The sequence below is a fragment of the Actinokineospora sp. genome, assembly GCF_052390155.1.
In the GTDB taxonomy this organism is placed as follows: Bacteria; Actinomycetota; Actinomycetes; order Mycobacteriales; family Pseudonocardiaceae; genus Actinokineospora.
Genome location: NZ_JBQTHF010000002.1, coordinates 112039 through 167255, shown reverse-complemented (window position 1 = coordinate 167255; position 55217 = coordinate 112039). Strand labels below are relative to the sequence as shown.

Genomic DNA, 55217 nt, shown 5'->3' with positions numbered 1-55217 from the left:
CGCGCCGCACACGTAGATCGAAGTCGCCTCCTGGGTGCGCGCGACGAACTCGCGCGAACTGCGGGTGGCGCTGTCGAAGATGTGCAGGGACACGTCAATCTCCTGGTGGGAGCATGCAATTGATAGGGAAATGGTACGGGCAGCGTTGACCGCCGCTTCCCGTGGCTAGCCCGCGAGCCCGTGGGCGCGCACCGCGCCGAGCAGTGCGTCGGGGCGATTCGCGGTCGCCTGCGGCTCCACCCGCTCGAATCGACAGCCGACCTCGGTCGCGCCGCCGTCGGCGTGCGCGCTGTCGCCGATCATCAACACCCGCTCCGGCGCGACGCCGATCCGCTCGCAGGCCAGCCGGAATATCTTCGGGTCGGGCTTGACCATGCCCTCGGCGTAGGAGAGCACGAACTCGGCCACCAGTTCGCCGAAACCGTTGCGCTCGAACACATCCCGGATGTCCCACGGGATGTTGCTGACCACGGCGACCGGGATGCCCGCGGCCTTGAGCAGCCGCAGAACCTCGCCCGCGTCGGGGTAGGGCCGCCAGGCCGCCGGGTCGAGGATGCGGTCGTAGAGCTGCTCGGGCACACCGGGGCCGAGGTCCAGCCCAGCGGCGCGCAGCGCGGCGAGGTAGACCATTCGGTGCACCTCGGGGTCGAGGTCGCGCCGCTCCCACGCGTCGGTCAGGTCGGCGGGCAGGTGCGCGGACGGGCCGACGGGCGAGGTCAGACCCGCCAGCAGCTCGGCCTGCAGGGCCTCGTTCAGCGGCGCGCCGTCGTGGCCCGCGAGCCCGTGCACCCACGCGGCACCCGGTTCCAGGTGGAACAGGGTGCCGGAGTAGTCCAGCAGGACACCACGGATCGACACGCCGTCCACGGTAGAGGTCACCCCGTGCGAGCCACGAATTGCCCACTGTGACGTGCGTCACTGATCAACGGATAGCAGCAATGCGGTGGCCACGGCGGCGATGCCCTCGCCCCGGCCGGTGAGCCCGAGCCCGTCGGTGGTGGTGCCGGACACCGACACCGGCCCGCCGACCGCCGCCGACAGCGCCGCCTGCGCCTCCGCGCGCCGCGGGCCGACCTTGGGCGCGTTGCCGATCACCTGCACGGCCGCGTTGCCCACGCGCAGCCCCGCTGTCTCGATGAGCCTGCGCACCTCGGCCAGCAGCACCGTGCCGCGGGCGCCGGACCACTTCGGGTCGCTGGTGCCGAACACCGCGCCGAGGTCGCCCAGTCCGGCCGCGCTCAACAGGGCGTCGCAGAGGGCGTGCGCGGCCACGTCGCCGTCTGAGTGGCCCGCGCAGCCGTCGACCCCCGGCCAGTTCAGGCCCGCGATCCAGCACTCGCGGCCTGCCTCGATCGGGTGCACGTCGGTACCGATGCCGACTCTCAAGAGTTCTCCCGGACAGACAGGACGGCCTCGGCGATCGCGAGGTCGAACGGGGTTGTGATTTTCATCGCATAGGGATGGCCGGGCACCGTAGCCACCGGCACACCCAGCTTCTCGACCAGGCCCGCGTCGTCGGTCGCCGAGTCGCCCGCGGCGGCATACGCCCTGGCCAGCGTGGCCGCGTCGAAGCCCTGCGGGGTCTGCGCGACGCACAGCGACGCCCGGTCGAGCGTGGCGTGCACGACGCCCTCGGCGTCGACCTGTTTCACCGTGTCGGCCATAGGCAGCACCGGGATCACCGCGGGCGCGCCAGCCCGCACGGCGGCCACCACCGCGCGGATCACCGCCGCCGGGGTGAACGCGCGGGCCGCGTCGTGCACGAGCACCACCCGGGTGTCGGGAATCACGCTGAGTGCGTGCCGCAGCGCGAGCCGGACGGACTCGGTGCGGTCGCGCCCGCCGGGCACCACCTTGGCGGGCAGGCCTGCGTCGGCCAGCAGCGCCACCGTGGCCGCGAGGTCGGCGGGCGGGGCCGCAACCACGACATGCCGCACGCAGCCCGCGTCGAGCAGGCCACGCACGGCATGCGTGAGTAAAGCCTCCCCGCGCACGGGAATCAGGGCTTTGGGCGTGCCAAAGCCGAGACGCTCTCCCCGGCCCGCGGCAGGCACGAGCGCGACTGTGCTCACAGTCGGTTCGTGACCGGCTCGGGACCGAGGTCCGGCGGGGGTGTCATGCAAGTCTCAATCGGGCCAGCGTTCCGGGTTCGGCCCGGTCGGGACGTGCGGTTCAGACGCTTGCGGTTTGCAGGACCTCGTCGAGCAGGACTTCAGCCTTGTCCTCGTCGGTGCCCTCGGCCAGCGCCAGTTCGCTGACCAGTATCTGCCGAGCCTTGGCCAGCATCCGCTTCTCACCCGCGGACAGACCGCGATCCTTCTCCCGCCGCCAGAGGTCTCGCACCACTTCGGCCACCTTGTTCACGTCACCGGACGCGAGCTTCTCCAGGTTGGCCTTGTACCGACGCGACCAGTTGGTCGGCTCTTCGGTGTGCGGCGCGCGCAGAACATCGAATACGCGGTTGAGACCCTCTTGGCCCACGACATCCCGCACGCCGACGATCTCGGCGTTGTCTGCGGGGACGCGAACCGTGAGGTCACCCTGCGCGACTTTGAGGACGAGGTACTTCTTTTCCTCGCCCTTGATCACGCGGGTCTCGATCGCTTCGATGAGTGCGGCACCGTGGTGCGGGTAGACGACGGTCTCTCCGACCTTGAAAACCATGTGTCCTCTGCCCCTTTCGCTGACTTCATCTTAACACGTGTCGCACTCTCGAAGAGAGGGACCTGTGAGTTGTCTTCGCAGGTCAGCGGCCACTTGGCCGAACATTGGGGGGTTGACAAGTGTCATGGGTGCGTACTCAGCCCGATAAGAGGGGACACGCGATCGAGTCGAATTTGATCCACTGTGGACGTCATTGGCCGCCGCGCGGCGCGGCGATGGCGGACCACGCGCGAGCCCGATCCGTTGCGCGGGCTACCCTTCCGCTCGATAGCGCAATGTCCGCAAGCGACGCAGGAGCCCTCGTGAGTCGTGCACAGCAGAACTCGACCGGTCGGCCGCGCCTGGCCCCGGCCGCGTTGGGACTCGGTCTCGCCGCAGTCCTGGGTGCCGTCGGGTGTTCGGCCGGTCAGATCACCCAGACCGACTCACAGCTCCCCGCGGTGAACGGCGCGATGGCCCAGCTCGGCCCCATCGCCGTGCGCGACGCCAAGCTGGCGTACCCGAAGGGCGGGTTCTACCCGTCTGGCTCCGACGCGCCGCTGGTGCTCACCTTCGTCAACGTCGGGGCGGACGCCGACGAGCTGCTCGACGTGACCAGCACGGTCGCCGAGGACGTCGACATCGTCGGCGACGTGGCGCTGCCCGGGTCGAGCGCGCTGGCCGTCGGTACGCCGGACGAGACCGTCGAGGTCGCCAAGTCGAGCGCGCCGACCACCCCGACGCCGACCTCGTCGGCCGCCGCGCCCACCTCGACTTCGCCGTCCCGCGGCGGCTCGGCGACGTCGTCCAGCGCGCCTGCCACGACCGCGGCCCCCACGTCGTCGTCGGCCAAGGTCGAGCTGGGCAAGCTGGAGATCGTGCTGACGGGCGTGAAGGACAAGCTGTACGCGGGCAAGACCATCCCGGTCACCTTCGTCTTCGCCAAGGCGGGCTCGGTCACCGTCGAGCTGCCCATCGCCTCGCCGACCGAGCCGCGCGCAGAGCACGCCGAGGGCGAACACTGAGCCGTCCGGCGCCGGATTGTCGGTACCCGCACGTAGCTTGATCGTCGTGACCAAGACTCCCAAGCCGAACTACCGCTGCGCCGAGTGCGGCCACGGTGTCGCGAAGTGGTTCGGGCGCTGCCCCGAGTGCCAGGCGTGGGGCACGCTGGAAGAGGTCGGCGTCCCGCGCGCCGGGCTCGCCAAGATCGTCGCGGGGGCGCCGAGTTCGCCCGCCCGGCCGATCGCCGACGTCGACATCGAGGCCGCCAAGGCGCGTTCGACGGGCGTGCCCGAGTTGGACCGGGTGCTCGGCGGCGGGCTGGTGCCGGGCGCGGTGGTCCTGCTCGCGGGCGAGCCGGGAGTGGGCAAGTCGACGCTGCTGCTGGAGGTCGCCTACCGCTGGGCCGCCCGTGAAGGCGACTACGGGCCGACGCTGTATGTCACCGGTGAGGAGTCGGCGGGCCAGGTGCGGCTGCGCGCCGAGCGCACCGGCAATGTGCACGGCGCGATGTACTTGGCCGCGGAGAGCGACGTCGGCGCACTGCTCGGTCACGTGGACGACGTCAAGCCCGGCCTGCTCGTGGTCGACTCGGTGCAGACGCTGTCGTCCCGGGCGGTGGACAGTGCCCCCGGCGGCGTCACCCAGATCCGCGCGGTCACCGCGGCGCTGGTCGCGCTGGCCAAGGAGCGCGGCCTGCCGGTGCTGCTGGTCGGCCACGTCACGAAGGACGGCTCCATCGCGGGGCCGCGCGTTCTGGAGCACCTGGTCGACGTCGTCCTGCACTTCGAGGGGGACCGGCACTCCTCGCTGCGCATGCTGCGCGGGGTGAAGAACCGGTTCGGCCCGGCCGACGAGGTGGGCTGCTTCGAGCTGGTCGACCGTGGCATCGTCGGCGTGCCCGACCCGTCGGGGCTGTTCCTCAACAAGCGTGAGATCGGGGTGGCGGGCACGGCGGTCACGGTGGCCGTGGAGGGCAAGCGGCCACTGTTGGGCGAGGTGCAGGCGCTGGTGGCGCGCTCGCCGCTGGGCACGCCCCGGCGCGCGGTCAGCGGACTCGATTCGGCGCGCGTCGCGATGGTGCTGGCCGTGCTGGAGCGCCGGGGCGGTGTCCGGCTGGGCGATTCGGATGTGTTCACCGCCACGGTCGGCGGCATGAAGATCCCCGAGCCCGCCGCCGATCTGGCCATCGCCCTGTCGGTCGCCACGGCGGCGCGGGATGTGGCGCTGCCGCCCGATCTCGTGGTGCTGGGCGAGGTGGGGCTGGCGGGCGAGGTGCGCCGGGTCAGCGGCGTCCGCTCGCGGCTGGCCGAGGCGGTGCGGCTGGGGTTCACCAAGGCCCTGGTTCCGCCCGACTGCGGCGACGTGCCGGACGGCATCCAGGTGCGGGTGGTGCCCGATCTCGGCTCCGCGATGAGCAATCTGCAGGTCTTACGGTCCTGAATGACCAACCACTGGTGCGACACTAGCTGGGGCCGGTGTCCCGGGAGCGGTCGCGGAGGTAGCGGCCGTGGTCGTCCTGCCTGCGGAGGTCGTCGGCGAAGAACTGGGCGGCTACGGTCTCCGCGTCGGTCTCCAGGAGTTCGAGCTGCGCGCTCAGCTCGTCAGCGGCGGTGTTGGTGCTGTTGACCCTCTTGGCCACCGCGAGCCACCACGGCAGGTTCAGGTAGGTCTGTACGGCGAGCGGCACGTCCACCCGGACCAGCCGGGTCACGCCGTGCACGGCGTTCGGGTCGGCGGCCAGGTCGGCGGGTCGGCTCAGCGGGCCGCCGAGGACGTCGGCGATGCGGTCGAGGCGGGCCAGTGCGCCGTCCGGCATCCGCGCGGACTCGGCCCGCACCTTCGTCAGCAGGCCGTCGAGGTCGGCGCGCAGTCGGGACGCCTCCGCGCCCGGGTCGGCCACCAGCCGCACCTTCTCCGGCGGCGCCGCGAGCGCGCCCACCAGGTACAGCCCGGCGACGACGAGCAGCCAGTAGTCGCCCGCCACACCGAAGACGTGCAGCAGCACCCCGACCAGCCCGGCCACACAGCCGACCAGGTTCTTGGTCGAGCCAAGGTAGCGCCCAAGGCGCTTACTGATAGCCACGGATCTCCCGGAACACCTGGCCGAGCGCGGTGCCGCGCGCGTCGAACGACCGGCCGCCGGTCAGCTCGGCCACTCGGTCCATTTCGGACTCGCTGCCCTCGCCGAACACCACCGGGAACACCGGCACACCGCGCAGTTCGGCGGACCGGCGCGACAGCTCGCGCTCGAAGGTCGTGAGGTCGATGCCACTGGTGTTCTGGCCGTCGGTCATCAGCACGATCGAGGTGAACCGGTCGCCAAGGGGCTGCCTGGCGAGCAGGTCGTAGGCCCCGCTGAGGCTGCTGTAGATCGCGGTGCCGCCGCTCGCGTTCAGGCCCTCCGCGACGCCCTTGATCCGGTCGAGTTCGCCCTGCTGCCCGGTTTCCGGCACGGTGAAGGTCATCGGCTGCCCGGGCGCGCTGTTGAACGGGATCAGCGTGACCTCCTCGCGGCCGCGGAACTTACGGTACTTGCCGACCAGGTCACCGCCCGCGCCGGTCAGCCCGACCAGGGCCGACCGCAGCGCCGCGATCCGGTCACCCGCCATCGACCCCGACGTGTCGATCACGTACACCGTGCGCGACGGGCGGCGGATCTGGTTGAAGTACGCCGACAACAGCGCGTCGAACGCCTCCTGCGTCGCCGGAAACGGCAGCTCGATCAGGCCGCGCTGCCCGAACTCCCCGGCGAGGTCCACCCCGGGCACCGCGGGCCTGCGCTTGGTGGCGTCCATGATCTGCCGCTGCACGTCCGGGGTGCGCAGGTGGTCGCTGAGCCGCTGGTGGTCGGTGCGCGCCGCGTCGCCCGCGCCCGCCAGTAGGGTGAGCGGGTAGTCGGCGGTGACCACGCCGTCGCTCGGGTAGACCAGGGTCAGCGGCTCGGGGAGCTTGCCGCTCGCGTTCAGCGACAGCAGCACCGACTCGTAGTTGATCAGGCCGTCGATCTTCTGGCCGGGATCGATGCCCGCCGCGCGGCGCTGGTAGGCGTCTGACAGCCAGCCCGACGAGCCCGCGCTCATCGCCTGCGCGGCGAAGAACCGGGTCAGCGCGGGCGTCACCGCGGCGATCTGGTCGGCGCTGATCGCGTTACCCGTGCCCGCGAGCGCCGACGCGACGCCGACGAGGGCGGAGAAACCGGAGTTCGACGCGGACGGATCGGTCATGCCGTAGCTGAACGACCGGCTGCCCGCCGCGGCGGCGATGTCGGTCCAGGTGACCGGCTTGTCCTTCCACCCCAACGCTTCCGCCTTGGCCGTGGCGAGGCCGAGGACCACCGGCGAGTTCATGATCTTGGCCTGGTTGCCCAGCCTGCGGCCCGCCTCCGGCAGCGCCTGCAGGTAGCGGTTGGAGGAGAACCAGACCGCGTCGTAGGCGCCGTCCGCGCTGCCGTCCGCCAGCGTCTCGGCGCCCTCGATCGTGCCCGCGAAGGTGAACTCCACGCGCACCCCGGTGGCCTGCGCGGCGCGGTCGAGCACCGGTTGGAGGTCGGCGAGCTCACTGCCCGCGAGGACGCGCAGCTTGCCCGGTTCCGGCTTGCCCGCGACAGGTTCGTCCGACGACGAGCAGCCCGCGAGTACCGTCAGCGCCAGCACGCCCGCGATGAGCCTCTTCATGCGTCCCCCGTGGTCTCGGCCGCGTGCGAGCGGCGCAGGTGGTCCTCGGCGCGGCGCAGCTCGCCGGTGAGCGCGGCGACCGTGGTGGCCATGCTCTGCGTCGCGCCCGCGCGGAACTGGTCGATGGCGTCGAGGGCCTGGTAGATCTGGTCGAACGACTCGCGGATGGTGGCCACGCCGACCGCCGGGTCCGCGCTCGCCCGGCGGATCTGGTCGCCTTGCAGGCCGATCAGCTCGCTGTTGGCGCGGATCAGGCCCTCAGTGGTGCCGCGCAGCGCTTCGACCTCGTCGAGCACGTCGCGCTGGTTGGCCAGCGCCGCGCTCACCACGAGCGCGATCCGCAGCGCCGACACCGTGGTCGACGCGGCCCGCTCGACGCCGCGAATCAGCTCGTCGTTGTTGCGCCGCAACAGGTCCAGCGCGAGGTAGCCCTGCGCGCAGACCGCGAGCTGGGTCAGGATGTCCTGGTGGCGCCTGCGAACGGGGTGCAGCACGTCCGAGCGCAGGGCGGTGGCGAGCGTCGGGTCGGCGTAGTCGAACACGCCCGCCTGTCGCTCGACGGCCGTGTCCAGTGCCTCGGCCAGCGCGGCACACTCGGACAGTCGGGACAAGTTGTCCCATAGCCGGGCACGTTCCCCTTTGATCGCCGCATTGTCCCGGCGCAACTGGTCTTGCCGGGTGCGCAGCTCCACCACCAGCAGGTTCACCGGGGTGTTCGCCGCGCGGTAGCGCTCCAGCAGCCGCTTCGCGTTGTTGCCCAAGGGAATCAGGCCCAGCAGCTTGCGGGAGTTCGTCGGCGGCCCGCCCGGGTCGAGTTCGGTGACCGTGCGGCGCAGCTCGGCCAGGCTGGTGGTGATCTGCTGTTCGGGACCCGCGCGCCTGCCCTGCGCGCCCGCGAGCGCGTCGATCGAGCGGTCGAGCAGGCCCGCCGCGATCGTCGCCGCCACCCGCATGTCGGCCTCGCCCACAGCCAGCAGCTCGTCCAGCTTCGCGGTGAAGTCGGGGGAGCGCGGGTCGAGCGTGGCGAAGTCGGCGGCGAACCGATCGGCCCGCTCGGCGGCCGCGCGGCGGGCCCGGTCGTCCACGGGGATCAGGCCCGCGACCCGCTCGACCGGCACCGGCTCGACCGGGTCCGGCGGCGTCAGCATCGACTCGGTCACCGGTACTGCTTCCCGATGGCGTCGAGCATCCGCTCCAGCGTCTCGTAGCTCGGCGGCTCCACCACGTCGACCAGATCGGCGGGCACGGGCAGCTTGCGGTCGGCGACGAGCTGCTGGAAAGGCTTGGGATCGCTGGTGCGAAAGCCGAACTCGGCCGCCAGCCTCGCCAGCTCCTGGTCGGTGCTCAGCAGCTTGCCGACCTGGTCGCCCCGGCCCTTGAGCGGCACCAGAGTGTGCTTCGACAGCACGGTCGGCGCCGGGTAGAGCAGGCGCATGTCCTGCCGGATCGACCCGTCGGCGCGGAGTTGGCGGTCGAGGAACTGGGACTCGTAGATCATCACCAGCGGGGTCTTGCCCATGCCCGCGGCGAGGTAGTCCTCGAACGGGCCCTCGGTGCTGTTCTGCGTGTAACCCTGGTCCAGGAACAGCTTGGTCATCGCGGGCAGCACCGCGGCCTCGGCCGCGGCGGTGTTCACCACCGCGTTGCCATTGGCCACAAAGGACACCGCGGCCAGGTACATCGCCGCGGAGTTCGAGTCGCGCGGGTCGGTCGTGGTGACCAGGACGTTCTTGCGCACCGGGTAGGCGGTGTTGCCCACGAGCTGGTCCCAGCGGGTGCCCGCGAGGTCGAGGTAGCCCGCGAGGTCGAGCACCTGGTAGTCGCCGGGGCCCTTGCGCACCACGCCCCGCACCGTCAGCAGGTCGGCGATCGGCGCGAACGTCGCCACCGCCATCGGGGAGAAGAACGGGGTGTAGACGGTCGTGATCCCCCGGTCGCGCTGGATTCGCTGCGCGGCGGGGGAGGACGACGGGAACGCGAAGTCGTAGCCGCCGAGGTCGACCGACGTCGCGATCTGCCGCGACCCCGCCGAGTCGACCCGCACCTGGAGCCCGTGCTTGCCGAACGCGGCGATCACCCGCTGGTCGTTGAAGAAGGCGGCCTTCTCCGAGCCGATCACCCCGCGCACCGTGGTGGCCTGACCCGCGTCGTCGTCCCCCGACCCGGTCACGATCGCGACCGCCACGGCGACCAACAGGACCACGGCGAGACCGATGCTGACCTGACGTTTCATCCGACCCCCTGCGCCCGAGGCCCGCCCGATTCTGGGCCGTCCCCCATTGGACGGCCGACCAGCGCCGGGCGACGTGAACGCCAGGTGAACCTCGAAGATCGGATTGGGGTGCTACGGCTTGCGGTAGACCCAGCCGACCGCCGCGGCCACGACGCAGGGCACCGCGAGCCAGCCGTTCGCCTCACTGAGCGGGTAGAGCGCCAACACCCAGCCGGAGGTGACCTGGACGGCGCCCGAGCAGCGCAGCTCCGACGTGTCGGACGTGCCTGCGACCGCTGAGCCGTGGGCGAACAGAGCCGTGTTGGTGCTCTTGCGCAAGCTCACCGAGTCGGACTGACCGTTCGGCCGGGCGATCACGCACGAGGTGTCGCCCGAGCCGCTCGGGTTGAGGTAGACGGTCTCGTCGCCGAAGCGATACGTCGAGTCGGCGTCGACCCGGGTGCCGCCGAGCGCCGACCACACGCTGGCCAGCAGGATGCCCGCGAGCAGCACCCCGCCGACGCCCGCCAGGGCCAGCGCCCAGTACCGCGGGCGCGGCCTGGCGCTGTTCCGACGCGCGGGCTCGGTCATGATCCTGACCCTCTCCTCGGGCGGGCGTTAGCAGCCCGCTGACGACGACCGCGAGCGTCCAGTTACCGCTGCCTCGTCACGCCGACAGCAGTTGGGCGCAGCGGATCAACCCAAGGTGGGAGTACGCCTGCGGGTGGTTGCCCAGCGACCGCTCGGCCACCGGGTCGTACTCCTCCGGCAGCAGACCGGTCGGCCCCGCCGCGTCGACGATCTGGGCGAACAGGTCCTCCGCCTCCGGGCGCCGCCCGGTGAGCAGGTACGCCTCGATCATCCACGCCGCGCAGATGTGGAAGCCGCCCTCGTCGCCGGGGAGGCCGTCGTCGCGGTGGTAGCGGTAGACGGTGGAGCCGCTGCGCAACTCCGCCTCGGTGGCCGTCACGGTGGACTGGAACCGCTCGTCGGTCGGGTCGATCAGGCCGACCATGCCGATGAGCAGGGTGGCCGCGTCGAGGTCGGTGCCGTCGTAGGCGGTGGTGAACGACTTGATCTCGTCGTTCCAGCCGTTGGTGAGCACGTCGTCGGCGATCTCCGCGCGCAGCGGCGCCCAGCCCGGCTCGGCCTCGCGGCCGTGCGTCTCGGCGAGGGTGATCGCGCGGTCGATCGTCAGCCAGCACATGACCTTGGAGTACACGTGGTGGCGCGGCCGGTGCCGTTCCTCCCAGATGCCGTGGTCGGGCTCGTGCCAGCGCCGGGTGACCGCCTCGGACATCGCGCACACCATGCGCCAGTCGTCGTCGGTGAGCTTGCCGCGCGCCTCGGACAGCGCGGCCACCAGGTCGACCACCGGGCCGAACACGTCGAGCTGCACTTGCTGGTTGGCCAGGTTGCCCACGCGCACCGGGCGTGAACCCGCGTAGCCGGGCAGCGTGTCGATGACCGCCTCCGGGCCGAGCGTGGTGCCCGCGATCGTGTACAGCGGGTGCAGCCGCTCGGGGCCGGGCAGCGTGGCCAGTACTCCGTGCACCCAGCCGAGGAACGCCTCCGCCTCGCCGGTGGAACCCAGTGACACCAACGCTTTCGCCGTCATCGACGCGTCGCGCAGCCAGCAGTAGCGGTAGTCCCAGTTGCGGATTCCGCCGATCTCCTCCGGCAGCGACGTGGTGGCGGCGGCCATGATCGCGCCGGTCTCGCTGTGACACAGCCCGCGCAGCGTCAGCGCCGATCGCGCCACCAGTTCCTTCTCCACCGGCGGCAGCACCAGGGTGTCCAGCCAGGTCGACCAGTAGCCGCCCGCCCGCGCCTTGCGGTCCACTTCGGACACCGCGTGCGGGCCGAGTTCGTTGGTGCCGCAGCGAAGTTCGAACACCGCCGGCTGCTCCGTGGACACCTGCACCACCGCCCGCGCGGAGTCGTGCATGCCGTCGGAGCTGATCTCCCAGGTGACCCCGGGGGCCCGCAGCGCGATCGGGTCCGACGTGCCCAGCACCCGCAGCCCGTCCGGTGCCGCCGCCAGCCGCACCTGCACCTGGCCGAACTCCGGGCGCGGGGAGAACTCGACCACCGCGGTCGAGTTGCCCGACAGCACCCGCACCAGGTCGGTGCGGTGCGGGTCGGTCTCGTGGTCGAGGTAGTCGGTGACGAGCAGGCCCGACCAGCGGGTCTCCACGGTCATCGTGCCCGGCAGGTAGCGCTGGCCCAGCGGCAGGCCGCCGCGCTCCGGTGCCACCGAGAAGTGCCCCGCGGTCGGCCCGCCGAGCAGGTCGGCGAACACCGCGGCCGAGTCGGGCTCCGGGTGACACAGCCAGGTCAGCCGCGCGTCCGGGGTGACCAGCGCGACCGACCGCTCGTTGGCCAGCATCGACAGCCGCTCGATCGGCGGCGCCTGGTCGCCGTAGAGCCAGTTGCGGCGCTCCTCCAGGACGAACGCCAGCATGGTCGCCACCGACCCCGGGTCCGGGATGCGGTAGGCCGCGAGGCTCTCGCCGTCGCCGACCTTGACCCCCAGGTCCGGGCCGGACAGCCGGGCGAACGCCTTCTCGTCGGTGACGTCGTCGCCGACGAACACCGCCGCCGTGGCGCCGACCTGGTGGCGCAGCACGTCGAGCGCGTGGCCCTTGTCGGTCTGCACGACGGCCAACTCCACCACGGCCTTGCCCTCGGTGACCTGCACCCCGGCCCAGGTGCACGGCCCGGAGCGCACCAGGTCCACCACGCGTGCGGCGACGTCGGGCTCGGCCCGGCGCACGTGCACCGCGATGCTCGCGGGCTTGACCTCCAACTGCACGCCGGGCGAGCCGTCGGTCAGCTCCTCCAGCTCGCGCTCGATCCGGCGGTGCAACTCGCGCGCGTCGGCGTCGAGCGCGTGCACGAAGCCGACGTCGAACTCCGAGCCATGGCTGCCGACCAGGTGCACCTCCGACGGCAGCCGCGACAGCGTGGCCAGGTCGCGCAGCGCCCGCCCGGAGATCACCGCGGTCGTCGTCTCGTGCAGACCGGCCAGCGAGCGCAGCGCGCCGACCGACTCGGTGCGTGGCCGGGCCTGTTCGGGGTCCTCGACGATCGGCGCGAGCGTCCCGTCGTAGTCGCAGGCGACCAGCAGTCGCGGGGTGCGGGCGATCTGCACGATGGCGCGGCGCAGGTCGGCGGGGAGGGCCTCGGCGGTCAACGCCTTCTCCTAGGGACTCTGACGGAGTGGGGCTAGTGGGCGTGCTCGGGGTCCAGGGCGTCGAGAAACGAGCGTGCCCACCGGTCGACGTCGTGGGTCAGCACTTGTCGTCGCAGCGCGCGCATCCTACGGCGGCCCTCTGCTGGATCGATCGTGAGGGCGGCATGCATGGCGTTCTTGACGCCGTCGAGGTCGTGCGGATTGACCAGGAAGGCGCTGGTGAGTTCCGCCGCGGCGCCCGCGAACTCGGACAGCACCAGGGTGCCGCCGAGGTCGTGACGGCACGCGACGTACTCCTTGCAGACGAGGTTCATGCCGTCACGGACCGGGGTCACCAGCATCACGTCGGCCGCGGAGAAGAACGCGGTCAGCTCCGCCCGGTCGACCGACTGGTGCAGGTAATGCACGACCGGGCGGCCCACCCTGGCGAACTCGCCGTTGATCCGGCTGACCACCTGCTCGATGTCGCCGCGCATCCGCTGGTAGTGCTCCACCCGCTCCCGGCTCGGCGTCGCGAGCTGCACCATCGCCACCTCGGCCGGGTCGATGCGCCCCTCGGCCAGCAGCTCCTGCAGCGCGTAGAGACGCAGGTCGATGCCCTTGGTGTAGTCGAGTCGGTCGACACCGAGGATGATCTTCTTCGGGTCGCCGAGGTCGGCGCGGATCTGCTGGGTGCGCGCGACGGTCTCGCGCTTGCGGGCCAGCGCGTCCAGGCCCGCGGAGTCGATGGAGATCGGGAACGCGCCCACCCGCACCGCGCGGTCGCCGACCTGGATGACGCCCGGGCGCGTGCGCACGCCGACCGCGCCGCGGGTCGGCTCCAGCCCGAGCAGGCGGCGGGCCAGCCACAGGAAGTTCTGCGCGCCGCCCGGGCGGTGGAAGCCCACCAGGTCGGCGCCGAGCAGGCCCTTGACGATCTCCGCGCGCCACGGCAACTGCATGAACAGCTCGGTCGGCGGGAACGGGATGTGCAGGAAGAAGCCGATCCGCAGGTCCGGGCGCTGCTCGCGCAGCAGGGCCGGGGTGAGCTGGAGCTGGTAGTCCTGGATCCACACGGTCGCCCCGGGCGCGGCGACCTTGGCGCACGCGTCGGCGAAGCGGTGGTTGACCTTGACGTAGCTGTCCCACCAGCCGCGGTCGAACTGCGGCGGGGCCACGACGTCGTGGTAAAGCGGCCACAGGGTGGCGTTGGAGAAGCCCTCGTAGTAGTCGCGGACCTCGTCGGCGGAGAGCGAGACCGGGTGCAGTCGCAGGCCGTCGTCGGCGAACTCGTCCACCTCGACGTCGGGTACGCCGGGCCACCCGACCCAGGCACCGCTGTGGCTGCGCAGGAACGGGGCCAGCGCGCTGACCAGGCCACCCGGGCTGTGCTTCCAGCGCTGGCTGCCGTCGGCAAGCCGTTCGAGGTCGACGGGCAGCCGGTTCGCCGCGACGATGAAGTCCGCGCCGTGCTTGTTTTCGCTGCTCACGCCCCAAAGGCTAGCCACTTCGAGGCGCCCCCGCGTCCTGCGACCGGGGACTTCCGGGGTGGCGACTCTCACGCCCGTCGGGGGTTTACTCCAGCCTGCCCAGGCCCGTGCGCACCGGCTGCGCCAAGTACTCGCCGAAGACCGGCCCTGTCCACAACCGGGTGGCGCGGCCGCTTAGGATCGTCTTGGCGCCCTTGGGCGCCGCGCCGGTGTAGCTCAATTGGCAGAGCACTCGCCTTGTAAGCGAAAGGTCGCGGGTTCGAGTCCCGCCACCGGCTCCCACTCTGACCTGCGATAATGGCATCAGACACGGCGGCTCAAGATCAGTGGTGACGTGGGACGGGTGCGCCAATGTTCGCTCACGCACACTAATTGGTGCCCGAGTACACGGCCGATCGGAGCGGGGAGGGAGCCATGATGGATCGGTTCTTGGACCCGGTGATGACGCCCAAAGAAGTCGCACGCCACCTGGTCATCCCCGAGTCGACCGTTTACTACTGGCTGGCCGAGGAAGCCGCGGGTGAGCCACTGGTGCACAAGGTCGAGCCCGAGAAGCGGGGCTGGCCATCGGTGCCCTTCGCGGCCGTGGTCGAGGCGTACGTCCTGCGGACGGGAGAAGGCGCTCGATCGCGAGGTAAATATTAGGTTAGCCTAACCAAAATAGACTATGTCGGTCTTTGGGAGGGCGCATGCGGGTTGTCATGTTCGGCTTTCAGACCTGGGGGCACCGCACCCTGCAGGCGCTGCTGGACTCCGAACACGAGGTGGTCATGGTCGTCACCCATCCACCCGGTGGCGGTGTCTATGAGCAGGTCTGGAGTGACTCGGTGGCCGACCTCGCCGCTGGGTACCGGGTGCCGGTGCTCATTCGGGAGCGGCCGGACGACGAGGAGTTGGTGGCCGCGCTCAAGGAGGCCGACCCGGACGTCATCGTGGCGACGAACTGGCGCACCTGGATTCCGCCGCGCATCTTCACCCTGCCCCGCCACGGCACGCTCAACGTGCACGACTCGCTCCTGCCTGCCTACGCGGGGTTCTCGCCGCTGATCTGGGCGCTGATCAACGGCGAGTCCGAGGTTGGTGTCACCGCGCACCTGATGGACGAGACGCTGGATGCGGGGGACATCGTGGTGCAGCGGGCGGTCCCGGTCGGGCCTCGGGACACGACGGCGGATCTGTTCGCGAAGACGCTGGCATTGTTCGGGCCGATCACCGTCGACGGGCTCGCTGCGATCGCTTCGGGGCGGACGGACTTCGTCAAGCAGGACCGGAGCAAGGCCAGTTTCTTTCACAAGCGTGCTGAAACCGACCTGCGGATCGACTGGACGTGGTCGGCCGAGGAGTTGGATCGGTTGGTGCGGGCTCAATGCGCACCGTATCCGAGTGCGTTCACGCTCCACAAAGGACGGCGGCTGGCGGTGGTGGAGGCGCGGGTGTCGCAAGCCCGGTACGGCGGCACCCCCGGGCGCATCTTCTACCGTGAGGGCGACGGGGTGTCGATCGTGGCGGGCGCCGACGCGCGGCGGGGGCGCAATCGGGCGTTGCTGATCACCAAGGTGCGCACCGAAGACGGAGTCGAACTGTCGGCGGGTGACTACTTCACCCAGATGGGCGGGTACCTGACCTCTTGAGAGGTAAGGCTTGCCTAAATTAGCATTCCAGCAGGTCCAGCGAGAGGAACGAGATGACGAACCCGTTCGAGGACGCCGACGGCACCTTTGTGGTGCTGGTCAACGCCGAGAATCAGCATTCCCTGTGGCCCGCGTTCGCGGAGGTCCCCGCGGGCTGGACGGTCGCGCACGACAGCGACACCCGCGAGGGGTGTCTCGCCTACGTCGAGGAGCACTGGACGGATCTGCGGCCCGCGAGTCTCATCCGGGAGATGGACCACTCCCCATCGACAAATAATTAGGTTAGGCTTGCCTAAATAGCGGCCGACGAAGGGACCCGCGCGGTGACCAGCGAGGTGTTCGACCTGGTCGGGATCGGGTTCGGTCCGTCCAACCTGGCCCTGGCGATCGCAGTGGACGAGCACAACCGGCGGCGCCCCGACGCCGGCTTGCGCGCGGTGTTCCTGGAGAAGCAGGCGGCCTTCGGGTGGCACCGGGGGATGCTGATCGACGACGCCACCATGCAGGTGTCCTTCCTCAAGGACCTGGTCACCATGCGCGACCCGGCCAGCGACTTCAGCTTCCTGTGCTACCTGCGCGACCGCGACCGGCTGGCCGACTTCATCAACCACAAGACGATGTTCCCGCTGCGGACCGAGTTCCACGACTACTTCGAGTGGGCGGCCGCGCGGGTGGTTGACCAGGTCCGCTACGGCACGGAGGTCGTCTCGGTGCGGCCGGTCGAGGTCGACGGCGAGGTGGCGTGGTTCGACGTGCTGGCCAAGGACGGCGACGACGCGATCGTGACCTGTCGGGCGCGCAACATCGTGGTGGCCACGGGACTCCGCCCGCGCCTGCCCCCGGACGCGGTGCCGTCGGACCGGGTGTGGCACAACATCGAGTTGATGCACCGGATCGGCGACCTCGCCGCGGCGGACCCGCGCCGGGTACTGGTCGTCGGCGCCGGGCAGAGCGGTGCCGAGACCGTGGCCGAGTTACACACCGCGCTGCCCCAGGCGCGGGTGAGCGCGGTCTTCGCGCGCTACGGCTACGCGCCCGCCGACGACAGCCCGTTCGCCAACCGGATCTTCGATCCGCTGGCGGTCGACCACTTCTACACCGCGTCCGCCGACGTCAAGCGGATGCTGCTCGACTACCACCGCAACACCAACTACTCCGTGGTGGACATCGACCTCATCGAGGACCTGTACCGCCGCGAGTACCGCGAGCGGGTCACCGGGCGCAGGCGCCTGGACATCCGCAACGCCTCCCGGGTCACCTACACCCGCGAGACCGACGACGCCGTGTACGTGACCGTGGAGTTCCTGCCGACGGGGGAGACCGAGACGCTGGAGTGCGACGCGGTGGTCTACGCCACCGGGTTCCACTCGGCGGACGTGTTCGAGTTGCTCGGCCGGGCGGCGGCGGTGTGCGAGCGCGAGCCGGACGGGCGGCCGGCGCTCGCCCGCGACTACCGGCTGCGCACCGCACCGCGGGTGCGGGCGGGGATCTACCTGCAGGGCGGCCCCGAGCACGCGCACGGGATCACCGCGACGCTGCTGTCGAACACCGCCGTCCGGGTCGGTGAGATCCTGGAATCGTTGCTGCGCAAGGAGTCCGAGCGAGAAGAGCGCACGGCCGCGTACGCCGCGCTCCGGTCGTGACCCCCGACACCCGCCGGACTGTCGGTCCGCACACGTACCTTGGCGACATGGCAACCCTCGTGACCTTCCACGCCCACCCCGACGACGAGTGCATCAACACCGGCGGCGTCATGCGCAAAGCCGCCGACGAGGGGCACCGGGTGGTGCTGGTCGTCGCGACGCGCGGTGAGCACGGCGAGGTGTCCGACGGATTCCTCGACGACGGCGAGGAGCTGTGGCGCCGCCGGGTCGCCGAGACGCACGCGGCCGCCGAGATCCTGGGGGTCTCGCGCGTCGAGTTCCTCGGCTACACCGACTCCGGGATGATGGGCGAGCCGACCAACGACGTGCCCGGTTCGTTCTGGTCCGCCCCGGTCGAGGAGGCCGCCGAGCGGCTGGCCGCGATCCTCGCCGAGGAATCCGCCGACATCCTCACCGTCTACGACGACTTCGGCGGATACGGCCACCCCGACCACATCCAAGTCCACCGCGTGGGCAACCGGGCCGCCGAGTTGGCGGGTACGCCGCGGGTCTACCAGGCCACCGTCAACTCCGATCACCTCCGCGAGGGCATGGCCGCGCTGCGGGAGCAGGGCGCCGACTTCGGCCCGCCGGAGGACATGAAGATCGGCAAGCCCGCCGCGCTGATCACCGCCCAGGTGGACGTCTCGGCGTACCTCAAGCACAAGCGGGCGGCCATGCGCGCCCATGCCAGCCAGATCAGCGAGGACTCGTTCTTCCTGGCCATGCCCGACGAGGCGTTCGCGTTCGCCTTCGGCACCGAGTGGTTCATCCGCGACGGCGAGGGCCCGGGCATCACCGAGACCGACCTGCTGGCGGGCCGCTGATCGGATGAACGTGCGTGACCTGCGCATACGCCGCTCGTTGTGGTACACCAGAGATCCCCGGCGGCGTGGAGGCAGGCATGGACGACGAGCGGCGCGGCCTGCCTGCGGCGAACGGGCACGATCCGGGCGCCGATCTGGTCGATCGCGCCGGTCGCGCCCTGGGTCGGCTCTACCGCGGCGGCTGGCAGGTGGCCCGCAGGCTGCCCGGCGGCGAGCTGGCCGAGCGGCAGGTGCACAAGGTCGAGCAGGCCATCGTCAGCGAGGTCCGCAAGCACCTCGACGACGAGCCCGAGCTTCCCCAGCCGCGCGCCCTGGTGCGGGTCGAGCCCGCCCGTGAGCCGCTGCGCGCGGCGATGGCCGAGCTGCTCGAACGGTCGGTGACCGACAGCAAGGACACCGCCCGCGACCACTACTTCGCCACCGTGGTCCGCCAACTCCTGCCCGACGAGGCGCGGATCGTCTCGGCGCTGTCCGACGGCACGGTCTACCCGCTCGCGCACCTGGCCGCCCGCACCGCGCTCGGCGGCACGCAGCGGCTGGTGCTGGAGAACGCGTCCACAGTCGGGCGGGTGGCCGGGGTCGTGCAGCCCGGCCTGGTGCCGCTCTACGTCAGTAGGCTGCTGCGGTTCGGCCTGGCCGAGGTCGGCGACGAGGACCCTGCCCTGGGCGTGCAGTACGAGATGCTGTTCACCGACGACCGGGTGCGCGCCGCCGAGGCGCGGATCCGCGGCGCGGGCAGGCGCGGTCCGCGAGTGGTCAAGCTCACGCTGCGCATCTCGGAGCTGGGCAGCCAGTTCTGGGCCGCCTGCGATCCGAGTGCCCGCAACGTGTCGCCCGGGGAGCGTCGATGAGCGCCTTCTTCGCCGACTTCCAGACCAACTGGCTGGTCTACCTGTCGATGCCGCTGATCGCCGCGCTGATCGGCTACGGCACCAAGCTCGTCGCCATCCGGATGATGTTCCAGCCGCTGGAGTTCGTCGGCCGCAAGCCGTTCGGCTGGCAGGGCATCGTGCCCCGGCGCGCGGCCAGGATGGCGAGCATCGCCTGCGACACGATGACCGACCGGCTGATCTCCGCGGGCGAGGTGCTGAGCAGGCTCGACGCCGAGCGGGTGGTCAAGGAGATCGAGAAGCCGCTGCTCGACGGGGCCGAGGAGATCGCCCGCGAGATCGCGATGGAGTACCAGCCGGGGCTGTGGGAGTCGCTGCCCGAAGCCGTGCGCCGGGGGATCATCCACCGCGTGCAGGCCGAGGCACCCGGCGTGGTGCGCTCGCTGCTCGACATGATCAAGGACGACGTCGACAACGTCTTCGACCTCAAGGACATGGTCGTCACCAACCTGGTCAAGGACAAGGCGCTGCTCAACCGGATCTTCCAGCAGGCCGGGCGCAAGGAGTTCCAGTTCATCGCGCACTCCGGCATCTACTTCGGCTTCGCCATCGGGCTGATCCAGATGTTCGCCTGGGCGGCGACGAAGAACCCGTGGGTGATGCCGATCTTCGGTGGCCTCACCGGCTGGTTCACCGACTGGCTCGCGCTGAAGATGATCTTCAACCCGAAGCAGCCCAAGCGCTACCTCGGCGTGTTCGAGTGGCAGGGCCTGTTCCTCAAGCGGCGCAAGGAGGTCGCCGCCGACTACGGCGCGCTGATCGCCCAGGAGATCATCACCCCGCGCAACGTCATCGAGGCCGTGCTGCGCGGCCCGCTGTCCGACCGGCTGTTCGCCCTGATCCAGCGCCAGGTGCAGGACGTGCTCGACCGGCAGGCCGGGTTCGCCCGGCCGCTGGTGGTGCTGGCCGTGGGCAGCGGCCGGTATCAAGCCGTGAAGCAGCGCGTCGCGGAGAAGGTGATCGAGCGGCTGCCCGAGGCGATGACCTACATCGAGGACTACGCCGAGGACGCGATGGACATCCGCAACACCCTCGTGCAGAAGATGCAGGAGTTGACCGAGGAGGAGTTCGAGGCGCTGATCCGGCCCGCGTTCGAGCAGGACGAGTGGATCCTGATCACGGTGGGCGCGGTACTCGGCTTCGCGGTCGGCGAACTGCAGGTCATCCTGGTGGAGAACCTCGCGCACTGACCCGCGGGGGAAAGTTCGCTGCGCTAACCAGGTGACCCGACTGTGATCACCCGCACGCTGCCTGTTAAATTGGTGCGGTCCGGCACTTCGGTGTCGGACCGCTCCGCTGAGATGTTGACCAAGAGCACGCCGGGGTTCCCACTCGGGGTGGACCCGGGGCGCTGTCGGTCAACTCGACGGAGTTTCGGGCCCGCGGCCCCCGAATCGGGTTCGGGCGACGCGGGGCCGACCCGTGTGTCCGGTTGGTCCATCCGGCTGACACAGCCGACTTCCGTGCCGTACCCCGCGGGCTTCCCCTAGGTTGACTCCCAGCGCACGACCGGCCCGCTCGTGGGGAAGGGCCGGGGACTCGGGGGTGGTACCGAATGGCGCAGGATGCTGCCGCGCGTCCAGACGAGCCGCGTTTCTGCGTGCTCGGACCGGTCGGCGCGCTGGTGGGCGAGCAGCCGCTGGCACTCGGCGGTCCGGGACTGCGCGGCCTGCTGGCGATGCTGCTGCTCGAACCGAACCAGGTGGTGCCGGTCGAGCGGATCGTGGACGTGCTGTGGGCGCACGAACCGCCCGTCACCGCGCGGACCATCGTGCAGGGCTACGTCTCGCGGCTGCGCAAATGGCTGTCCAGTGTGGACACCTCGGCGGCGACCTGGATCGAGACCACCGGCGCGGGCTACCAGCTCGTGATCGACGAGGACCGCATCGACGTCGCCGTCGCGCGCAAGCTGCTGGCGCGGGCGCGCGGGCAGAGCGCCGAGGTGCGCGCCGACCTGCTGGCCCGCGCGCAGAGCCTGTGGAGGGGCCCCGAACTGGCCGACATCGGCGGCCGGGTGCGCGCCCCCGAGTTGGCCGAGCTGCGGCTGACGGTGATCGAGGCGCGCATCGACGCCGACCTAGAACTGGGCAGGCACGACGACGTGATCGGCGAGCTGGCCGCGCTGGTCGACACCCACCCGTTCCGGGAGCACCTGGTCAGCCAGCTCGTGCTCGCGCTGTACCGGTGCGGCAGGCGGGCGGCCGCTTTGGAGATATACCAACGGTTCGCGCGGCGCGCCGCGGGGGAACTCGGCCTCGACCCCGGCGCCGGACTGCGCGAGCTGCACAGCCGCGTGCTGCGCGACGACACCACCCTGCTGCGGCCCCGGCCCGAGTCGGTGATCACGCCCCGGATCGGCGTGCTGACCCCGGCGCAGCTTCCGGCGGCGCCGTCCGGGTTCGCCGGGCGCGAGGGGGAGCTGCGCTGGCTGGACCGGCTGCGCGCGGACGCCGACGGCACCGCCCCGGCCATCGGCGTCCTGGCAGGCCCCGCCGGGATCGGCAAGAGCGCGCTCGCGCTGCTGTGGGGGGCGCGGTCGGCGGCCGCGTACCCCGACGGCCAGCTCTACGCGTCGCTGCGCGGGTTCGATCCGCGGCACGCGCCGCTCGATCCGGCCGAGGTGCTGGCCCGGTTCCTGCTGGCGCTGGGCGTCGCCGCGGAACACGTGCCGTTGGACCTGGCCGACCGTGCGGTGCTCTACCGGTCGCTGCTCGCCGACCGGCGGGTCCTCGTGCTCCTCGACGACGCGCGCGACTCCGGGCAGGTGCGGGCGCTGCTGCCCGGCGGCGGCAGCTCGCTGGTACTGGCCACCAGCAGGCGCAGGCTCGACGGACTGGTCGCCGACGGCGCCCGGCTGCTCGTGCTGGACACCCTGCCTGCCGACGCGGCCGAGAAGCTGATCGCGCACGTCGCCGGGCCCGCCGCGGCCGACGACGAGCTGCGCGCCCGGCTCGCGAAGCTGTGCGGCTACCTGCCGCTGGCCCTGCGCATCATCGGCGCGCGGCTGGCGGTCAGTCCACAGTGGTCGATCGGCGACCTGGTCGCCGAACTGGCCGACGAGCACACCCGGCTGAGCGCGCTGGACATCGAGCGGGCCGACACCAGCGTGCGGGCCGCGCTCGACCTCACCCACCGGCTGTTGGACCCGGCGTTGGCCGAAACCCTGCGGCTGCTGGGCGTCTTCCCCGGGCAGTGGGTGAGCCCGCACGCCGTCGCGGCACTCTGCGGTACCGATGTCGCCGAGGCGCGCGTCCGGTTGCGCGGGCTTGCCGAGTCGTTCCTGGTCGGCGAGACCGCGCGGGACGTCTTCGGCATGCACGACCTGGTTCGGCTGCACGCCAGGGAGTTGGGTGGCAGGCAACTCGACCCGCTGCGCGCCGTGCTGCGGCACTACCTGGTCGTCGCCGACCTCTGCCGCCGACACCTGCGCCTGGTCGCCGACGACCTCGACCCGGGGGCCGACTGGCCGCACGTGCCGCGTCCAGAGATCGACACCCGCGACGAGGCGCTGGCCTGGTTCGAGCGCGAGTGGACGAACCTGCTGGCGGTGGCTGCGGCGGGCGCCGAGGCGGGGTGTCACGCCGAGGTGTGGCGGCTGGCCAGGATGGCGGGCGAGTTCCGCCGGGTCCGCTCCCGCCGTGACGACTGGGCGTGGGTGCTCGCCCTCGGCCTGGACTCCGCCCGCGCCGACGGCGACCGGCGCGGCGAGTTCTGGTTGCGGTTGAGCCATTGTGTGCTGCTGACCCGGTTCGGCCAGGAACACGAGACCGTCGCCGACGCCGAGCGGGCCGTCGCCATCGCCACGGAACTGGGCGACCCGAAGCTGATGGCCATGGGGTTCAACACCTTCGCCAGCGCGCTCTACGGTCAGCGGCGCTACGCGGAGGCGCTGGTCGGCTACCGCAAGGCGCTGACGGAGTCCCGGCGCGCGGGATACCGGCTGGGCGAGGCCAACCTGCTCAACAACATCGCGCAGGTGCACCGCAATCTCGGCGACACCACCGCCGCGATCGACCCGCAGGCCGCCGCCGTGGAGATCTTCCGCGAAGTGGGCGACCTCGGGTTCGTGGGGCTGGCGCTGGCGAACCTCGCCGAGTTGGAGCACGAGCTGGCCTCGCTGGCGGACGCGGGCGCGCACGCGCGGGAGGCTGTCGCGCTGGCCGAGGCCAACGGGCTCGACCTGACCGAGGCGTTCGGGCGGGAGGTGCTGGCCCGGGTGCTGCGCGACAGCGGCGACATCGCGGGGGCACGGGTGGAGCTGACGCTGGCGCTGGAGCTGTACCAGTTGGTGCAGTCGCCCACGGCGGAGGCCGTGCGGGCCGCGCTCGCCTCGCTGCCGCCCAGCGCCGTTTAGTGAACGGTTAGCCGCCGCGCGGCGGTGGCCGGCAGTCTTCCGGTCGGCGCCGAAGGCATTGTCACTGGCAGGGTCGACGGCGCCCTCGGGCTGCACCACAACGCGTGGGGGTGTGCGGCCCGATGGACCGGCCGGCGCCCTGGGGGAGTGTGCCGGCCGGTCGTCTGTTCCGGGTCAGTCTGTTCCGGGTCAGACGCTGGCGTGATCGTCGCCGCGGTACGGCTGCAGTTCTGGGCGCTTGGGCTGGAGGCCGTCGCCCATCGACTCGCCGAGGATCTGCCTGCGTACCCAGGGAATCAGGTGCGTCGTGGTCCAGGCCAGATCGGCCTGGCGGGAGGCGAACCACGCCCGGGGCTGCTCGGGCGGTAGCGGCTCCCGCCAGTCCAGGGTGACCGGCACGCCGAGGATCTCGGCGGCGTGCAGGGCGATCCGGCGGTGGCCCTCGCTGGAGAAGTGCAGTCGGTCGTCGGACCAGGCGCGGCGGTCGTGCAGGATCGGCATCGACCACATGTCGACCAGCCGGGCCCCGTGCCGCTGGGCGATGGTCTGCAAGTGTCCATTGTAGATCGCGACCTTGCCGCGCACCCGCCGCAGCAGCGGCTGCACCTGCGGGTCGGGGCCGGTGAACATCAGCACTTCGGCGCCGCCCGCGCGCAGCTTCGCGACCGCGCTGTCCATCATCGCGGCCACGTCGTCGGCGTTGGTGCCCGGTGTGATCAGGTCGTTGCCGCCGCCGCAGATCGACACCAGGTCCGGCCCGGCGGCCACGGCGATCGGCACCTGCTCGTCCAGGATCTCCCGCAGCATCTTTCCGCGCAGCGCGAGATTGGCGTACTGGAACCCCGATCGCTGCTCGGCCATCACGGCGGCCAACCGATCCGCCCACCCGACATAGGCGCCGCCCGCGCCCTCGTCGCTCATCCCCTCGGTGAAACTGTCCCCGATCGCGATCCAGCCGTTCCACCCGTGCACAGCCGTCCTCCCCTCCGAACAAGTGCGGTCCCACCCCGACCGAACGCCCAGGATGCCGTGTCATTCCCCACTTACGCCACCGTCGGTTGCCGCAGCGTAAGTGGTGTCACCTTTCGTGACCACTCGTTTCCGCAAGAGTGTGCGAAGTTAGGGCTACCTAACCCGGCCTGGTTGCGGCAGGCTGTGAGGGTGACCGCGCCGACCGACTCCCTCACCGACCTGCTCGGCGGGCGGCGCGGCGCGCTCGACGCGACCGTGCCGCCGGTGGCGTTCGCGCTCGGCTGGGCGGTCTCCGGGCAGACGCTCGGCTGGGGCGCCGCGGTCGCCGTCACCGCCGCCGCGGCCATCGGCGGCTGGCGGCTGAGCCACGGCGGCAAGATCACCGCGGTGGTCGGCAGCCTCGCGGCAGTTGTCGCCGGGGTGCTCATCGCGCTCTACACCGGCCGCGCGGCGGACTTCTTCCTGGTGCAACTCCTGTCCAATGTGGCCAGTGCGCTGGCGTGGGCGCTGAGCATCCTGCTCCGGTGGCCACTGCTCGGCGTGGTCGTCGGCCTGGTACTCGGCCAGAAGGCCCGCTGGCGCCGCGACCCCGACCTGGTGCGCGCGTACGGCAGGGCGAGTTGGGTGTGGGTGTTCGGCCAGTACACGCTGCGGACGGCGGCGTTCGGCCTGCTGTGGTGGTGGGGCAACGTCGTGGCGCTGACGGCGGCGCGGATCGCGCTGTCCTGGCCGCTGGTAGCTGTCGTGCTGGCGGCGAGCGCGGTCGTGCTGCGCCGGACGCTGCCGCCGGGCCACCCGGGTGTGCGCCACCCGCGCGTACCGGAACCCGCATGTTGACTGAACACGATCGCGACCAACCCGGTACTCGGCTAATGCTCGTCGCCGAATAGGTGTCGCAGGAATCGAGAAGGATCGGCAAGAAACCCGCGCGTCAGCACAACGGGCTCGGCCTCGTCGAAGTCAACCTTGTCGATCGCACCGTCGCTGTCGATCTCTAGAATGCGGGCGCCAGGGGCGGCAAGCAGGATCGGCGAGTGGGTGGCGACAACGAACTGTGACCGCTGCTCGACCAAGTCACCAATTCGTGCCAACAAAGCCAGGCATCCACGCACCGACAGGGCCGCCTCCGGCTCGTCCAGTAGATACAGCCCGTCCGGGCCGAACCTGTGGATCGCCAGTTCCAAAAAGGACTCTCCGTGGGAGCGTTCGTGCAGGGAGCGTCCGCCGTATGCCTGCAGGAGACCGGGGTCTGCCCGCTCCAGCCGTTCGATCTCGGTGGCTACGTTGTAGAAGGACTCGGCACGAAGGAAGTACCCGGTTCGCGGCTTGCCGTTCCACCGCACGATGAGGTGCTCCCCCAGCGATGATTCGGTGGCGCGGGTGGCGAATCGGAACGACTGCGAGCCGCCTTCGGCGTTGAACCCGGCCGCCACTGCCAGCGCCTCCATCAACGTCGATTTGCCGGTGCCGTTGTCACCGACCAGGAACGTCACTCCCGGGTCCAAGTCCAGTCCGTCCGCCACAGCCAGGTGGCGCACCACGGGCAGGGTGAACGGGTACCGGCCGGTGTCGGCGTCCTTGTCCAACCGGATCTGCTTGATGAACCCGCCCCTCGCGATGGCGCGAGTCACCAGATGAGCCAATGCTCGGTACCCATCGTCGCTCCGTTCAACAGTGGACAAGGCGAGACGCCGCATAGTCGCCGGGATGCAACGAGCCCCTCGGGCAGGCACGCCCTGTCCGAGGGGCTCGGCTCTGGCCAGTCAGTGGTGCAGGCGACCGTCCTTGATCGCGGCCAGCATCGTGGGTAGGTCGACACGCAAGACCGGCCCGGTAGGGCCGAGCTTGCTGTCCCGCACCGCGCCAGTGTCGATCGGGGCGACCTCCACACAGTTGGACACCGACTGCGACCGAGACGACTTGCGCCACCGGGGCGCTGCTAGATCCATCATTTACACCTCCATCCGGTCTCGGTTGTCGAGAATACGACGCATGGACAGTGTCTCACTCAATGCCACCTCGCTGAGCCGGGTCAGCCTGCGGAGGTAGGGCGCCACGTACGCATCGTCATCGAGAAACGCGCCCGAGCGAGCCATCTCGACGTGCACCACGGTTGCTGGCGGAACGTCCAGAACCATGAACGCTTCAACGCGGCCGAGACGCGGCATGTTGTGCGTCGGGACGATGCGAATCGTGATGTTCGGCTGGTTGGCGGCATCCGCCAGCGCGGAGAGTTGATCACTATGGATAACATCGTTGCCGATCAGTGCGGATTCGCCGAGCAAGGCGACATACTCCACGTCACCCCTGGTCAACCGGTGTTTGCGCCGTAGCCGGGCGGTCAGCCGCGACTCGACCTCGTCCGGCGAGATCCCGTCGTCGAGCATGAACGACCGCGCGTAGTCCAAGGTCTGGAGCAGGCCGGGAACCAGCAGCGGCGACCAGTCGGTGATCCGCGCCGCACGATCCTCGTAGTCGACCAACGTCGCCGACTCCTGCGTCATGCCCGGCTGGTTCAACTCCCACCAGCCGGGATCGTGCAGCGTGCGGGCCATCGTGAGCAGTTGGTCCCGCTTCGGGCCGGTCACTCCGTAGCGCCCGAGCAGGCCGGCTACCTCGTCGGGAGAGATGTTCCGCTGGCCGTTCTCCAGTCGGGACACGCGAACCGGACGACAGCCCCACCACCCTGCCCGAACGGTTCGACGAGATCCTCGTGGCCAGCCGACGCCACGCCAAGGTCCTCGCCGGCCACGACATCGCCGCCGATCTCACCGCGCTCATGGCGTTCGGCGTCGACCGTCGGCTCCCCGGAGTGGACAGCATCCGCCAGCAGTGGACCGCACGCCAGGCCAGGGAACGCGGGACCGCCAAGGTGATCGACACCGCGCACGACATCGGCGAACTGGCGGTGACCGACCTGGCCGCGGTGTGCGAGCACGCCGCACTCAAGGCCGCCACGCTCGCCTCTCCTGAAGGCCCCTCGCTGGCGGTGACCGTGCGACAGGCCATCGTCCGCACGCTGGCGATCGCCCTCGTCGCGGCCCGCGCCACCGGCCGATACGACTGGACCAGCCCGGTCGACCTGGACGAACTCGTCGCCGACGCGGCCTGGGACCACCTCGACCAGCTCGACCGTCTCGTCGAGAAGCCGACCGACGCGCTCGCCCCCTGACCCACCCGGTGGTGGGGCGGCCCCCCCCAGGACCCGGCCCCCCCCCCCCCCACCCCCCCGCCCGGGCCGGCAGCGAACCCCCCACCCACCCCCCCCCCCCCGGCGGGGCCCCCCCCCCCCCGGGCCCCCCCCCCCCCACCCCGACATCCCGAAGGAGCGGACATGATCATCACCACGAACATCCCCGGCAAGAACGGCCGGGCACCCCGCCGCACCGCCGGGACGACGCTCTGGGCATCCATCGACGTCGAGTGGACCAAGAACTACCGGATCAAGAACGGCAACAAGCCGTTCTGCTACTCCGTGGTCTACGCCGTGCTCCCCCGCAGCGGCGACTCCGTCGACCTGACCGAGCTGCCCTTCTCCTACACCAGCGTCTACATCGAGAACCCCGACGAGATCCCCGCGCTGCTGGCCGCGGCCAACAAGGCGGTGAGCACCGCTTTCACCGCCGCCGACCACGTCACCGGCCACCAGTTCACCAGCGACCTCGGCGTCCTGGCCAACGCGAGCGCCGAGCCCCTGGAGGACGTCGCCACCGCCCGCGAGACCTGGCTGAACCGCCGTGACGGCGACCTGGCCGAGCGTCGCGTCATCGACACCCGCTACGACACCGACCACGTGCTGGCCTGCAAGTCCCGCCGCCTGGTTGACGTCTGCACGGAGCTGCGGCTCGACGTCACCCAGCCCGAGCTGCGCACGAAGTCCATGACGGCGCTGCACCGCGCCTACCTCGACCAGGGCTCGGTCGAAGCCCGCGAGCGCGTCAGCGTGCTCAACCTGCGCCACAGCCTGTCCACCGCCCTGGTTGCCTTCCGCGCCACCGGCCACGCCGGCTGGAGCGGCACCCTCAACGTCAACCGGCTGCTGGCCGACCAACTCGACGACTCCTTCGCCTGGCTCGCCCATCCGACCTTCACCGACCTGCTGTGAAAGGGACTCCGTGACGATCCGCGACTGCCTGACCATCGCCATCGACGGCACGCACGCCTCCGGCAAGACCACCCTCATCCACGCCCTGACCGCCCACTACCGGCGTCAGGGCGTCAACGTCGCCGCGATGGGCGAACCGGCTCGGACCAGCCCGTTCATGGAGGAGATCGTCATCCACGGCCGCGGCACCTTCGATCTTGCCGCCGAGGTCGACGTGTTCGCCGCCCACCTGCAGTTCTACCTGCGCACCGCGCGCCACCACCAGCTCCTCATCGCCGACAAGACGATCGTCAACGTGCTCGCCTACGCCCGGATGCTGCTCGACGTCGCACCCGGCAGCCTCGATGCCGCGGTGCTCGACGCGATGGAGCACTTCTGCCGAGCCTGGGCGCCCACCTACGACGTCGTGTTTTTCACCCACGATCACTACGACCAGCCCACCGACGGCTTCCGCGCCAAGGTCTCCGGCCTGCAGGACAAGGCCGCCACCACGCTGCGCGAGCTCTACGACCGGCTTGGCGTGCCCGTACTCGACGTCCCCGCGGGACTCGAGACCGACGAGCGCGTCGACTGGATCACCCGGCGGGTCGCGGAGGCGGGCTTGGTCCTCGCCGGATAACCTGTGGCCTTCCACGCCGCCGACCAGCACAGGATGACCACGACGTGCCGTACACCAGCTATGTTGACGTCCTGCTCCTCCTGGTCCGCGACGAGCATGTCCTGCTCGCCCAGCGCTTCGACACCGGCTACGCCGACGGCGACTGGAACCTCCCCTCGGGCAAGCTCGAAGAGGGCGAGGACATGGTCGCCGCCGTCATCCGCGAAGCCCGCGAAGAGATCGACGTCGAGCTGGACCGCGCCGACCTGGACATGGTCACGTCCGTGCACTACCTCAACCCCGAGGGGCATGCCCGCGTGGGTTTCTTCTTCCACGCCCGCCAATGGCGCGGAGAGCCCCGCAACGCCGAGCCGAACAAGTGCTCGCAGATCCGGTGGTTCCCCCTCGGCCAGCCCCCGGCCAACACCGTGCCCTACACCCACGCCGGGATCGAGCTCTTCGGTCGCGGCGAGCCCTTCGGCCTGCAGGGCTGGCCGCACCCGGCCGTCCCAGCCTTGGTCGGGCGCTGAACCCAAGCGCCGCACCACGGCCACTTCAGGCGAGACCGGCCCCAGCCAGCACCCGGAACAACTGAGCGCCGCCGTCGTCGGCCGCGGCGATGCGCGGAAGCAACGCTCACGCCAATCCTCGCCCTCTCAAACATCAGCGGGCCGTCGAGTTCGTGCTCAGCGACCCAGGTGCGCGGGCTCGCCGACCGGATCCGGCGACTCGACGATCCCCACGTACTGATGATCGACGGGGACGGCGGCGATCGCTCCGAGGAGAATGTTCCGCTCGCCGTTCTCCAGTCGGGGCACCCAGTCGACCGACTCTCGCTCCGCCGGGCAACCGATGACCGCCGTCGGCGTCCTAGCGAGCGGAGCAGTAGACTTGTGTACTTGAGAATAGGAGGTGGGCAGTATGCTCGTTGATCCACGGAGCGACCGTCCGGTGTATCACCAGATCGCAGATGAACTCCGACGCCGAATCGTAGAAGGTGTCTACGTGTCCGGCGCACAGCTACCCAGCGAGACAGACCTGCTCGGGGAGTTCGACTTCAGTCGACTGACCGTCCGGCGCGCGCTGGCGGTGCTCCAGCAAGAGGGTCTGACCGAAGCCCGAAGGGGTCGAGGGGTCTTCGTGCGGAACGCACCCCCGGTAGTCCGGCTGGGTAACAGCCGCTTCTCGCGGGCAGCGAGAGCAGCGGGCAAGGGTGCGCTGGCCGCTGAAGCGGAACGGCTTGGATTGACCTGGTCGCAGCAGGATCTCGGCCTGGAGGCTGTCCCAAGCCCCCCGGCGGTGGCGCTCGCGCTGGGACAGGCGGAAGCGGCTGTCAAGCGCCGCCTGATGCTGATCGACGGCGAGCCGACGCAACTGGCGGACAGCTACGTACCCCTCGACGTGGCGGAGGACATCGGCTTCCTGCGGGGGGATACCGCTCCCGGTGGCCTTTACGGCCTGCTTGACCAGCACGGACACACTGTGACTCGCTTCCGGGAAGAGTTGGCAGTCCGTTCCGCCACGCCAGAGGAGGCTGTCGCGCTGCACCTGCCATTGGCTGCGCCCGTGGTGTTGTTGGTTCGATTGGCCTTCAACCAGGAAGACCGCGTGGTCGAGTACTTCGACAGCGTGGCCGCTGGTGACCGCCACCGGTATGTCTACGAGTTCGATGCTCCGAGAGAGTGATTCGTAGGTCGATGACCTGTTGAAACTGGCCCCACGAAGGTGGGGTCTTCTCTTCCGCCAGCAACTTATGTACATTAGTACTCAACTACATAACTGGCCTGGTGGAACGGTTGGAAGCACCGCGAATGAGCGCGGGCGCCCGGTGCAGTGACTCGACTTCCGCACCGGGCGCCGGTTACAACCCCCTTCAGTTGAGGAGTGTGTGCAGGTGGATGCACAGAGTGCGATAGACGGTCGCGAGGTCTTGAACCGATGGCCGCACATTGCGCGGTGTCTGCGGGTCGTGTCGGCCGACTGGGTGGAGGGCAACTTTCATGGGTGGGTCTTCTGTGTCAGGGACGCGTTGAGTCCGGCTGATCGGGCGGCGGCCTATGAGCAGTGGGCTGACTTCTACCAGTGGCGGTTGGTCTTGCGGGCGCAGGAGTTGGCCGGTGATCGCGTCAAGCGTCATGTGGTGGCGGTGTGGACGGAGGAGATGACGAACTGCTGTCGGCGGTGCGCGGCCTATGAGCGGGGTGAGGATCCTGGGGAGTGGGTTCCGCTGTGGGAGCGGCGCCCGGATCTCGACGTGGCCGGGCGCGCGATCGTGGCCGAGATCATTGCGGAGTCGCATGCACGTGGCCGTCAGGCGGAGGCGGGGCGGGGCGGGGACCTGCGCAAGGCGGGGTAGGGCGGTCCGCCAATCGACCGCCTTACTGGGGAAGCAGCAGGTTGACCTCGCTGAACTCGTACCCCGAACCCCCTCGCTCGGGTGTGACGATCAGTTCGGTCCAGCCTGCGTGCACATGTTCACCGACTCAGGACACTACGGTCGCGGTCGCACCGCGGTCGGGCCGAAGGCGTCGAGGGCGGCCAGCCAGGCCGCGCCCGCGGCACCGTCCTTGGCGGTCTCCACGGTGTGCTCCGGCGCCAGGATCTCCCGCAGCGCGACGCCGACCGGGTTGTCCGGTCCGGCCACGGTGCCCGCCAGCACGATCGGACCGGGGGACCGGGCCGCCACCGCCTGGTCGGCCAGCGCCCGCGCCGCCCGCGTCACGATGTCGGCCGCCACCGGGTCGGTCGTGTGTGCGCTGACCAGCGGCGCGAAGCGGGCCAGTTCGATCGGGGCGGCGCCGTTGACCGCGGTGATCAGCCGGGCGAACGCGTTGTCCGTGCCGTCCAGCGCGGTCGCCAGCACCGCCGCCGCGAGCGGTCCGTGCGGTTCGCCGGACTGGAGGGTGCGCAGGGTCGCGCGGACCGCCTCACGGCCGATCCAGTACGCGGAGCCCTCGTCGCCGAGTAGCCAGCCGAAGCCGCCGACGGTGGTCCCGCGCCGCCTGCCGGTGATCCGCATGGCGATGGACCCGGTGCCCGCGATGAGCACCGTGCCGTCCGGCTCGGCGGTCCCGGAGACGAACGCGACTTCGGCGTCGGTCACCACCCGCGGCGCGACCCGCACGCCCGCGTCCGCGAGCGCCGCGTGGAACACCGACGCCACCGCCGGGTCGCTGAGCTTGGACGCGCCCGCCATCCCCAGCACGCACGCCAGCGCGTGCCGCGGGCCGAGTGCGGCGGCCACGGCCTCGGCCACCCGCGCCGCCGCGACCTGGGGCGGGTGCGAGTTCGGGTTCGCGCCGCCCGCCGCGCCGCGGCCCAGGACCGCCCCGGCCGCGTCCACCGCGAGGGCCCGGGTGGAGGTGCCGCCCACGTCGATCCCGACCGCCACCCCGTCCACGAAGTCCTCCTCGCGCGCACTGCTCCGTTTGGCGTAACATGGCGACGCCCGCTCCGTCCACCCCCTCGACGGAGCGGGCTTCCCCTGTCCGGCCGAGTCTAGGTCGGCTACCGGGTGCGGGTGATCTTGCGCAGGCCGCGCGGTTGGTCCGGGTCGCCGCCGCGGGCCAGCGACAGGCCCAGGACGAGCCGCTGGACCGGCAGCACCTCCAGGATCGGGGCCACCTCCTCCGCGGTCGGCGGCACCTCGATCCGCAGCGTGGCGGGCACGGACCCGGCCGCCGAGCCCACCGCGACGATGTCCGCGCCGCTGCGCTCCACCACCGCCAGCACCTCGCGCATGGCCGCGCCGCCGTGCCCCGCGCTGGCCAGCGCGAGCACCGCCGTCTTCGCGTCGACAGCGGCGACCGGGCCGTGCAGCAGGTCCGCGCCGCTGTACGCGCGGGCCGACAGGTAGCTGGTCTCGGCGAGCTTGAGCGCGGCCTCGGCGGCGGTGGCCGAGGAGTAGCCGCGGCCGGTGGTGACCATCCGGTCGACGAACCGCAGCCGCGCGACGGCCTCGTCCACGGCGTCCGCCGACTTCGTCATCGTCCGCTCGGCCAGCTCACCGAGGTCGGCGACGGCCGCGCCGGTGCCGCCGCGCACGGTGTCGACCAGCAGGTACAGCGCCAGCAGGGTCGCGGTGTAGGACTTGGTGGCCGCGACCGCCAGTTCCGGGCCCGCGCCGATGTCGACGGCCAGCTCGGCGGCCTCGACCAGCGCCGAGTCGGGCGTGTTCGTCACCGCGACGGTCAGCGCGCCGCGGTCGCGGGCGGCGCGGGTGGCCTCGACCAGGTCGGGGGAGCCGCCGCTCTGGCTGACCGTCACGTACAGCACGTCGGTCAGGTCGGGGCGGGCGCCGTAGAGCGTCGTGGTGGACGGCGAGGCCAGGCCCGCGGGCAGTTCGAGCAGCACCTCGGTGAGGTACTTGGCGTAGAGCGCGGCGTGGTCGCTGGACCCGCGCGCGGCGAACAGGGCGAACCGGGGCGCGCGGGCCGTGATCCGGGCGGCCACGTCGGCGAGGTCGGCCCGCCGGGCCACGGCGGCCGCCAGCACCGCGGGCTGTTCGGCGATCTCGGCGCGCATCAGGTCGCCGGTCGGCTGGTTCGGCATCGCGGACTCCTCACCAATAAGGTCTAGACCAATCGTAGCGGACGCGGGCCGTGTCCACCCGATCGCGGGGGGCAAAACCGGCGGGTGTGATCGCGGGGAGGACCCTCGGCAGGGCATTCTGTACGCGGTGCGCGATTCAGGAGGACCCATGCTGGAGATGTCCACGGCCGATGGGCCGGACACGGTGGCGCGTGTGCAGCGGGAACCGAAGTACTGGGGCCTCAAGAGACACCTGCTCGACCTGCTCGGCTCGATGCCGCCCGGCTCGCCCATTCCCACCGAGCGGTCGCTGGCCACCGAGTTCGACGTCTCCCGCACCACTGTCCGGCAGGCGCTCGCCGAACTGACCGTCGAGGGCCGCCTGCTGCGCGTGCAGGGCAAGGGCACCTTCGCCGCCGAGCCCAAGGTCGCCCAGCGGCTACAGCTCTCCTCCTACACCGAGGACATGCGCGCCCAGGGCCGCGAGCCGTCCTCGAAGCTGCTGGAGGTCACCGAGATCCCGGCCGAGGCCGAGCTGGCCCGGCTGCTCGGCATCCGCGCGGGCGCCAAGGTGCTGCGCCTGCACCGGCTGCGGCTGGCCGACGGCGAGCCGATGGCCATGGAGACCACCCACCTGCCGCTCGGCCGGTTCCGCGGCCTGCGCCGCCACGTCAGCGGCGGCGGCTCGCTCTATCAGATCCTGCGCGAGCGGTTCGACGTGCAGATGGGCCACGCCGAGGAGACCATCGAGACCGCGCTCGCAGGCCCGCACGAGGCCGAACTGCTCGGCGCGGACGTCGGCATGCCGATGCTGCTGCTCTCCCGGCACTCGTTCGACACCGACGAGCGGCCGGTGGAGTGGGTGCGGTCGGTCTACCGGGGCGACCGGTACAAGTTCGTCGCCACGCTCAACCGCCCGTAGTGGCGACCATCGAGAGCGACGTCCGCTGGGGCAGCCGGTCCGCGCGCGGGGTGCTGGCCACCACGATCCTGGGCTCCGGGATGGCGATGCTCGACGGCACCATCGTCAACGTCGCCCTGCCGCGCCTCGGCGAGGAACTCGGTGCCTCGGTCGCCGGTCTACAGTGGATTCTCGACGGCTATCTGCTCGCGCTCGCCGCGCTGATCCTCATCGCGGGCTCGCTCGGCGACCGCTACGGCAGGCGGCGCGTGTTCCTGGTCGGCGTCGTCTGGTTCGGCGCCGCGTCGGCGCTGTGCGGGCTCGCGCAGAGCACCGAGATGCTGGTCGCCTCCCGCGTGTTGCAGGGGGTCGGCGGCGCGCTGCTCACCCCGGGGTCGCTCGCGATCCTGCAGTCGGTGTTCCACCGGGAGGACCGGGCCCGCGCGATCGGCGCGTGGTCGGGCCTGGGCGGCATCGCGGCGGCGGCTGGTCCGCTGGTCGGCGGCCTGCTGGTGCAGGTCTGGTCGTGGCGGCTGGCGTTCCTGATCAACGTCCCGCTCGCGGTGGTGTGCGTGTGGCTGGCCCGCAAGTACGTGCCCGAGACCCGCGACGAGCAGGCCGCCGGACGCCCGGACGTGCTCGGCTCGGTACTCGGCGCGCTGGGCCTCGCCGGGGTCACCGCCGCGCTGGTGGAGGCCCCGGTCCGCGGCGCCGACTGGCTGGTGCTGGGCTGCGGCATCGCGGGCGCGGTGGCGCTGACCGTGTTCGTCGTGCTCCAGCGGCGCCTGCGCGACCCGCTGGTGCCGCCCGCGCTGTTCGGCAATCGGACGTTCGTCATCGCCAACGGGCTCACGTTCGTGGTTTACGCCGCGCTCGGCGGCGTGATGATGCTGATGGGCCTGCAACTACAGATTTCGCTGGGCTACCCGCCCACGGCCGCGGGCGTCTCGGGCCTGCCGATCACCGTGGTGATGCTGCTGCTGTCGTCCCGCTTCGGCGCGCTGGCCGCGCGCTACGGGCCGCGCTGGTTCCTCGTCGGCGGGCCGCTGCTGCTCGCGGTGGGCATCCTGCTGCTGACCAGGGTGGCGCCCGGCGCGTCGTACGTGGGTGCCGTGCTGCCCGCCGTGCTGGTGTTCGGCCTGGGGCTGGCTGTCGTGGTCGCGCCGGTCACCGCGACCGTGCTGGCCGCCGCGCCCGACCGGTACGCGGGCGTCGCGTCCGGGGTGAACAACGCCATCGCCCGCACCGGCAGCCTGCTCGCGGTGGCGGTGCTGCCCGCGGTCGCCGGACTGACCGGTGCCGCGTATGCCGACCCGACCGCGCTGACGTCGAGCTGGCGGACGGCGCTGGTGGTGTGCGCCGTCCTGGCCGCGCTCGGCGGACTGGTGGCCATCGGGGTGCACGGCAACGTGCTCTCGGCGGACCCGGAGACCGAGCCCGCCGAGGTCCCCCACCCCGGCGACTGCCTGCACTGCGGAGTGGAGGGGCCGCCAACGCACGTCGTGCCCGCCCGGTCGGGCCAGTGACGCGCACCCTGCTGACCAGCCGCGACGACCTCGCCGAGGTGTCCTGGGCGGACGCGGCCCTGCCGGACACCGTGCCGGACGGAGCGGTGTTGGTCAGAGTCGAGGCGGTCGCGTTCACCGCGAACACGGTGACCTACGGGCTGCTCGGCGAGCGATACCGCTACTGGGACTTCTTCCCGACCCGCCCGGGTTGGGCTGCCTGCCCGCGTGGGGCACCGGGGTGGTGCTGGAGAGCGCCGCGCCGGACGTGCCGCGCGGGTCCCGGGTGTTCGGGCTGCTGCCGATCGGCACCCACTGCCTGCTCACGCCGGACCGGGTGACGCCGACGTCGCTGCGGGACGCGTCGCCGCACCGGGGCCACTTGCCGCCCGCCTACCAGCACTACGACCGGTTGCCCGCCGAAGACCCGCCGCACGCCGGGCGACGCGCTCGTCGCGGACCCGGGCGAGGAGGTGTTCTCCACGGTCGACCAACTGCGCCTGCTCACCCGCGAGCTGGGGCGCGCCGAACTCGGCCGCCGCCAGGAGGCGGCCTGGCAGTCCTACCTCGACCGCGCCCGGCCCTGGGTGGACGTGGTGCGCGCCCAGGGCCCGAGCGAGGTCGAGGCGGCCTACCGCGAGGTGCTCGACGGCCGCTGCCCGCCCGCGCACGGCCACGTGCTCAGCGTGTAGCCAGCAACTCGGCCAGCGTCGCCGGTTCGAGGTTGCCGCCGGACACCACGGCGACCGTGCGGCCCTTCGGCAGTTCGTCGGCGCGGTAGAGGTAGCCCGCGGTGGCGACAGCGCCGCTGGGCTCGGCGACGAGGTTGGCGCGGTGCGCGATCTCGGCCACCGCGCGCCGGATCTCGTCCTCGCTGACCGTCACGATGCCGTCGACCAGGGCCCGCTGGTGGGCGAACGTGAGCGCTGACGGCTGGCTGCGCAGCCCGTCGGCGATGGTCCGGTTGCGGTCCGCGACCGGCCACGACACCAGTTCGCCCGCCGCGAGACTCGCCGCGGTGTCCGCCGCCAGTTCCGGCTCCACGGCCCACACCTGGGTCGCGGGCCGCAGTGCCTTCACCGCCGCGGCGATGCCCGAGATCAGGCCGCCGCCGCTGACCGGGGCCAGCACGAGGTCGACGTCGGGCAGGTCGGCGATGATCTCCAGGCCGATGGTGCCCTGGCCCGCGATGACGTCCGGGTGGTCGAACGGCGGGATCAGCGTGGCGCCGCGCTGCTCGGTGATCTCGTGCGCCCGCACCTCGCGCTGACCCACCGCGACCAGCACCACCTCGGCGCCGTGCGCCCGGGTCGCCTCGATCTTGACCCGCGGTGTGTCCTCGGGCAGCACGATCCACGCGGGGATGTCGAACAGCTTCGCCGCGTAGGCCACGGCCTGCGCGTGGTTGCCGCTGGAGTACGCGACCACGCCGCGCGCCCGCCGCTCGTCGGTGAGCCGGGCGACGGCGTGGTAGGCGCCGCGGATCTTGAACGCGCCGATCGGCTGCAGGTTCTCCGGTTTGAGCCACAGTGGACGGTCGGGCGCGGTCCAGGGGCACGGCAGCAGCGGCGTGCGCACGGCGGTGCCCTTGATGAGGTCGGCGGCGGCTTGGATGTCTTCGAGGGTGACCAGGTTCACCCCTCCAGTGTGCACCGGACCGACCTGTCCACAGTGGACTGCGGGGTGTCGCCGTGCTCACCATCGGCCGCAATGCCGCCACTCCAACGGACCAGACGGCCACCCTGCGTGCGTGAGCGAGTAACCGAACCTGTGCCCAGTCGGCCCTTTCCTGACCGGAACCGGCCGGAATACGGTCGTCCCATCCCGTCGGGGAAGGTCCGGGCGGGCGGGCCGACCCCCTGCGCGGCTCGCCCGCCCGTCGGCGGGATCAGCCTCGCAGGGCTGCGGAGAGCCGCTCGGCCGCGGACTTCGGGTCGTCCGCCGTGGTGATCGCGCGCACCACCACGACCCGGCTCGCGCCCGCGGCCACCACCTCGGGCAGCCGGTCGCCGTCGATGCCCCCGATGGCGAACCACGGCCGGTCCGGGCGCGCCGCGGCCGTGTCGCGCACGCGGTCGAGACCCGGCGCGACGCGGCCCGGCTTGGTCGGCGTCGGCCAGCAAGGGCCGGTGCAGAAGTAGTCCACGCCCGGCTCGACGGCCGCGGCGGCGGCCTGCGCGCGGTCGTGCGTCGACCGCCCGATCACCATGTCGTCGCCGACCACGCGCCGGGCGAGCGGGACCGGCAGGTCGTCCTGGCCGAGGTGCAGTACGTCGGCCCCGGCGGCGAGCGCCACGTCCGCGCGGTCGTTCACCGACAGCAGCGCACCGTGCGCGGCGCACACGTCGGCGAGCACGGCCAGCGCGCGCAGCTCGGGCCCGGCTTCGAGCGTCTTGTCGCGGAGTTGCACGACGTCGACCCCGCCCGCGAGCGCGGCGCCGACGAACTCGGCGAGATCGGGCCGCGCCGCGGTGCACAGGTAGAGGCGCGCGTCGCTGAGCCTGCGGCGGATCTGGTCCCCGTCGAGTCCTGGCATGTCACGGACGCTACGGTGAAGGCTGGTCGCACGGGAGTCCGGGGAACCGGGCTGAGAGGGAGCTGACATCGCTCCGACCGTCGAACCTGATCCGGGTCATGCCGGCGCAGGGAGCGTGAGGGTGTGCGAAATAACCGGCGGGTCGCCGTCGTGGGCGGCGGCGTCATCGGGCTGTCGGTTGCCTGGGTGCTCGCCGAGGCGGGCCACGCGGTCGTGCTGGTCGACCTGGCGCCCGGGCGCGGCGCGTCCTGGGTGGCGGGCGGGATGCTCGCCCCGGTCACCGAATCCTGGCCAGGCGAGGAGCACGTGCTCGCCCTCGGCAGCGCCTCGCTCGCCGGATGGCCCGCGTTTGCCGCGCGGCTGTGCCAGGCGGGCGGCGATCCCGGTCTGCGGACCGAGGGCACCCTCGCCGTCGCGCTCGACGCCGCCGACGCCGCGACGCTCGACGTGCTCGCCGGATACCTGCGCGACCGGGGCCGCGCGGTCGAGCGGCGCACCGGCCGCGAGCTGCGCGCGCTGGAACCCGGCATCGGCCCGCGAGTCCGCAGTGGACTGTCAGTGCCCGGGGATTTGGCTGTGGACAACCGTTCCCTGCTGGTCGCGCTGCACTCGGCGGCGAAGCGGGCGGGGGTCGAGTTCGTCGCCGAACGCGCGCGGTCGGTGCGCGGCGGTGCGGTGGAGCTGACCGATGAGTCCACAGTGGAGTGTGCGGTGGCGGTGATCGCGGCTGGCGCGTGGAGCGGCGGTCTGCACCCGGCGCTGGCGGCGCTGGTGCGTCCGGTGAAGGGCGAGATCCTGCGGCTGCGGGCCCGCCCGGGCGCGCTCCCGGTGCCCACGCGGACCGTGCGCGCGCACGTCGAGTCGCGGCCGGTCTACCTGGTGCCGCGCACCGGCGGCGAACTGGTGCTCGGCGCCACCCAGTACGAGGCGGGGTTCGACGCCGAGGTCACCGCGGGCGGCGTGCGCGACCTGCTCGCCGACGCCGGGCAGGTGCTGCCGGGCATCGCCGAGTACGCGCTCGTCGAGTGCGCGGCCGGGCTGCGCGCGGGCAGCCGCGACAACCTCCCGCTCATCGGCTGGCTGGAACCCGGCGTGCTGGCCGCCACCGGGCACCACCGCAACGGTCTGCTGCTCGCCCCGGTCACCGCCGACGCGGTGCTCGCCATCCTGCGGGACGAGGAGCCGCCCGCCGCCGTGCGGGCCGCCGACCCGGCCCGCTTCGCCACCGGAGGGACGCGATGAGGATCGAAGTCAACGGCACGCCGCGCCAGGTCGCCGAGGGGGCGACGGTCGCCGACGTGCTCGCCGGGCTGCGCCTGCCCGCGGTCGGGATCGCGGTCGCGCTCGACGGCGCCGTGGTGCCGCGCGCCGAGCACGCGTCGACCGTGCTGCCCGCCGGGGCCGTGCTCGAAGTGCTCACCGCCGTGCAGGGCGGCTGACGTGGACGACCCGCTGGTCATCGCCGACCGGACGTACTCGTCGCGGCTCATCACCGGCACGGGCGGTGCCGCGAACCTCGCGGTGCTCGAACGGGCGCTGGTCGCGTCCGGCACCGAGCTGACCACCGTCGCGCTGCGCCGGGTCGACGCAAAGGGCGGCTCCGGCGTCCTGGAAGTGTTGCGGCGCTTGGGAATCGATCCGCTGCCCAACACCGCGGGCTGTCACACCGCGGCCGCGGCGGTGCTCACCGCCCGGCTCGCCCGCGAGGCGCTCGGCACCCACTGGGTCAAGCTGGAGGTGGTCGCCGACGACCGCACCCTGCTGCCCGACCCGGTCGAGCTGCTCGACGCCGCGCGGACCCTGGTCGACGACGGGTTCGTGGTGCTGCCCTACACCAACGACGACCCGGTGCTCGCGCTGCGGCTGGAGGAGGCGGGCTGCGCCGCGGTGATGCCGCTCGGCTCGCCCATCGGCACCGGGCTCGGCATCCGCAACCCGCACAACATCGAGCTGATCGTGGCCCGCGCGGGCGTGCCCGTGGTGCTCGACGCGGGCATCGGCACGGCGTCCGACGCGGCGCTGGCCATGGAGCTGGGCTGCGCGGCGGTGCTGCTCGCCACGGCGGTCACCCGCGCCGCCGACCCGGAGAAGATGGCCGCCGCCATGCGGTCCGCCGTCGTCGCGGGCCGCCTCGCGCACGCCGCGGGCCGCATCCCGCGACGATTCTGGGCCAACGCGTCCAGCCCTGCCATCCCGGTTTCCGCTGCGACACGACACAATGAGGTATGACGACATCGGCCGGTGAGCCCGCCCCCGGCGACATCCCGGCGCGGCTCTACCTCGCGATCGGGCGGCTCTCCCGCTCGCTTCGGCGCTCCGGCAGTCCCGGCCTCGGCCACGGCTCCATCTCCGCACTGTCCACTTTGGTCGGCTGCGGCGAGCTGCGGCTCGGCGACCTCGCGGCCAAGGAGGGCGTCGCGGCGCCCACCATGTCCCGGATCGTGGCGGGCCTGGTCGAGTCCGACTACGTGCGCCGCGAACCCGACCCCGTCGACCGCCGCGCCTGGCTGGTGCGGGCCACCGAGGAAGGCGAGCGCATCGTCTCCGGTGTGCGGTCCACCCGCGTGCAGGAACTCGGCCGCAGGCTCGACCGGCTCTCCGCGGCCGACCGGGCGCTGCTGCTCGGGGCGATCCCGGTCCTGGAGGCCCTGCTCGCCGAGGAACCCAAGGCGTAGCGCCGCTTGCCTGCGACTTGTCAGCGGCGTCTTCGCGGACTTATGGGGCAAGGAAAGTCTCGGCGTCGGGCAGGCGCCACAGCGGGGAGACCGGGCCGACACCCGCGCCCAGCGGATAGGCGTGCCGGACCGACTCGACGATGAAGTCCTTGCCCGCGCGGACCGCGCTCGGCACGTCGTTGCCTTTCGCCAGGGCCGCGGTGATGCACGAGGCGAGCGTGTCCCCGCTGCCGTGGGTGTGCACCTCCGCGAACCGGGGGCCGACCAGCTCGGTGAACTCGGTGCCGTCGTAGAGCAGGTCGAGGCATTCCGGGTCGTCCCACAGGTGTCCGCCCTTGACCAGCACCCACCGCGATCCGAACTCCGCCAACGCTTCGGCGGCATCCCGCTGCTGGTCCCGGGATCGCACGTCGATCCCGGTCAGCAGCCGGACCTCGTCCAGGTTCGGGGTGATCAACGTGGCTCTGGGGAACAGTTCGGTGCGCAGCGCGTCGAGCGCGTCGTCGCGGAGCAGGGGGTCGCCGTGCATGGACGCCGCGACCGGGTCGACCACCAGCGGGATCGCGCCGCCTCGTCCGATGTGGACTCGGTCGCAGGCGGCGGCCACCGCGGCGATGATCTCCGCGGTGGCCAGCATGCCCGTCTTCGCCGCCTGGACGCCGATGTCGGTGGCGACCGCCTCGATCTGGGCGGCCACCACCGCCGCCGGGATTGCCGTGAACCCGGTGACACCCAACGAGTTCTGCACCGTCACCGCGGTGACCGCGGTCAGCCCGTGCACCCCGCAGGCGAAGAACGTCCGCAGGTCGGCCTGCAGGCCCGCGCCGCCGCCGGAGTCCGATCCGGCGATGGTCAGCGCCCTCGGCGGCGTGGTCACCGGTCGACCACCGGGAGGTAGACCTGCTTGCCGCGGTCGGCGAACTCCGTCGACATCTCGGCCATTCCCGCCTCGATCGCCTCCACAGTGGACAGTCCGTGCCGCTCGGCGTAGTCGCGCACGTCCTGGGTGATCTTCATCGAGCAGAACTTCGGCCCGCACATCGAGCAGAAGTGGGCCGTCTTCGCCTGCTCCGCGGGCAGCGTCTCGTCGTGGAACGACCGGGCGGTATCCGGGTCGAGGGAGAGCGCGAACTGGTCGGCCCAGCGGAACTCGAAGCGCGCCTTGGACAACGCGTCGTCGCGTTCCTGGGCGAGCGGGTGGCCCTTGGCGAGGTCGGCCGCGTGCGCGGCGATCTTGTAGGTGATCACGCCGGTCTTGACGTCGTCGCGGTTGGGCAGGCCGAGGTGCTCCTTCGGCGTGACGTAGCAGAGCATCGCGGTGCCCAGCCAGCCGATCTGCGCCGCGCCGATGGCCGAGGTGATGTGGTCGTAGCCCGGCGCGATGTCCGTCGCAAGTGGACCGAGGGTGTAGAACGGCGCCTCACCACAGAGTTCTTCCTCCAGCCGGACGTTCTCGGCGATCTTGTGCAGCGGCACGTGGCCCGGGCCCTCGATCATCACCTGCACGTCGCGGGCGCGGGCGAAGTGGGTCAGCTCGCCCAGGGTGCGCAGTTCGGCGAACTGGGCCTCGTCGTTGGCGTCGGCGATCGAGCCCGGCCGCAGGCCGTCGCCGAGGGAGAACGTCACGTCGTAGGTGCGCAGGATGTCGCACAGCTCGGCGAAATTCGTGTAGAGGAAGCTCTCCTTGTGGTGCGCCAGGCACCACGCGGCCATGATCGCGCCGCCGCGCGAGACGATGCCGGTGACCCGCTTCGCGGTGAGCGGGACGTAGCGCAGCAACACGCCGGCGTGCACCGTCAGGTAGTCGACACCCTGCTCGCACTGCTCGATCACGGTGTCGCGGTAGACCTCCCAGGACAGCTTCGCCGGGTCGCCGTCGACCTTCTCCAGCGCCTGGTAGATCGGCACCGTGCCGACCGGAACGGGAGAGTTGCGCAGGATCCACTCGCGGGTCTCGTGGATGCGCTTCCCGGTGGACAGATCCATGACGGTGTCGGCGCCCCACCGGGTGGCCCACACCATCTTGTCGACCTCGTCCTCGATCGACGACGACACCGCCGAGTTGCCGATGTTCGCGTTGATCTTGACCAGGAACTTCTTGCCGATGATAGTCGGCTCGGACTCCTGATGCCGCCGGTTGACCGGGATCACCGCCCGCCCGATGGCCACCTCGTGCCGCACGAACTCCGGCTCGACGCCTTCGCGCGCGGCGCAGAACCGCATCTCGTTGGTGATGACGCCCGCTTTGGCGTAGGCCAACTGGGACACCGCCCCGGCGATCGGCTCGCGGAGCCAGCCCTCCCGCAACTTGGGGAGTCCACTGTGGACGTCGATCGACGCGGCGTCGTCGGTGTACGGGCCGGAGGTGTCGTACAGGTCGATGTGCTCGCCGTTGGTCTGCACGACGCGGCGGACCGGGATGCGCAGGCCGTCGCCCGCGTCCCGGTATGCCTTGTGCGACCCCGCTATCGGGCCGGTGGTCACGGTGGGGCGCACGGAACGGTCGTCAAGAGCGGTCACGAGAAGTCCTCCCTACGCCGGCATTACCCGGTCAGGTTCATCGGTCGGCGGCACCGGGTCCGAAGATCGGACACCAGCCGCCCTCTCAGCCCGCCATGGCGCGAGCTCCCGCGGTTGTCTCACCGACCATAGCCGGGGCTGCCAACCAATGTCACAGGGAGCCACTAGGGTTCTCCGCTATGGCGCAGCAGCCGTATCCGCCGGGCGCACGACTCCTGGCGAGACCCGACACGGCGAAACCGTGCCCGGCGTGCGGCGACCTCCTCGGTCGCGGCTACCCGGACTGCGTGACCTGCGCCGAGCGCGTGGATTCCTACTGGAAGGCCGATTGGGCCGCCCTGCTCGACGACCAGGGCATCGTCGAGGGCGACCCCGAGGAGCGCGAGCTGGCCGGGCGCGTTGTCGCCGACGACCCGGGCGCGCACCCGTGGACGTGCGTCGACTGGGCGTTGCGCCTGATGACCTGCCCCGCCTGCCGAGCCGAACTGGCCACCGGCGATCCCGGCTGCCTGTCCTGCGCGGGCGCCGACCAGACCCGCTGGGCCTGGGACGACGCCGGGATGCCCGTATCGATGACCCGCAACGAACACGACCTGCGCGTCGCCGTCGCCTGTCTGCGCGCCGCCGACCGCAGGCGCGACACGATTGTGGCCTATAGCAGGCTTTCGCTGCCTTTCCTGCTGACCGGCGACAGCGCGAGCCGCGCGCAGGCGCAGCGCATCCGCACCCACCTGCTCGCGAGCCGCCGCGACGAACTCGCCGCGGCCGACAGCTTCGCCGCCATGGCATCCCTGCCCGACCTGCCCTGGCGCGACCGCCGCTAGAGACACGCTCTAGGACTCGATTGCGAGCCGGATGCCGAGCGCGATCAGCACGGCACCGGAGAACCGCTCCAGCCGGGTGCGGACCGTCGAGTCGCGCAGCCAGCCCACGATCCGCGTCAGCAGGGCGATCACCACCAGGTACCAGAGCGTGTCGATCACCACCCACAGCCCGGCCACCGCGACCAGCACCCAGCGCGCCGCGTCGGGGGAGACGAACTGCGGCAGGAACGAGATCGCGAACACGGCGACCTTCGGGTTGGCCAGGTTGACCAGCAGACCCGCGCGGAAACCGGACCCGGACGTCGGCGGCTCCGGCACGGCCGGGTCGTGTCTGCCGAGCAGCGCCTTCACCCCGAACCACAGCAGCACGGCGACCCCCACGACCCGCAGCGCCTGGTAGGCGACCTCGGAAGCCAGCAGCAGCACGGAAAGGCCGAGCGCGGCCGCGAGCGCCCACACGGCCACGCCGAGTTCCAGGCCCGCGACCGTCGCGACGGCCCCGCGCCGCCCGCCGCGGATCGACTGGCGCAGCAGCATCGCGGTGCCGACGCCCGGCACCATGGCCAGCACGATCGAGGCGAGCAGGAAGGCGAGGAACCCGGACCACGTCATCTGTGCATCGTGGGCCAGGGTCCGCGCGCCGCCAACCGATTTACTCCGCGAACGGGTCGCCGAACTCCGCCGGGTCCCATGACAGGCCGGGCCCGCCCCACTTGTTGGTCTTGAGCATTCGCTTGGCGTCCTTGTGGTTGCGGCCGACCAGACGGTTCAGGTAGAGCAGCCCGTCGAGGTGGTCGGCCTCGTGCTGCAGGCAGCGCGCGAAGAACCCGGTCCCCTCGACCTCGATCGGCGACCCGTCCAGGCCCTGCCCGGTCACCTTCGCCCAGCTCGCCCGGCCGGTCGGGAAAGTCTCGCCGGGCACCGACAGACAGCCTTCGTAGTCGTCGTCCGGGTCGGGCATGCCCTCGGGGACCTCGGAGGTGGTGAGCGTCGGGTTGATCACGACACCCCGATGCTGCACGCCGTCGTCGTCCGGGCAGTCGTAGACGAACACCCGCTGGTCGATCCCGATCTGGTTGGCCGCGAGACCCACGCCGTGCGCCGCCGCCATCGTCTCGAACATGTCCTCGACCAGCACTTTCAGCTCGTCGTCGAAGCGCTCGACCGGTTTCGTCGGGGTGTGCAGCACGGGGTCGCCGACGATGCGGATCGGGTGAACTGTCATACCGGCAGGGTAGAGATTGCAGCTGACGGACGCGCCGTGGACATGACGATCACTTCGGCGGGCGGCGTGATGTAATGGCGGTCGAGGATCACACCTGTGTGATTTCGGTGCGGGAGCACGGATTCGCCAGACCTTGAGGCGAGGAGCGAGATGGACGCCGCTGAGTTGCCTGCCGGGGCCGCCAAGCTCCCGGCGCGCGCGACGAGACCCGGCGGGCTCAGTGACCGCGAACGCGCCATGCTGGCCTTCGAGAAGCAGTGGTGGAAGTACGCGGGCGCCAAGGAGCAGGCCATTCGCGAGCTGTTCGAGATGTCCAGCACCCGGTACTACCAGGTGCTCAACGAGCTGATCGAGAAGTCCGAGGCCCTGGAGGCCGACCCCATGCTGGTCAAACGGCTGCGTCGGATGCGCGCGAGCAGGCAGCGCGCGCGCTCCGCCAAGCGGCTGGGAATGGACCCCCGATGACCACGGAACCGACCGGTCCCGTCCGCCCCGGCCGGATCGCGGGCCTCGCGCTGCTCGCGCTGGCCGCCGTCGCCACCGTGATCGGCGTCGTCACCCTGGTCGGCGGCAACGGCGACAGCGAGGCGGGCCAGACCACCCCTCCCGCCTCGTCGCCCGCCGCAACTTCTGCGTCGCCGCCGGGTTCATCGCCGGGTTCATCGTCCGTTTCGCCGCCCGCTTCGTCGAGTGTTTCGTCACCCGCTTCGTCGCCGACGACCACCCCCGCGCCCAGTGCCACCGAGACCCAGCCGCCCACCGGCGCGCCCGGCGGCGGACCGTCCACTCGCGACCAACCGGTCCGCGTCTACAACAACAGCACCCAGTCCGGCCTCGCCGCCCGCGTCACCACCGAACTGACCTCCCGCGGCTGGAAAGTCGTGGAGACCGGGAATTACTCGCAGGGCATCATCCCGACCACCACGGTCTACTACCGGCCGGGCACGGGCGAGGAAGCCGCCGCCCGCGACCTGGCCACGGAGTTCGGCATGCGGGTCGAGGAACGCTTCCAGGGCATCCAGGACTCCAGCGCGGGCCTGATCGTCATCGTCACCAACGACTACAAAGGCCCCCAGGGCAAGGAATAGGCCGGTTCGTCTGTCCACACCCGCCGAATCCATCCACAGCTTTCAGCGCCACCGACCATTTCCCTGCCCCACCGATAGACTGGAGCAGGGCAGTCCCCCCGAGGTGGGTGGGGGTTTTCCTTCTGGGCGTTGGACGAGAGCCCAGGGTGGTGAGCCGAGCGGCCGGTCGAGGCCTACGTGGTGCGGGACTTGGCGTACTCCGCCAAAGCGGCGAGTTGAGCCGGGTCCAGTGACGGCCGCACGTTCTCCCTGGCCGCCGCCAAGTGCGCCGCCGTCACCACGGCCGCGTCCAGCGACTCCCGCATGGCGGTGAGCGCGGCCTCGCGGATCAGGGCCGCGCAGTCCGCCGCCGAATAGCCTGCCAACGTCGCCGCGTACGTGGTCAAGTCGACGTCCGGGGCCAGGGGCGTGTTGCGGGCTTGCGCGATGAGAATCGCCGCGCGAGCGTCGGCGTCGGGTGGTGGGACGTAGATCAGCCGTTCGAGGCGGCCGGGGCGCAGTAGTGCCGGGTCGACCAGTTCCGGGCGGTTGGTCGCGCCCACCACGACCACATCGCGCAGTGGCTCGACGCCGTCGAGTTCGGTGAGCAGGGCGGCGACGACGCGGTCGGACACGCCCGAATCGGACGACTGGCCGCGGCGGGGCGCGAGGGCGTCGACCTCGTCCAGGAAGATCAGGGCGGGGGCGGCCTCGGCCGCACGGCGGAACAGTTCGCGGACGGCGCGCTCGGATTCGCCGACCCATTTGTCCATCAACTCGGCGCCCTTGACCGAGAGTACGTTGAGCTGCCCCGTGCCCGCCAGCGCCCGCACCAGGAATGTCTTGCCACCACCGGGCGGCCCGTAGAGCAGCACCCCGCGCGGCGGCGCGACGCCGAGGCGGGCGAACGAGTCCGGGTAGCGCAGCGGCCACAGCACGGCCTCGGTGAGCGCCTGCTTGGTCTGCACCATGTCGCCGACGTCGTCGAGTTGGATGCCGCCCGTGCGCAGGGTGTCGGACGCCGACATCGACGTGGGGCGGACCGTGTCCAGCGCGCCGAACAGGTCCGTGGACTCGATGCGCGGCTCGTCGGCGTCCTTGGCGCGCAGGGCCGCCCGGATCGCGGCCTCGCGGCGCAGCGCGATCAGGTCGGCGGCGACGAAACCCGGCGTGCGCTCGGCGAGCGCCCCATAGTCCACATCGGACTCGACGGGGACGTCGCGGAACAGGACGCGCAGCAGTTCGGTGCGGGTTTTGCCGTCGGGCAGCGGAAGGCTCAGCTCGCGGTCGATGAGGTCGACCCCGCGCATCCGGGGGTCGACCGCCTCCGGGTGCGCCGTCGTCGCGACCAGGGCGAGCCGCGGGATGCGGACGGCTACGCGCAGGGCGTCGAGCAGCACCGTGGCGACCGGCGGAGGTGTGGTCGCGGGCAGCATGGCGTCGACGTCGGTGATCAGCAGCACCGCCGCGCGGCCGTCGTCGGTGTGTGCGCGGGCCGCGTCGACGGCGGCGGTGAGCCTGCCCGCCGCCGCGTTCGCCTCCAGCACCGCCACCGTCGGACCGACCAACTCCACCACGGCCGCGTCCACCGAGTGCGCCACGGACCGCACCACGGTCGCCTTGCCAACGCCCTCCGGCCCGGTGATCAACGCGCCCAGCCGGGCCGCCGCACCCAGCTTCTCCAACAGTTCCGGGCGGGTGAAGGCCAACTCGAACCACTCGGCCAGGGTTCGGGCGGTCGCACCAGCACCGATGAGGTCGGTGAGCGGCGGCGCGGGCGCGGGCTCCGCCTCGACCACGATCGACGCGGGCACCGACTCCGCCGACTGCACCACGGGCGCGCCGCCGACCGGGATGGCCGCGCGCTCGCCCGTGCGCGGGCCGTCGCGCCAACCGACCACTGTGGACGGATGCACGGTGACCGCGCCCGCCGGGTCGCTGGCGGTGATGGTGAGCAGCTCGTTGGTCCAGGTCATCCCGATCGCGCGGGAGAGCTTGCCGCGCACGGCGGACACGTCCGCGCCGGGCGGCGGTGCCAGGTCCTGCGGTAGCAGCGACACCGCGTCGCCGGTGGTGAGGACCTTGCCGACCAGGGCCAGCCGCACCGTCTCCGGGGTCAACGAGGTCGCGGCGAGCCGGGAGCCCGCGACCGTCACCGACCGCGCGGGCTCGACGTCGACCGGGGTGACCACCACCTCGGCGCCCTCGGTGACCCCGATGTTGGACATCGTCACGTCGTCGAGCAGCACCACGCCGGTCGCGCCCGTCCGGTCGCCCTCGGCGGCCAGCGCCGCGCTTACCCGCGCCCCGGTGAGCCGCACCGCGTCCCACTGGCGCAGGCCGAGCGCGTCGAGCACCTCTGGATGCAGCCGCACCACCCCGCGCCGGGTATCGATGGCGGACGGGGACAACCGGGCCGTCAACGTGATCTGTGCTCCCACACAACGAGACTAGTGGTCACGCCCGTTAGCTATCGATCTTTCGCACCGCCCGGCCGCGGCTGGCTGCGGCGCAGACCGGTCCGCCGCCAGCTCCGCCCGCGCAGCGGCGCCGAGACCCTCGGTTCTGGCGGCAGCACCATCGGCAGCCCGTTCTGGTCGCCGTTGCGCATCGGGAGCCGGACCGCGCGACGGGCCGCGCCTGCCACCCGCCGCAGCGGGGGGCGCAGCCCGAGCCTGCGGCGCGAGCCGCGGGCCCGCCGGATCGCCCGGCGCTCCCTCGGCGGCACGTCCCACGCCTCCGGGTGGTTGGCCAGCCAGTGCTTGCGGCGCACCGCGTACGGGATGTGCAGCAGGTAGCCGACCAGGGCGGCGGCCAGCGCGACCATCGGGTAGGTGATCACGGCGGCGGCCAGCAGGCCGACGCCCACCAGCAGCGGCGCCACCGCGCGCGCGGGCACCCGCACCGTCTTGACCGACAGCGTCGGGATGCGGCTGATCAGCAGCGCGGCCACGGCCACCGTCCACAGCATCACCACCGGCTCGGTCTGCCACCAGCCGTCGCCGTACTCGATGGTCAGGATCATCGGCAGCAGCGCGAGCAGGCCGCCCGCGGGCGCGGGCACCCCGACGAAGAACTCCTTGGTGTACGGCGGCTGTTCGGTGTCGTCGAGCAGGGTGTTGAACCGGGCCAGACGCAGGATCATGCACACCGCGAAGATCAGCGCGACCACCCAGCCGACCCGGTCCCCGCCGAACTTCCAGGTGTAGAGCACCAGCGCGGGCGCCACGCCGAAGGAGATCGCGTCGGCCAGGGAATCCAGCTCGGCGCCCATCTTGCTGGTCGCGTCGAGCAGTCGGGCGATGCGGCCGTCGAGGCTGTCCAGGACGGCGGCCACCGCGATCGAGGCGATCGCCGCGGCGAACTGGCCCTTGAGGGTGAACTGCACCGCGGACAGCCCCGCGCACATGGCCAGCACGGTCAGCGCGTTGGGCAGCAGCCGGACACCCGGCGCGGTCGGTGCCACCGGTCAGCGCCCCGCGGTCAGCTCGGCCAGGACGGTCTCGCCGCCGATGGTCCGCTGGCCCGGCTCGACCAGCACCCGGCTGCCCGCCGGGACGTAAAGGTCGACCCGCGAGCCGAACCGGATCAGCCCGTAGGTGGCGCCCGCGGCGACCTTGTCGCCGTCGGCGACCTGGCAGATGATCCGGCGCGCCACCAGGCCCGCGATCTGCACCACGGCGAGGTCGTGGCCGTCGTCGGTGCGCAGATGCAGGCTGTTGCGCTCGTTGACCTCGCTGGCCGCGTCCAGGTCGGCGGAGAGGAACTGGCCCGGTTGGTGCACCGCGCGCACCACCTGGCCCGCGGCCGGGGCGCGCTGCACGTGCACGTCGAACACCGAGAGGAACACGCTGACCCGCAGCATCGGCTCGTCGCCCAGGCCGAGTTCGGCGGGCGGGGCGGCCTCGATGACGTGGGAGACGGTGCCGTCGGCGGGCGCCACGGCGATCCCGGGCCGCTGCGGGGTGACCCGCTTGGGCTCGCGGAAGAACCAGGCCAGCCAGGCCGTGAGCACCGCGCTGCCGACGCCCGCGCGGCGCGACAGTCTGCGCACGGCCAGCGTGGCGCCGATCGCGCCGAGCACGAACGGGCGTCCGCCGGGGTGGATCGGCGGGATGATGCTCTTGGTGAGTTCGACGGCGTGCTGGAGGGCGCCGGGCGACGGGGGCGGTGCGGCGGCGGTCATCTCGTGGGGGATTCCTCGCTTATGGGCCGATTTGCGCACACGCTACGCCAACGGCTTTCGCGGAAGGTGAGCTCCCACGGTGAGCTTCCACAGGTGGACTCGATGGAACTGAAGAAGGGGCATCCGATCGGCCCATGCGTCCCCCGACGACGCATGCGCCGATCGGATGCCCCTGGCGTGAAGCCCACTCAGTGTACGGGGGCGCCGGGCGCCGATCAATGGCTTCCCGTGAGCGGCCCACTACCCACGGTCGTCACATTTAGTCGAGCAGGATCAGTTCGACCTCGTCGCCCGCGCGCACCTGGCCCACCCCGTCGGGGATCTCGATCAGGCAGTTCGACGCGGCGAACGAGGCCAGCAGGTGCGACCCGGGCCCGCCGACCGGCATGACCTCGACCAGGCCCTCGTCGTGGCGGGCGCGGCGGTACTGGGTGCGGTTCGCCGGGGAGGCCATCGCGGTGGCGGACCTCGCGCGGGCGCGCGGGCGGCCGACCGCGGTATGACCGAGCGCGCCGAGCAGCGCGGGTCGTACGAACAGCTCGAAGGACAGCGCCGCGCTCACCGGGTTGCCGGGCAGCGTCACCACGGCGAGACCGCCCACCCGGCCGCGGCCCTGTGGCCCGCCCGGCTGCATCGTGACCCGCACGAACTCCACGCCGTGGCCGGTCAGGGCGTCCTTGACCACCTCGTACGCGCCCGCGCTGACCCCGCCGGAGGTGATCAACAGGTCGGCGTCGCCCGCGTGTTCGGCGATCGCGGCCCGGAACTGGTCCACGTCGTCGGGCACGAAGCGCAGCACCGTGGCCTCGCCGCCGACCTCGCGGACCGCGGCGGCCAGCAGCACGCTGTTGGACTCGTAGATGTGCCCCGGCGGCAACGGCTCACCGGCCGCGACCAGCTCGGACCCCGTCGACAGCACCAGCACCCTAGGCGGCCTGCGCACGGGCAGCGCGCCGACGCCCACCGCGGCGGCCAGGCCGAGTTGGGGCGGGCGCAGCACCGTGCCCGAGCGCAGCACGACCGTGCCCGCCACGACGTCCTCGCCGATCCGGCGCAGGTGCAGGCCCGCGGCCACCTCGGCGCGGATCGCCACCGTCTCCGTGCCGCCGTCGGTCAGTTCGACCTGCACGACGGCGTCGGCGCCCGGGGGCAGCGGGGCGCCGGTCATGATCCGGTGCGCCGTGCCGCGCGCGAGCGGGCGCACGTCGGTCCGGCCTGCCGGGATGTCGTCGGCCACCGGCAGCGTGACCGGCGAGTCGTCAGTCGCGCCCGCCACGTCGGCGGCGCGCACCGCGTAGCCGTCCATCGCGGAGTTGTCGAACGGCGGCAGCGACACGTCCGCCACCACGTCCGCGGCCAGCACCAGGCCGAGGCAGTCGGCCAGCGGTCGGGACTCGATCGGCAGCGGGGGGAGCAGCGCCGCGATCTCGGCCCGGTACTCCTCGGGGCTGAACGTGCGCTTCGAGGTGTTCGCCACGTCCTCATCCTGCCCTGTCGATCCTCGGACGACCGGGCGCCATGCCAGACTGCCAGGACGTGGCCGTCCGCGTCGGGAGGGGAACAGGAACCGTGCAGGTCCGCACACGGCACACGCCCGCGTTCGGGGTGGCACGGCTGCTCCTCGCGCCCGGCGAGGCGGTCCAGGCCGAGTACACCGCGATGCTGGCCACCAGCTACGGCGTGCAGGTCGACGCCAAGCGGGGCGGCGGCCGGTCCAGGTCGTGGCCCGCGCTGTTCACCGCGCCCGCCGAGGGCGGCTGGGTCGACGTGGCGCCCGCTCTCCCCGGCGAGGTCTACGCGCTCGACCTCGACGGCTCCGCGGGCTGGTGCGTGGCCAGGGGGAGCTGGCTCGCGGTGACCAGCACGCTGCGCTCGGAGCCGGGCTGGCCCGGATTCCACCCGCTCTTCGGCGCCGAGCACGGGTTTCTTGAGCACGTCTCCGGCGTCGGCACGGTCGTGCTGGCTTGCTGCGGCGCGCTCGACGTGGTCACCCTGGAGCCCGGCGAGGCGATCACCGTCGACCCCGCCCACCTGCTCGCCTATGGCGACAGCACCCAGTGCAGGCTGCGCGCGGTGAGCCAGTCCGCGCCCCAGTCCGTGCGCACCGGGGACGGTCTGATGCTCGACCTCGCGGGCCCTGGGACGCTGCTCACCCAGACCCGCGCGCCGCGGTCCATGGCGGCCTCGCTCGCGCGTTGACGTGCTCTCGCCGAACGGTCTTGCCGAACCGAACGCGGACGTCATCAGGCGGACGTTAGGCTCGCTACGTGTCGGAAGACCTCACCGGGCGTCGCCTAGGCCATTACCGCATCGATGGCGTGCTCGGCAAGGGCGGCATGAGCGTGATGTATCGCGCCACCGACATCCGGCTGGGCCGCAAGGTCGCCCTCAAGGTCATCGCCGAACACCTCACCGAGGACCCGGAGTTCCGCGAGCGTTTCGTCGACGAGGCGCGCAACACCTCCGCGATCGACCACGCGAACGTGGTGCCGCTCTATGACTTCGGCGAGGTCGACGGCCTGCTCTACATCGCCATGCGGCTGGTCGACGGCTCCGACATGGCCAGCCTGATCAAGGACGGCCCGCTCGCGCCGCAGCGCGCGCTCGGTCTGCTCGGCCAGGTCGCCGAGGCGCTGGACAACCTGCACGAGCGCGGCCTGGTCCACCTCGACGTCAAGCCGGCGAACGTGCTGGTCACCACGCGCGAGTCGGCAGGCGAGCACATCTACCTCGCCGACTTCGGCCTCACCCGGCGCGGCGCCACCGGCCACCGCACCCGCGGCGGGGACTTCCTCGGCTCGCCCACCTACGCCGCGCCGGAGCACCTGCGCGGCGAGCCGGTCGACGGTCGCACCGACGCGTACTCGCTGGCCTGCGTGCTGTTCGCCTGCCTCGCCGGGCGGCCGCCGTTCCAGGGCCAGGTGCCCGACGTCATCCAGGGCCACCTGAACCGGGACGTGCCCGCGCTGACCGACTACGTCGTGCTGCCCCCGGCCATCGACGACGTCGTGCGCCGCGGCATGGCCAAGACCCAGGCGCAGCGCTACGCGAGCTGCCGCGAACTCGTCGCCGCGGCCCGTCAGGCGCTCGCCGGCGTGCGGCAGCCCGCCAGCGTGCCCGCGCAGCGCGGTCCGGCGGGCACCATGCGCGCCCCCCAGCCCACCTACCAGCAGCCGCCGCCGTACCAGCCCCGGCCCCCGCAGCAGCCGATGGCGCAGCAGCCGATGTCGCAGGCCGACCCGGTGCGGCTGCGGCCACCCGCGCCCGCGGGCAGCACCGCGTTCGGCGCGGACCGCAACGGCGCCCGCTGGCTCGCGCCTGTCCTCGTCGGCCTCGTTGCGATAGGGCTCATCGTGGCCGCGATAGTGCTGTTCTCCTCGGCCAGCGACGACGGCGGAGGCGGCGGCACCAGCCCCACGCCGACGGCGCCGTCCATCCAGGTCGGCCCCGGCGAAGAGGGCGGCGCGTCCAGCGGCGCGCCGACGTCGACCACCCGGCGCAGTCTGCCCCCGTCGATCTCCCTGGCGCCGTCGAACTGACCTGCGTTTCTTGCACTCTCGGGGTCCGAGTGCTAAACACGACTTAGCACTCGGGGTAGCCGAGTGCCAATGAGGTCGGGACGGTGAGACCGGCGAACAGCCGGTCGTCCGTCGCGGGCACCGAGCCTGGCCACGCTACGTGTTTCCGTGTTTTTCATCAGACGGAGGACCACACCGCAATGGCCAAGTTGATCGCGTTTGACGAGGAAGCGCGTCGCGGTCTCGAGCGCGGACTGAACATCCTCGCCGACGCCGTCAAGGTGACGCTCGGCCCCAGGGGCCGCAACGTCGTGCTCGAAAAGAAGTGGGGCGCGCCGACGATCACCAATGACGGTGTCTCCATCGCGAAGGAGATCGAGCTCGAAGACCCGTGGGAGAGGATCGGGGCCGAGCTGGTCAAGGAGGTCGCGAAGAAGACCGACGACGTCGCGGGTGACGGCACCACCACCGCCACCGTGCTCGCCCAGGCCCTGGTTCGCGAGGGTCTGCG

59 protein-coding genes, 1 tRNA gene, 1 pseudogene and 1 riboswitch (2 of these 62 only partly in view) are annotated in these 55217 nt (G+C 71.7%); of the genes and pseudogenes, 32 read left to right on the top strand and 29 right to left on the bottom strand.

Annotation, left to right across the window (positions count from 1 at the left end):
* The 5 genes from cysS to ACT4N7_RS00860 all read right to left on the bottom strand — a co-directional run.
* Positions 1–93 carry the 5' portion of a cysteine--tRNA ligase gene (gene cysS, locus ACT4N7_RS00880; RefSeq protein ID WP_444826584.1) on the bottom strand. The gene continues 1302 nt to the left of window position 1, outside the view, so only the first 93 of its 1395 coding nucleotides appear in the window; its start codon is at positions 91–93; its stop codon lies beyond the left edge, outside the window.
* A 72-nt stretch (positions 94–165) separates the two neighbouring features.
* Positions 166–858, bottom strand: coding sequence for an HAD family hydrolase (locus tag ACT4N7_RS00875; protein ID WP_444826583.1), 693 nt, complete (start codon positions 856–858; stop codon positions 166–168).
* Positions 859–915: 57 nt separating this feature from the next.
* Positions 916–1386, bottom strand: coding sequence for a 2-C-methyl-D-erythritol 2,4-cyclodiphosphate synthase (ispF, locus tag ACT4N7_RS00870; RefSeq protein ID WP_444826582.1), 471 nt, complete (start codon positions 1384–1386; stop codon positions 916–918).
* Positions 1383–2072: a 2-C-methyl-D-erythritol 4-phosphate cytidylyltransferase gene (gene ispD / locus ACT4N7_RS00865; RefSeq protein WP_444826581.1), complete on the bottom strand. Its 690-nt coding sequence runs from the start codon at positions 2070–2072 to the stop codon at positions 1383–1385. The genes ispF and ispD overlap by 4 nt, the downstream gene beginning before the upstream one ends.
* A 100-nt stretch (positions 2073–2172) precedes the next feature.
* Entirely contained in the window at positions 2173–2664 is a 492-nt protein-coding gene (locus ACT4N7_RS00860) for a CarD family transcriptional regulator (RefSeq protein WP_444826580.1), read from the bottom strand.
* 302 nt (positions 2665–2966) lie between these two features.
* Here ACT4N7_RS00860 and ACT4N7_RS00855 point away from each other — a divergent pair, with 302 nt between their 5' ends.
* Both ACT4N7_RS00855 and radA read left to right on the top strand, forming a co-directional pair.
* Positions 2967–3668, top strand: a complete 702-nt coding sequence (locus ACT4N7_RS00855; protein ID WP_444826579.1) for a hypothetical protein — start codon at positions 2967–2969, stop codon at positions 3666–3668.
* A gap of 46 nt (positions 3669–3714) precedes the next feature.
* Positions 3715–5088 carry a DNA repair protein RadA gene (gene radA, locus ACT4N7_RS00850; RefSeq protein WP_444826578.1) on the top strand — a complete coding sequence of 458 codons (1374 nt, stop codon included), beginning with the start codon at positions 3715–3717 and terminating at the stop codon, positions 5086–5088.
* 22 nt (positions 5089–5110) lie between these two features.
* On the opposite strand, the gene ACT4N7_RS00845 is transcribed toward radA, so the two are convergent.
* From ACT4N7_RS00845 to ACT4N7_RS00810, 8 genes are all read right to left on the bottom strand, one after another.
* Complete coding sequence (locus ACT4N7_RS00845) at positions 5111–5731, bottom strand: hypothetical protein (RefSeq protein WP_444826577.1); 621 nt, start codon at positions 5729–5731, stop codon at positions 5111–5113.
* Complete coding sequence (locus ACT4N7_RS00840) at positions 5718–7322, bottom strand: substrate-binding domain-containing protein (RefSeq protein WP_444826576.1); 1605 nt, start codon at positions 7320–7322, stop codon at positions 5718–5720. Before ACT4N7_RS00840 ends, ACT4N7_RS00845 begins: the two co-directional genes overlap by 14 nt.
* Entirely contained in the window at positions 7319–8482 is a 1164-nt protein-coding gene (locus ACT4N7_RS00835) for a toxic anion resistance protein (protein ID WP_444826575.1), read from the bottom strand. The genes ACT4N7_RS00840 and ACT4N7_RS00835 overlap by 4 nt, the downstream gene beginning before the upstream one ends.
* A complete protein-coding gene (locus ACT4N7_RS00830) occupies positions 8479–9555 on the bottom strand; it encodes a hypothetical protein (protein ID WP_444826574.1) in 1077 nt (358 codons plus the stop codon). The genes ACT4N7_RS00835 and ACT4N7_RS00830 overlap by 4 nt, the downstream gene beginning before the upstream one ends.
* A gap of 111 nt (positions 9556–9666) precedes the next feature.
* Positions 9667–10125, bottom strand: coding sequence for a hypothetical protein (locus tag ACT4N7_RS00825; protein WP_444826573.1), 459 nt, complete (start codon positions 10123–10125; stop codon positions 9667–9669).
* Positions 10126–10201: 76 nt separating this feature from the next.
* On the bottom strand, positions 10202–12730 hold the full coding sequence (gene otsB, locus ACT4N7_RS00820; protein ID WP_444826572.1) for a trehalose-phosphatase: 2529 nt from the start codon (positions 12728–12730) through the stop codon (positions 10202–10204).
* 32 nt (positions 12731–12762) lie between these two features.
* A complete protein-coding gene (locus ACT4N7_RS00815; RefSeq protein WP_444826571.1) occupies positions 12763–14199 on the bottom strand; it encodes an alpha,alpha-trehalose-phosphate synthase (UDP-forming) in 1437 nt (478 codons plus the stop codon).
* 85 nt (positions 14200–14284) lie between these two features.
* Entirely contained in the window at positions 14285–14419 is a 135-nt protein-coding gene (locus tag ACT4N7_RS00810) for a hypothetical protein (RefSeq protein WP_444826570.1), read from the bottom strand.
* Between ACT4N7_RS00810 and ACT4N7_RS00805 the strand changes: the two genes are divergently transcribed.
* The 9 genes from ACT4N7_RS00805 (at position 14405) to ACT4N7_RS00765 (ending at position 23544) form a co-directional block, all read left to right on the top strand.
* Positions 14405–14477, top strand: a tRNA-Thr gene (locus tag ACT4N7_RS00805). The genes ACT4N7_RS00810 and ACT4N7_RS00805 overlap by 15 nt on opposite strands.
* A gap of 139 nt (positions 14478–14616) precedes the next feature.
* Positions 14617–14844 (top strand): hypothetical protein, encoded by a 228-nt coding sequence (locus tag ACT4N7_RS00800; RefSeq protein ID WP_444826569.1) that lies wholly within the window; start codon positions 14617–14619, stop codon positions 14842–14844.
* A 44-nt stretch (positions 14845–14888) separates the two neighbouring features.
* A complete protein-coding gene (locus tag ACT4N7_RS00795) occupies positions 14889–15830 on the top strand; it encodes a methionyl-tRNA formyltransferase (protein ID WP_444826568.1) in 942 nt (313 codons plus the stop codon).
* Positions 15831–15883: 53 nt separating this feature from the next.
* Positions 15884–16111 carry an MbtH family protein gene (locus ACT4N7_RS00790; protein ID WP_444826567.1) on the top strand — a complete coding sequence of 76 codons (228 nt, stop codon included), beginning with the start codon at positions 15884–15886 and terminating at the stop codon, positions 16109–16111.
* Positions 16112–16153: 42 nt separating this feature from the next.
* A complete protein-coding gene (locus ACT4N7_RS00785; protein ID WP_444826566.1) occupies positions 16154–17473 on the top strand; it encodes a lysine N(6)-hydroxylase/L-ornithine N(5)-oxygenase family protein in 1320 nt (439 codons plus the stop codon).
* Between the two features lie 47 nt (positions 17474–17520).
* A complete protein-coding gene (locus tag ACT4N7_RS00780; protein WP_444826565.1) occupies positions 17521–18300 on the top strand; it encodes a PIG-L family deacetylase in 780 nt (259 codons plus the stop codon).
* 77 nt (positions 18301–18377) lie between these two features.
* A complete protein-coding gene (locus ACT4N7_RS00775) occupies positions 18378–19151 on the top strand; it encodes an Abi-alpha family protein (protein ID WP_444826564.1) in 774 nt (257 codons plus the stop codon).
* Complete coding sequence (locus tag ACT4N7_RS00770) at positions 19148–20380, top strand: DUF445 domain-containing protein (protein ID WP_444826563.1); 1233 nt, start codon at positions 19148–19150, stop codon at positions 20378–20380. The genes ACT4N7_RS00775 and ACT4N7_RS00770 overlap by 4 nt, the downstream gene beginning before the upstream one ends.
* A 365-nt stretch (positions 20381–20745) precedes the next feature.
* A complete protein-coding gene (locus ACT4N7_RS00765) occupies positions 20746–23544 on the top strand; it encodes a BTAD domain-containing putative transcriptional regulator (RefSeq protein ID WP_444826562.1) in 2799 nt (932 codons plus the stop codon).
* A gap of 189 nt (positions 23545–23733) precedes the next feature.
* Here the strand turns inward: ACT4N7_RS00765 and ACT4N7_RS00760 are convergent, their stop codons facing one another.
* Positions 23734–24516 (bottom strand): SGNH/GDSL hydrolase family protein, encoded by a 783-nt coding sequence (locus ACT4N7_RS00760; protein WP_444826561.1) that lies wholly within the window; start codon positions 24514–24516, stop codon positions 23734–23736.
* Between the two features lie 189 nt (positions 24517–24705).
* Between ACT4N7_RS00760 and ACT4N7_RS00755 the strand changes: the two genes are divergently transcribed.
* Positions 24706–25353: a DUF3159 domain-containing protein gene (locus ACT4N7_RS00755; RefSeq protein WP_444826560.1), complete on the top strand. Its 648-nt coding sequence runs from the start codon at positions 24706–24708 to the stop codon at positions 25351–25353.
* Positions 25354–25385: 32 nt separating this feature from the next.
* Here ACT4N7_RS00755 and ACT4N7_RS00750 read toward each other — a convergent pair whose 3' ends face one another.
* The 3 genes from ACT4N7_RS00750 to ACT4N7_RS00740 all read right to left on the bottom strand — a co-directional run bounded on the left by ACT4N7_RS00750 (position 25386) and on the right by ACT4N7_RS00740 (position 27071).
* Positions 25386–26147, bottom strand: a complete 762-nt coding sequence (locus ACT4N7_RS00750) for an AAA family ATPase (protein WP_444826559.1) — start codon at positions 26145–26147, stop codon at positions 25386–25388.
* A 132-nt stretch (positions 26148–26279) separates the two neighbouring features.
* Positions 26280–26468 carry a DUF397 domain-containing protein gene (locus tag ACT4N7_RS00745; RefSeq protein ID WP_444826558.1) on the bottom strand — a complete coding sequence of 63 codons (189 nt, stop codon included), beginning with the start codon at positions 26466–26468 and terminating at the stop codon, positions 26280–26282.
* Positions 26469–27071 carry a DUF5753 domain-containing protein gene (locus ACT4N7_RS00740; RefSeq protein WP_444826557.1) on the bottom strand — a complete coding sequence of 201 codons (603 nt, stop codon included), beginning with the start codon at positions 27069–27071 and terminating at the stop codon, positions 26469–26471. It lies immediately after the preceding gene.
* Positions 27072–27229: 158 nt separating this feature from the next.
* Between ACT4N7_RS00740 and ACT4N7_RS00735 the strand changes: the two genes are divergently transcribed.
* The 6 genes from ACT4N7_RS00735 (at position 27230) to ACT4N7_RS00710 (ending at position 31575) form a co-directional block, all read left to right on the top strand.
* The gene (locus ACT4N7_RS00735; RefSeq protein ID WP_444826556.1) at positions 27230–27688 is read left to right on the top strand and encodes a hypothetical protein; all 459 of its coding nucleotides are present in this window, start codon (positions 27230–27232) and stop codon (positions 27686–27688) included.
* Positions 27689–27850: 162 nt separating this feature from the next.
* Positions 27851–28621: a hypothetical protein gene (locus tag ACT4N7_RS00730; RefSeq protein ID WP_444826555.1), complete on the top strand. Its 771-nt coding sequence runs from the start codon at positions 27851–27853 to the stop codon at positions 28619–28621.
* A 10-nt stretch (positions 28622–28631) separates the two neighbouring features.
* Entirely contained in the window at positions 28632–29240 is a 609-nt protein-coding gene (locus tag ACT4N7_RS00725; RefSeq protein WP_444826554.1) for an AAA family ATPase, read from the top strand.
* Between the two features lie 44 nt (positions 29241–29284).
* Positions 29285–29749 (top strand): NUDIX hydrolase, encoded by a 465-nt coding sequence (locus ACT4N7_RS00720; RefSeq protein ID WP_444826553.1) that lies wholly within the window; start codon positions 29285–29287, stop codon positions 29747–29749.
* Between the two features lie 391 nt (positions 29750–30140).
* Positions 30141–30905 (top strand): GntR family transcriptional regulator, encoded by a 765-nt coding sequence (locus ACT4N7_RS00715; RefSeq protein ID WP_444826552.1) that lies wholly within the window; start codon positions 30141–30143, stop codon positions 30903–30905.
* 283 nt (positions 30906–31188) lie between these two features.
* A complete protein-coding gene (locus ACT4N7_RS00710; protein ID WP_444826551.1) occupies positions 31189–31575 on the top strand; it encodes a hypothetical protein in 387 nt (128 codons plus the stop codon).
* A gap of 135 nt (positions 31576–31710) precedes the next feature.
* Here ACT4N7_RS00710 and ACT4N7_RS00705 read toward each other — a convergent pair whose 3' ends face one another.
* Both ACT4N7_RS00705 and ACT4N7_RS00700 read right to left on the bottom strand, forming a co-directional pair.
* A complete protein-coding gene (locus ACT4N7_RS00705; RefSeq protein ID WP_444826550.1) occupies positions 31711–32619 on the bottom strand; it encodes an N-acetylglucosamine kinase in 909 nt (302 codons plus the stop codon).
* Positions 32620–32726: 107 nt separating this feature from the next.
* On the bottom strand, positions 32727–33770 hold the full coding sequence (locus ACT4N7_RS00700; RefSeq protein WP_444826549.1) for an SIS domain-containing protein: 1044 nt from the start codon (positions 33768–33770) through the stop codon (positions 32727–32729).
* A 148-nt stretch (positions 33771–33918) separates the two neighbouring features.
* Between ACT4N7_RS00700 and ACT4N7_RS00695 the strand changes: the two genes are divergently transcribed.
* The 4 genes and pseudogenes from ACT4N7_RS00695 (at position 33919) to ACT4N7_RS00680 (ending at position 36847) form a co-directional block, all read left to right on the top strand.
* Complete coding sequence (locus ACT4N7_RS00695) at positions 33919–34671, top strand: GntR family transcriptional regulator (RefSeq protein ID WP_444826548.1); 753 nt, start codon at positions 33919–33921, stop codon at positions 34669–34671.
* Entirely contained in the window at positions 34671–36176 is a 1506-nt protein-coding gene (locus ACT4N7_RS00690) for an MFS transporter (RefSeq protein ID WP_444826547.1), read from the top strand. Before ACT4N7_RS00695 ends, ACT4N7_RS00690 begins: the two co-directional genes overlap by 1 nt.
* A 220-nt stretch (positions 36177–36396) precedes the next feature.
* Positions 36397–36525 (top strand): annotated as a pseudogene (locus tag ACT4N7_RS00685) (DUF2855 family protein); the annotation flags it as partial.
* Positions 36526–36628: 103 nt separating this feature from the next.
* Positions 36629–36847: a DUF2855 family protein gene (locus tag ACT4N7_RS00680; RefSeq protein ID WP_444826546.1), complete on the top strand. Its 219-nt coding sequence runs from the start codon at positions 36629–36631 to the stop codon at positions 36845–36847.
* Here the strand turns inward: ACT4N7_RS00680 and ACT4N7_RS00675 are convergent.
* Positions 36837–37793, bottom strand: a complete 957-nt coding sequence (locus ACT4N7_RS00675; RefSeq protein WP_444826545.1) for a threonine ammonia-lyase — start codon at positions 37791–37793, stop codon at positions 36837–36839. The genes ACT4N7_RS00680 and ACT4N7_RS00675 overlap by 11 nt on opposite strands.
* A gap of 250 nt (positions 37794–38043) precedes the next feature.
* Positions 38044–38691 (bottom strand): thiamine phosphate synthase, encoded by a 648-nt coding sequence (gene thiE, locus ACT4N7_RS00670; protein WP_444826544.1) that lies wholly within the window; start codon positions 38689–38691, stop codon positions 38044–38046.
* 20 nt (positions 38692–38711) lie between these two features.
* A riboswitch (TPP riboswitch) is annotated at positions 38712–38821 on the top strand.
* Between thiE and thiO the strand changes: the two genes are divergently transcribed.
* From thiO to ACT4N7_RS00650, 4 genes are all read left to right on the top strand, one after another.
* Complete coding sequence (thiO, locus tag ACT4N7_RS00665) at positions 38815–39933, top strand: glycine oxidase ThiO (protein ID WP_444826543.1); 1119 nt, start codon at positions 38815–38817, stop codon at positions 39931–39933. (Overlaps the previous riboswitch by 7 nt.)
* On the top strand, positions 39930–40130 hold the full coding sequence (gene thiS / locus ACT4N7_RS00660; RefSeq protein ID WP_444826542.1) for a sulfur carrier protein ThiS: 201 nt from the start codon (positions 39930–39932) through the stop codon (positions 40128–40130). The genes thiO and thiS overlap by 4 nt, the downstream gene beginning before the upstream one ends.
* A gap of 1 nt (position 40131) precedes the next feature.
* On the top strand, positions 40132–40920 hold the full coding sequence (locus ACT4N7_RS00655; protein ID WP_444826541.1) for a thiazole synthase: 789 nt from the start codon (positions 40132–40134) through the stop codon (positions 40918–40920).
* A complete protein-coding gene (locus ACT4N7_RS00650; RefSeq protein ID WP_444826540.1) occupies positions 40917–41366 on the top strand; it encodes a MarR family winged helix-turn-helix transcriptional regulator in 450 nt (149 codons plus the stop codon). The genes ACT4N7_RS00655 and ACT4N7_RS00650 overlap by 4 nt, the downstream gene beginning before the upstream one ends.
* Positions 41367–41406: 40 nt before the next feature.
* On the opposite strand, the gene thiD is transcribed toward ACT4N7_RS00650, so the two are convergent.
* Together thiD and thiC are read right to left on the bottom strand one after the other, a co-directional pair.
* On the bottom strand, positions 41407–42243 hold the full coding sequence (gene thiD / locus ACT4N7_RS00645; RefSeq protein ID WP_444826539.1) for a bifunctional hydroxymethylpyrimidine kinase/phosphomethylpyrimidine kinase: 837 nt from the start codon (positions 42241–42243) through the stop codon (positions 41407–41409).
* Positions 42240–43886 carry a phosphomethylpyrimidine synthase ThiC gene (thiC, locus tag ACT4N7_RS00640; RefSeq protein ID WP_444826538.1) on the bottom strand — a complete coding sequence of 549 codons (1647 nt, stop codon included), beginning with the start codon at positions 43884–43886 and terminating at the stop codon, positions 42240–42242. Before thiC ends, thiD begins: the two co-directional genes overlap by 4 nt.
* Positions 43887–44065: 179 nt before the next feature.
* Here thiC and ACT4N7_RS00635 point away from each other — a divergent pair, with 179 nt between their 5' ends.
* Complete coding sequence (locus ACT4N7_RS00635) at positions 44066–44710, top strand: hypothetical protein (RefSeq protein ID WP_444826537.1); 645 nt, start codon at positions 44066–44068, stop codon at positions 44708–44710.
* A gap of 9 nt (positions 44711–44719) precedes the next feature.
* Here ACT4N7_RS00635 and ACT4N7_RS00630 read toward each other — a convergent pair whose 3' ends face one another.
* On the bottom strand, positions 44720–45322 hold the full coding sequence (locus ACT4N7_RS00630; protein ID WP_444826536.1) for a LysE family translocator: 603 nt from the start codon (positions 45320–45322) through the stop codon (positions 44720–44722).
* Between the two features lie 40 nt (positions 45323–45362).
* Complete coding sequence (locus ACT4N7_RS00625; RefSeq protein ID WP_444826535.1) at positions 45363–45935, bottom strand: peptide deformylase; 573 nt, start codon at positions 45933–45935, stop codon at positions 45363–45365.
* A gap of 150 nt (positions 45936–46085) precedes the next feature.
* On the opposite strand from ACT4N7_RS00625, the gene ACT4N7_RS00620 reads away from it, so the two are divergent.
* Together ACT4N7_RS00620 and ACT4N7_RS00615 are read left to right on the top strand one after the other, a co-directional pair.
* Positions 46086–46400, top strand: a complete 315-nt coding sequence (locus tag ACT4N7_RS00620; RefSeq protein WP_444826534.1) for a DUF3263 domain-containing protein — start codon at positions 46086–46088, stop codon at positions 46398–46400.
* Positions 46397–47023, top strand: coding sequence for a LytR C-terminal domain-containing protein (locus tag ACT4N7_RS00615; RefSeq protein ID WP_444826533.1), 627 nt, complete (start codon positions 46397–46399; stop codon positions 47021–47023). The genes ACT4N7_RS00620 and ACT4N7_RS00615 overlap by 4 nt, the downstream gene beginning before the upstream one ends.
* Before the next feature lie 173 nt (positions 47024–47196).
* Here ACT4N7_RS00615 and ACT4N7_RS00610 read toward each other — a convergent pair whose 3' ends face one another.
* The 4 genes from ACT4N7_RS00610 to moeA all read right to left on the bottom strand — a co-directional run bounded on the left by ACT4N7_RS00610 (position 47197) and on the right by moeA (position 52665).
* On the bottom strand, positions 47197–49443 hold the full coding sequence (locus tag ACT4N7_RS00610) for an AAA family ATPase (protein WP_444826532.1): 2247 nt from the start codon (positions 49441–49443) through the stop codon (positions 47197–47199).
* Positions 49444–49472: 29 nt separating this feature from the next.
* Complete coding sequence (gene pssA / locus ACT4N7_RS00605; protein ID WP_444826668.1) at positions 49473–50411, bottom strand: CDP-diacylglycerol--serine O-phosphatidyltransferase; 939 nt, start codon at positions 50409–50411, stop codon at positions 49473–49475.
* A gap of 60 nt (positions 50412–50471) precedes the next feature.
* Positions 50472–51188, bottom strand: a complete 717-nt coding sequence (locus ACT4N7_RS00600) for a phosphatidylserine decarboxylase (protein WP_444826531.1) — start codon at positions 51186–51188, stop codon at positions 50472–50474.
* A 259-nt stretch (positions 51189–51447) separates the two neighbouring features.
* Positions 51448–52665 (bottom strand): molybdopterin molybdotransferase MoeA, encoded by a 1218-nt coding sequence (gene moeA, locus ACT4N7_RS00595; RefSeq protein WP_444826530.1) that lies wholly within the window; start codon positions 52663–52665, stop codon positions 51448–51450.
* Between the two features lie 92 nt (positions 52666–52757).
* On the opposite strand from moeA, the gene ACT4N7_RS00590 reads away from it, so the two are divergent.
* The 3 genes from ACT4N7_RS00590 to groL form a co-directional block, all read left to right on the top strand.
* Positions 52758–53387, top strand: coding sequence for an AIM24 family protein (locus ACT4N7_RS00590; protein WP_444826529.1), 630 nt, complete (start codon positions 52758–52760; stop codon positions 53385–53387).
* A gap of 68 nt (positions 53388–53455) precedes the next feature.
* Positions 53456–54727, top strand: coding sequence for a serine/threonine-protein kinase (locus ACT4N7_RS00585; RefSeq protein WP_444826528.1), 1272 nt, complete (start codon positions 53456–53458; stop codon positions 54725–54727).
* A 179-nt stretch (positions 54728–54906) separates the two neighbouring features.
* Positions 54907–55217, top strand: partial view of a chaperonin GroEL gene (gene groL / locus ACT4N7_RS00580; RefSeq protein ID WP_444826527.1) — the 5' end (the start) only. Its footprint extends 1312 nt past the window's final position; only the first 311 of its 1623 coding nucleotides appear in the window; the start codon lies at positions 54907–54909; its stop codon lies off the right edge, out of view.

Excerpts from the sequence above, each read along its gene's own strand:
- ACT4N7_RS00790 (WP_444826567.1), top strand. The coding sequence starts at position 15,884 with ATGACGAACCCGTTCGAGGACGCCGACGGCACCTTTGTGGTGCTGGTC.
- ACT4N7_RS00770 (WP_444826563.1), top strand. The coding sequence starts at position 19,148 with ATGAGCGCCTTCTTCGCCGACTTCCAGACCAACTGGCTGGTCTACCTG.
- ACT4N7_RS00630 (WP_444826536.1), bottom strand. The coding sequence starts at position 45,322 with ATGACGTGGTCCGGGTTCCTCGCCTTCCTGCTCGCCTCGATCGTGCTG.
- ACT4N7_RS00860 (WP_444826580.1), bottom strand. The coding sequence starts at position 2,664 with ATGGTTTTCAAGGTCGGAGAGACCGTCGTCTACCCGCACCACGGTGCC.
- ACT4N7_RS00625 (WP_444826535.1), bottom strand. The coding sequence starts at position 45,935 with ATGACAGTTCACCCGATCCGCATCGTCGGCGACCCCGTGCTGCACACC.
- ACT4N7_RS00800 (WP_444826569.1), top strand. The coding sequence starts at position 14,617 with ATGGATCGGTTCTTGGACCCGGTGATGACGCCCAAAGAAGTCGCACGC.
- ACT4N7_RS00795 (WP_444826568.1), top strand. The coding sequence starts at position 14,889 with ATGCGGGTTGTCATGTTCGGCTTTCAGACCTGGGGGCACCGCACCCTG.
- ACT4N7_RS00765 (WP_444826562.1), top strand. The coding sequence starts at position 20,746 with ATGGCGCAGGATGCTGCCGCGCGTCCAGACGAGCCGCGTTTCTGCGTG.
- ACT4N7_RS00635 (WP_444826537.1), top strand. The coding sequence starts at position 44,066 with ATGGCGCAGCAGCCGTATCCGCCGGGCGCACGACTCCTGGCGAGACCC.
- ACT4N7_RS00740 (WP_444826557.1), bottom strand. The coding sequence starts at position 27,071 with ATGGCCCGCACGCTGCACGATCCCGGCTGGTGGGAGTTGAACCAGCCG.
- ACT4N7_RS00650 (WP_444826540.1), top strand. The coding sequence starts at position 40,917 with ATGACGACATCGGCCGGTGAGCCCGCCCCCGGCGACATCCCGGCGCGG.
- ACT4N7_RS00730 (WP_444826555.1), top strand. The coding sequence starts at position 27,851 with ATGATCATCACCACGAACATCCCCGGCAAGAACGGCCGGGCACCCCGC.
- ACT4N7_RS00615 (WP_444826533.1), top strand. The coding sequence starts at position 46,397 with ATGACCACGGAACCGACCGGTCCCGTCCGCCCCGGCCGGATCGCGGGC.
- ACT4N7_RS00825 (WP_444826573.1), bottom strand. The coding sequence starts at position 10,125 with ATGACCGAGCCCGCGCGTCGGAACAGCGCCAGGCCGCGCCCGCGGTAC.
- ACT4N7_RS00700 (WP_444826549.1), bottom strand. The coding sequence starts at position 33,770 with ATGCCGAACCAGCCGACCGGCGACCTGATGCGCGCCGAGATCGCCGAA.
- pssA (WP_444826668.1), bottom strand. The coding sequence starts at position 50,411 with ATGTGCGCGGGGCTGTCCGCGGTGCAGTTCACCCTCAAGGGCCAGTTC.
- ACT4N7_RS00600 (WP_444826531.1), bottom strand. The coding sequence starts at position 51,188 with ATGACCGCCGCCGCACCGCCCCCGTCGCCCGGCGCCCTCCAGCACGCC.
- thiE (WP_444826544.1), bottom strand. The coding sequence starts at position 38,691 with ATGCCAGGACTCGACGGGGACCAGATCCGCCGCAGGCTCAGCGACGCG.
- ACT4N7_RS00695 (WP_444826548.1), top strand. The coding sequence starts at position 33,919 with ATGCTGGAGATGTCCACGGCCGATGGGCCGGACACGGTGGCGCGTGTG.
- thiS (WP_444826542.1), top strand. The coding sequence starts at position 39,930 with ATGAGGATCGAAGTCAACGGCACGCCGCGCCAGGTCGCCGAGGGGGCG.
- ACT4N7_RS00715 (WP_444826552.1), top strand. The coding sequence starts at position 30,141 with ATGCTCGTTGATCCACGGAGCGACCGTCCGGTGTATCACCAGATCGCA.
- ACT4N7_RS00745 (WP_444826558.1), bottom strand. The coding sequence starts at position 26,468 with ATGATGGATCTAGCAGCGCCCCGGTGGCGCAAGTCGTCTCGGTCGCAG.
- ACT4N7_RS00780 (WP_444826565.1), top strand. The coding sequence starts at position 17,521 with ATGGCAACCCTCGTGACCTTCCACGCCCACCCCGACGACGAGTGCATC.
- ACT4N7_RS00830 (WP_444826574.1), bottom strand. The coding sequence starts at position 9,555 with ATGAAACGTCAGGTCAGCATCGGTCTCGCCGTGGTCCTGTTGGTCGCC.
- ACT4N7_RS00840 (WP_444826576.1), bottom strand. The coding sequence starts at position 7,322 with ATGAAGAGGCTCATCGCGGGCGTGCTGGCGCTGACGGTACTCGCGGGC.
- ACT4N7_RS00775 (WP_444826564.1), top strand. The coding sequence starts at position 18,378 with ATGGACGACGAGCGGCGCGGCCTGCCTGCGGCGAACGGGCACGATCCG.
- ACT4N7_RS00620 (WP_444826534.1), top strand. The coding sequence starts at position 46,086 with ATGGACGCCGCTGAGTTGCCTGCCGGGGCCGCCAAGCTCCCGGCGCGC.